Raw genomic sequence first — 57,671 nt, 5'->3', positions numbered from 1 at the left:
GCCGATGAGCGATGTGCTCTGGTCATTGGTTTATTTTAAAGAACATATTGCACCTAAGCTAGGATTTGCCAAAGGAGACGGACCTTCTACTGAAACCGTTGCTGGGCTTGAAAAATATAGCTATTTTATCAATTTTACTAGAGGTCTAGTGGCTCGCGGTTATAAGGATGAGGATATTGCAAAGATTATGGGTGGCAACTGGCTGCGTGTATTTGAAAAAATTTGGGGATAGGGGATAAATAGATGACAACATACTTGAACACAACTACATTTAACTTCTACTGTTCTGGCATTTATTCAGGGAAAATACATTTTACGGAACAACAAATTAAACTCGCTAAGGTTGATCCACGCAGACGAACACAAATGCAATACAATGCGCTGGATAGCCAGTTCAAGACCGTTCTTCCATTTCAAAAAATCCACGAACACATGGGCGCTTACGCTAAAGCAGAATGGGTCAATGATGAGGTAGTTCTAAGTAATGGTGATCTTTATCAAAAGCATATTCAGTATCAGGCTGTATTGGATGGCCGTGAGCTTACTTCACAAGTATGGGCGCTACGAAAAGAGACGGCACTGGATATTGTGACCTTGGATGGTGAGATTATTGCCTTTCTTACGCCGAATCGGTATGGCATCGAGCTGATTGTTAAAGCAGGATATGAGACGCTGACGCCTCTGGTTGTTTATGATGATCCCCTTTTGTCCAAGCCAGAGTATGGTGTAAATGATTTGGGTACGAATCTGATTCCGATGCGTGATGGCGTGAGACTGGCTACGGATGTGTTTCTTCCTGAGGGCATTCAGCCGGGAACCAAGCTGCCGACGATTCTTGTGAGAACCTGTTATGACCGTAACGGGAAAAAAGAGATTTTTATGAGATGGGCTAACAAAGGTTATGCAGTGGTGTCACAGGACGTTAGGGGTCGGGCGGATTCGGAAGGGGAATTGATCCCTTTTTATAATGAACGGGATGATGGCTACGATACGATCGATTGGATTATCGCGCAGGAATGGTCGGACGGAAATGTTGGCATGTGGGGCGCGTCCTATCTCGGCTTTGTGGTTGTCTCAGCGGCGACCAGCGGGCACCCCAATTTAAAGGCTGTTGTGGATGAAGTGAATGTCGGCTCACCGTTTGTAGATACGGCGCGTAAGGGTGGAACGCTTTGCTCTTGGCCACTCTTGTCTTGGACGCTTGCACAATCTGTGGGTACCCGGACGGATTTTGATATTTTTGGGGGCATTACGGTGAACCCAGAAGCGGCCGTCGATGCAAGACCGATTAAGGAGATTCCTCAACAAATGATCGGTAAAGCATCCGGACCATGGGATCTATGGAGCCAGCATCCGGAGTATGATGATTTCTGGAGAAACTGTACCTTTACAGAGCGTGGGGATCAGGTGAAGGTCCCTATGTATGTAATCTCAGGCTGGTATGACGGTGACAGCCCTGGCGTATCGGAGACTTGGAGAATGCTGACTGAACATGATGTGCCAAATCGTAAAATCCGTCTGGGTGCATGGGAGCATGGGCCAAACCGAGCCAGAGATTATGAGGGTGTAAGCTTCGGCAATGATGCAGTCGTCTATGATTATGATGTTTCTGTATTGCGCTGGTTCGACCGCTTCCTCAAAGGCATTCAGAACGGAATAGATCAGGAGCCTAGAGCCTCTTATTATGTCGTTGGTGAGAATCAGTGGAGAACGTCGGACGATTGGACACCAGTTGAAGCTACAACTACGCCGTTTTATCTTTCCAGTGCTGGTCGGGCTAATTCAGGACAAGGAGATGGGAAACTGCTCACAGCGCCAGAGGAACACTCTCCAGAAGATACTTATGTCTATAACCCAAATGATCCTATGAATGATAGCGGTGAGCGGGAGCCTGAAAATTTGCGGAAATATGAGCTCCGAAATGATATTCTTGTGTACACTAGTGAGGTGTTGACGGAAGAATTGACTATTGCTGGCGAATTGTCTGCTGTCATTTACGCCGCTAGCACAGGTAAGGATACGGATTGGGTAGTTACGCTTAGTGATGTGAATGAACATGGAGACTCTATCCGTTTATCTAACTATATTGTCAGAGCTAAATATCGTCATGGGTTTGATGCACCAGAACTGCTCACGCCAGGGCAAGTGGAGGCATACGATATTTTCATGCCGAATATTGCTCACAGATTTGCGGTAGGACACCGAATTCGTTTTTCGATAACCTCTTCCAGTAAATTCGTTGCTTTCCCGAATACGAATACTGGTGGTAACCCGTATGAAGATTCAGAGGCGATTACAGTGCTGCAGACTGTTTACCATAATAGTGAATATCCAAGCCATGTGAAGCTGCCGGTTATTCCTAACGCTTGAACGATACTGCAAGGTCAACCTTGCAATTAGGATAAAATAGCGATTATTCACAGAAAAGCGCATAAATGATCCCTTCTCAGGTCACAATAGGGAAAAACCAGAATGAAGGGATTAACGTGTCGCGCATAAAAAAACAACTTTGGCAGCGATGGAGACGTTGGAAAAAGGCGCTTTGGGTAGGGGCAGCTTGTTTAGCTCTTACTGTACTGGCATGGCGCAGTATGCAGGTACCTGAGGAAATCAGTGGACTGCTGACGGATTCTAGTTGGACGGATAGTGCCGAAAGCGAGTTGGCCGCAGCTGTATTTAAAGTAGGCGTGGACAGCAGTGAGGAGAAAGAGAAGGGCACCATAAAAAACGAACAACTGTTACAGACGATCGCTCAAAGCGGACGCAGCAGAACCGTTCATTTAAAAATATCGTATGTATCTGGGGAAGAAGTTCAGACATTGCCAGGTGTAAAAACCCCGCTTCAGCTTAAAAAAATAATTCACGAACACCCTGCATGGAGCGGCTTCATCAGCAGTGATGGAGATTTGTGGCTGGAACAAAAAGTGAATGATCTATCGACCCTAACGAAAAAAGAAGCCTATATCGGGGTCGATGCATTTGGGAACTTGAAATTATTTAAAGGCCCTCCGGTACAGGAAAAGGTTCTGAAGACCTTTTTTCAAATGGATATGGGTTCCTTGAAATCCTCTCTGCCGGAAAGTATTTGGAAAGAGCTTCATGAGGGCATTCGTGTACAAGATATTGAAGAGTACAACAGCGTATTGTCCACCTTCAGTGACTATGCGCGTGAGGCTGCCGAACATGTCATGCAGAATAAGCAATAGCATCCTTAAGCATATCAGCTGTCCTAAAGTCATTATTAATGGCTATAGGGCAGCTTTTTTTTGCAAATATAAGAAAGTTTGAGGTTCTCATTGTAGGCCTAAAGTTGTCATTTCGCATTAGAGGGTAAACTTTTTTTCTCCCGGAAGGGGTATTTTTGCTATAATGGTTTGAAGGAATACATATGTTCGCTTCATAGCGGAGTAATGGATGAAAACGGTGGAATAAACTGCCTGTTATAGAGGAGAGATCGTGCTTGCGCATTTTGGGAATTGATCCAGGGCTGGCGATTGTCGGTTTTGGCTTTGTGGATAAGGAAGGTCATAAGTTGACCCCGGTCCAATATGGTTGTATCCAGACTGAGGCTCACACACCTGAGGAAGAACGACTGCTGCATGTCTATGAAGGCATGGGTCAGCTCATTGATAAATATAAACCTGATGCTGTAGCGATAGAGAAGTTGTTCTTTGCACGTAATGTTACAACAGCATTGCCAGTAGCACAGGCCCGCGGAGTGACGATATTAGCTGCAGTACAGCGTGGCTTACCCGTCTCGGAATATACACCTATGATGGTGAAGCAGGCTGTAGTTGGTTATGGTAAGGCAGAGAAACGGCAGGTACAGGAAATGGTGAAGCTGCTACTGAAATTATCGGCGATCCCTAAACCGGATGATGTAGCGGATGCACTCGCGGTAGCGGTATGTCATGCCCATTCGAGCAGTCTTAATTCTAAATTAAATGAGGTATTGCGAAAATGATAGATTTCTTAAGAGGACCCGTCGTTCATTTAGAGTCGGAATATGTGGTGCTGGATGTGCAGGGCGTAGGATATCGGGTGTTCTGCCCGAACCCTTATGCTTTTGCTAAAGTAGAAGGGCCTGTAATGATCTATATTCATTATCAAACACGTGAGGATGCGACGCTTCTGTTCGGGTTCCCGACTCGGGAGGAGCAAAAATTGTTCCGCAAGTTGATTGAGGTATCTGGGATCGGTCCGAAGGTTGCGCTCGGAATACTGACAGGTGGAACTCCAGATCAGTTGATCTCGGCAATTTACCAAGAGAATATAACCTTCTTAACGAAACTGCCGGGCATTGGCAAGAAGACGGCGCAGCGGATGATCCTAGATTTGAAGGACAAGCTGGACGGACTCAGTATGGCTTCCATGCAAACGGGATTATTTGCAGTTCCAATGGAAGAAGCATCGGATGGGTTAGCTTGGCAAGAGGCTAGGGATGCCCTTAAGGGATTGGGTTATACCGAAAGTGAATTGGACCGTGTGTGGCTCGCTATGAAAAAAGAGGGCGCAGAGACAGGGACTGTAGATGTGTTGATGAAGAAAGCACTTGGGCTATTATATATTGCTAAGTAAAGCCGAACACATCCTTGAAGAAAGGGAGCGATAGGAATGGATGACCGGATTATATCCGCTAATTTGATGATGGACGAGCAAGCCGTAGAATTAAGTTTACGCCCTCGTTATCTGGGAGAATATATCGGACAGAATCAGGTAAAAGAAAACCTGAAAATATATATCGAAGCAGCCAAAATGAGAAGTGAAGCGCTGGATCATGTGCTGCTCTACGGGCCTCCAGGTCTCGGTAAAACAACACTCGCGAACATTATCGCCAATGAGCTGGGTGTGAATTTACGAACAACGTCCGGTCCTGCGATAGAGCGGCCGGGAGATTTAGCCGCCCTGCTGACGAACCTGCAGGAAGGCGATGTGCTGTTCATCGATGAAATTCACCGCTTACACCGGACGGTGGAGGAGGTTATGTATCCGGCGATGGAGGACTTCGCGCTGGACATCATGATCGGCAAAGGGCCAAGTGCCCGTTCGGTACGATTGGATTTGCCGCCTTTCACACTTATAGGTGCTACCACCCGTGCTGGCCTGCTGTCAGCGCCACTACGTGATCGTTTCGGAGTGGTCAGCCGCTTGGAGTTCTATACCATAGATGAGCTAAGCTTCATTGTTGCTCGAAATGCAGATCTTTTAGGAATTGAGATTGTCGGAGATGCGGCGGAAGAGATAGCGCTTCGTTCCCGTGGAACGCCGCGGATTGCGAACCGACTATTGAAGCGAGTCCGTGATTTTGCTCAAGTGCGCGGCGATGGGATTATAACCCCTGAGATTTCTGGGGAAGCCCTGAAGATGCTACAAGTGGATCCACGTGGGCTGGACAGCATCGACCATAAGATGTTAAGAGCGATGATTTCAAGCTTTCGTGGCGGTCCTGTAGGGCTGGATACGATTGCTGCTACAATTGGTGAGGAAAGTCAGACAATTGAGGATGTTTATGAGCCCTACCTGCTGCAGATAGGATTCTTGCAGCGGAGCCCTCGTGGAAGAATTGTAACCCCGGCCGCTTATCATCACTTAGGCCTTCCGCTCCCTCCGGAGCAGCACTGAGTCAGTAACTACATTTAAAAGGAGGATGCTGGATGAAGCATACGAAGATGAAATGGGGAGGAATAGCTCCACTAAGCAAAGGATTGCTAGCAGCTGCGATTGCTGTGGGAAGTCTCTTGATCCCTGCGGGTGCCAGTCATGCCGATTCTAATAGTACGATACGAGTTGCCCTTTATGCCGATATTGGTAGTAAATATAAATCTACCGTGCCAGTAGTAACTATGTTATCGACACAAAGCTTCACTTTGATGTCAAACCAACCTGGGAGCACTCCTTTATTATCGGTGCCTGCCCAGAGCAGAATTCGTGTTAGTGTGGATGGTTATAGAGTAAAGGTAATGGAGACTTCAAGCTGGAAAACAGCTGCCGATGCGGCTAAAAAGCTTCAGTCCACCTCTGATAAGCCTCAAATTTATATGATTTCTAGAAATGGAACCAATGTGTATCAGTTGTATACAGGTGTCTATGCCAGTGAAGCTGCTGCCAAGGATGGACTTGCCCGTGTAGTAAAGGCAGGACTCGGCATTCCTGCTGATCAAACCCCTGCGGTGAAAGGGGATAAGCATTTATCGGCGGGTCGCTATTCTTCGGAACAAGAAGCTGATACTGCTCTGAGTAGTATTACAGCTGCTGGTTTTGATGCCTGGAAGGTGTTTCTCTCAGGAAGTGATGGCAGTGCTCAGTTTGAGGTATGGGTAGGCGAAGCTGCGAACGACAAAGATTTGGGTGCTGTTCAGACCACAGTGTCTGCAGCATTGCCACAGCTTGCTATGTCTGCTGTAACTTCACCTGGGTTAATCATGCGTCTGGATGCTGGGCTGGACCTTAGCAGCGAGACACAGGCTAATCATTATATGGTTTCCGGAAATGATGCTAAATTTTTGGCCGTTGGTAATGAGGCTGGAATTCAGCTCGAAGAAAGATCCAAGCGTACCTACCGTGGAAATATGGAGCTAAGTAATTTGAGAGGTTCCCTAGCGGTTATCAATGAAGTGCCACTGGAACAATATTTGTATGCAGTGGTTGGAGGAGAGGTTTCCTCCAGCTGGCCGGATGAAGCTCTAAAGGCTCAGGCTGTCGCCGCCCGAAGCTATGCAATGGCGCAAGGCAACCGTTTCGAAGTAGCGAATGTAGTAGATTCTACATTGAGTCAGGTATATAACGGAATCGGATCAGAGGCTCCAGTTATTATTAAGGCAGTGGATGCTACTGCCGGTGAAGTATTGATGAGTGGTGGTAAAGTTATAGAGGCTGTGTTCTCCTCGAACAGTGGCGGAGTAACCTCTGATCCATCGGAGGTATGGGGCAATGGTGGAGATGCATTTGCTAGCGTTCCCAGCAAAGAGGATGTCGCAGCTACTGCGACCGCTAAGAAGTGGTATTATTTACTGCTCGCTAATGGCACCTCTGGATACGCACGTGAGGATAACATTAAATTGACAGGAAATAAAACAGCAGCGGGACTGGATATAGCGACAGCTACCACTAAAGATGTCAATGTACGCCCCCTTCCTGCTGTTGAAAGTAGTGTAAGTGCGGTAGGTAAGCTGAATCCAGGCGAGAATGCTGTTGTTCTAGACAAAGTCTATGAGTCCGGTAGTTATAGCTGGATCAAAGGGCCATACACCTCTGCCGACCTTCTAAAAAGCTTGCAGGGTAAAACAACTAGCACGCTCCCTTCTAGCATCCTTAATCTGCAGGTCACTCAGCGCGGCCCTTCTGGAAGAGCGCTTCAGGTGAAAGCAAATGGTCAGGCACTGGATGTGAAATATCCTGATATGTTCCGTTCTGCGTTCAATGGATTGCCAAGTACATTGTTTGATATTGTACCAGCCGGAAGTTATACTGTATTAGGCGCTGACGGTGCTACCAGCACGATTGGAAGTTCACAGAGCGCAGGTGTACTCTCTGCATCAGGTAAGGTTAATGTGAACGGTAGTGGAACTGTAGTGATGGGTGGGGATTCCTCAGCCAGAGCGATTACTAACAGTTCGGGCTTTCTGTTCATTGGCCAAGGATACGGTCATGGTCTAGGCATGTCGCAATGGGGCGTGAAAGGCATGGCTGACAGCGGGTATGATTACAAGCAGATATTGCAACACTATTATCAGAACGTTACTATAGTTAAGGAATGAAGACAGACCATGAATGTAGACGCATATGATTTTCATTTACCGGAAGAATTAATTGCCCAGACACCACTCTCTGACCGTAGCTCTTCTAGACTACTCTTAGTAAATAAGGAGGATGGGGAGCTGGCTCACCGGCATTTTACCGATATTATTAATTATTTTCAACCGGGAGATACGCTTGTTCTGAACGATACGAGAGTCATTCCTGCCAGATTGTTTGGGGCTAAAGAAGATACGGGGGCTAAAGCTGAAGTGCTTCTCCTTAAGAATCTGGGAGACGATCGATGGGAAGCTCTTGTAAAGCCAGGTAAAAAGCTCAAGACAGGAGCGGTTATCATCTTTAGTGATGAGCTTCGTGCTGTTATTGAGGACGAGGCTGATATGGGTGGACGAACGCTTCGGTTCATTTATCAGGGTATTTTTCAGGAGATTCTGGACAGGCTGGGAACAATGCCATTGCCTCCTTATATTAAGGAAACACTCGATGATCGGGAACGATATCAGACCGTTTATGCTAAGCATGAGGGATCAGCTGCTGCTCCAACAGCAGGGCTTCATTTTACCAAAGAACTGTTGGATCAGATTGAAGCCAAGGGTGTAAATATTGCTTATATTACACTTCATGTAGGTCTCGGAACGTTCCGTCCGATGTCTGTTGAGAAGGTTGAAGAGCATGTTATGCATTCAGAGTATTTTGTAATGTCTCAAGAAACAGCAGACACTATAAATGCTACCAAGGAACAAGGTGGTCGCGTTATAGCGGTAGGGACAACTTCTTGTCGGACACTTGAAACAGTCGGAAGACAATGCGAAGGCGGTCCACTAGTGGAATGTAGTGGCTGGACGGATATTTTCATCTATCCGGGCTATAAGTTTAGTGTAGTTAATGCGTTAATTACTAATTTTCATTTGCCGAAGTCTACTTTGGTGATGTTGGTTAGTGCTTTGGCAGGTCGGGAACATATTCTAGCTGCTTATGAAGAAGCGATAGAGCAGAAGTACCGGTTTTTTAGTTTTGGAGATGCAATGTTTATTTACTAAGGTAAGAGGATGGGTTAACTTATGGCAGCAATTACTTATGAGCACATCAAAACGTGCAAACAATCCGGAGCAAGACTTGGAAGAGTCCATACTCCACATGGTGTGATTGAGACACCTGCATTTATGCCAGTCGGCACACAAGCTACAGTCAAGACAATGAGTCCTGAAGAACTGAAAGAGATGGATGCTCATATTATTTTGAGCAATACGTACCATTTGTTCCTGAGACCGGGCCATGATATTGTTCGTGAAGCAGGCGGACTGCACAAGTTCATGAACTGGGACCGTCCCATTCTAACGGATAGCGGCGGGTTTCAAGTATTTTCGCTTAGTGACATGCGCAAGATTACCGAAGAAGGCGTTCATTTCCGTTCCCATCTAAATGGGGATAAGAAGTTCTTGTCTCCTGAAGTAGCTATGGAAGTTCAGAACGCACTTGGCTCTGATATCATGATGGCATTCGATGAGTGTCCTCCATTCCCAGCGGAATATGACTACGTGAAAAAATCATTGGAGCGTACAACACGCTGGGCAGAACGTTGCCTGAAAAGTCATGCTCGCCCGAATGATCAAGGGCTGTTCGCTATCGTTCAAGGAGGTATGTATGAGGATCTTCGCCGTCAGAGCGCGGCAGATTTGACTTCCATGGATTTCCCGGGGTATGCTATTGGAGGGCTCAGCGTCGGAGAGTCCAAGCAGCTAATGTATGAAGTGCTGGATTATACAGTTCCCCTGCTGCCACAAGGCAAACCTCGCTATTTGATGGGCGTTGGTTCACCGGATGCGCTGTTGGAAGGTTCAATCCGGGGAGTGGACATGTTCGACTGTGTTCTGCCTACCCGTATTGCTCGTAATGGAACAACGATGACCAGTCAGGGAAGACTCGTTGTACGCAACGCAAAGTATGCCCGCGATTTTGGGCCGCTTGATCCGGAGTGCAACTGCTATACATGCCGGAATTATTCCCGCGCTTATTTGCGCCATCTAATCAAAGCCGATGAAACCTTCGGACTTAGATTGACGACATACCATAACTTGCACTTCCTGTTGGATTTGATGCGTAAAGTGCGCGAAGCCATCAAGGAAGATCGGCTGCTTGATTTTCGCGATGAGTTTTTTGCTAAATACGGATTATATGATAATCTTAAAGGCTTCTAAAGCTTCGTTGAGGTCCATGTTTTAATGTGCTTTGAAAGGGGGGAGAAATATGTTTCAATATGCAGCAGCAACAGGCGGAGGTAGTATACTGGGTCTTGTAGGTCCATTCGTACTTATGTTTGTAGTATTCTACTTCTTGCTGATTCGTCCGCAACAGAAGAAGACCAAAACACGTAATGCAATGTTGAAGTCTCTGAAAAAGGGCGATAAAATCGTTACTATTGGTGGTCTTCACGGTACGATCATGGAGATTTCCGATGATATCGTGGTTCTACGGGTCAATGATGTAACTAAACTGACCTTTGATCGCGGTTCCATTAGTCACTCCGTTGCCACGGACGTGGAGGAGAAAGTATAGTTTCGTTATTTAAAAGTACATAAAAAGCGGTGTCTTCTCATTAAGAGAATGACACCGCTTTTTTGACGTTCATCTTTCATCGTGATCTATGGGTTTAACGCATATCCGTTATTCGGCTGCGAACGGTGAGCGATTCTTCACGTCCCCGTAAGGTTAATTTGGCAAGCTGTACACCAACTGTTGAAGCTAGGACTGCTAGCAGAGTGCCGCCTATCATATCTGTAAGCCAATGAATGCCCAGATAGAATATACCAAAGACGATTACGACTGCGGAAATACTCGTAATGACCATCCACCGGCGGTTTCCTGAACGGAATGCCAGTAATGCCATCGTAACGGAAATGGACGTATGTAGACTCGGGAAGCAGTTGTTGAGACCGGATAGAGGGCGGTACTCTTGCTCAAACTTCGGAAATACATCCAGCATAGTAAATCTAACGCCTGCAGGTACATAGGACCATACCTCATTTACAGGGAAGTATAGGTAGAATGGAATTGCTACAGCATAGTTAATGATAATAGCATAGCAGGTAGCGTACAGCATCACACGGTTCTTATCTAACAGATAGACACCTAGAGAAGCTGCTAGTACAGATTGAAGCATGAAAATGTAGAAGAAAACTATGATAGGCGTTAGCCATGGACTATAGAATATATCCTGAACAGCTTGGACAAAATGCCCCTCTAGTCCAAATACAAATGATGTATAGTCTGAGGTAAGATGCATTTTTTCTTCAATTTGTAGTTCGTATTTATTCAAGACCAGTACACCAAACATGCCTACCATCAATAGCAAAAACTTGTAGGATCGCAGCATCTCTTTTCCGATTTCAACTAATGCCATGATTGGATTTCGACGAGCGCCAATCCATACTAATATCACTACTAATGCAACTGTGTACAAAACAATATGATTCATTGATTGGTAAAACAAAGCATTCGAAGCCTCCTTGATTCTCTTTATGAAGTCAGATGATCACAGTTTAACATATTTCCAAGGAATGTTTCGAATTTTATGGAATAATAATTTTAGCTTTTCTGTAAATTAACCCCAAACATTCCGCCAAGTGCACCAATTGCTGCCGCAGCTAGAACCCAAAGAAGGTCAACACCAGAGGGTGAGCTATCCAGTGCCAGAAATCCAATTAACAGAACGATAATCCCGTAAAAGATTCCTGTAAGACTTCCTTGATACCAGCCTTTGTTCGTGGCTCTGCGACCGGCGGTTAGTCCTCCGAATGCTGCGGCTATGCCGTGCACTATATAAGTGTACATTGAGAGATCCTGCTCCTTCAGACCGCTGCCCCATAATAAAAGAGAGAGGACAAACGCGCCAAGCAGCATCCAAAGGAATGATCGACATAGGCCAGACAATACAGGATTGGCTATTCTCCATGAGAACAGGCGCCGGATTAAATACATGGTACAACCTCCTAAAGTTTTTTTAGAAAAATAATCTACATAAGTTATTATTCATTCTATGGGGAGGCTTGCCCCAATAGTACAAGAATGGGCATTGTAGCCTTTTTACCATTAATTAATATGTGAGCTTCCGAATGTTCCCTGTGCTGAGCGGTCAGAATAGGGTTACATTAATCCACCCGAGAAAACAAGTCTGCGGGTGAGAGTGGAGGGGAGCGAAGCTATATGTCCCAGCATATCACTACCCATATTTTCTTGACCGTGCTGATGTATTTCTTCATATTCCTGTGCATGCGTATCATGGGGAAGAGGGAAATCGGTAAGCTGTCTGTATTTGATCTAACGATCTCAATTATGATTGCTGAGATTGCTGTTTTTGTGATCGAGGATATTAATCGCCCGATTTACGAAGGTCTGGTTCCGATGGCCACACTGGTTATCATTCAAGTTGTGGTTGCTCAGCTCAGTCTTAAGAGTAGAAAGATTCGGCTGTTAATGGACGGTAAACCGAGCATACTTATTTCTGGAGGCAAGCTGCACCGGGGAGAGATGCGTAAACAAAGGTACAATATTGATGATCTGTTGCAGCAATTGCGTGGTCAGAACATCGCTAGTCCTGCTGATGTGGAATTTGCGATTCTGGAGCCCAGTGGACAGCTTACCGTTTTCGAGAAAGACAAAGGACTTTCATCTTCCAATCAAACAGGCAATAGCAGTTCAGTTGCTGAGAACAATAAGACCGATGAGGATGCAGATGTAAGCAGTCAGAAAGTTAAACTGCCAAAGAACAAAATCAGATATGAAGGGCTTCCTATTCCATTGATTATGGATGGAAAGGTCCAAGATCATAATTTAGAGATGATAGGAAAAACAAGGTTCTGGTTAAGAACACAGATCCGCCAAAAGGGAGTATCAGATTTTCGGGATGTATTTCTTTGCTCCATAGACCATAAAGGCCGAGTTTATGTTGACCGTTTGGATAATCGATAACCTTTCTAAAGCCAACGCTTAATGAAAGGCAGTCGATCCAAATCACGAAGGGAAATAAGGCCAGCTAATAGACTGAGACCGAAGTACAGGGCCATTCCTATCGCAGAGGCAAATAAAAATTGAATCCATTGTGCTTCTGCAATGGGAATGGAGATGTATACATAATGCACGCCTGCTCCCATAATGATCATTGCACATAAGGTCTTAATGGTATCGGTTATTCGTAAGGATAATGAAATTAGACTGACTACACTGTACCCGTGCAGTAGAGTAACAAGAACGCTGTTCACAATAATGGCGATGATTGCGCCGTAGATTCCGTATTCTGGCTGTGAAGCTAATATAACAATCAGAATGATTTTGACTACTGCCCCAATAAGAGTATTGATGAGTGCCCTTCCCGGTCTGTCCATAGCTTGAAGTGCAGCTTGTAAGGGGGCTTGAACATAGATGAACAAAGCGAAAGGGGCCATTAGTTTTAGCATAGGAGCGGTGTCCGGATTTCCGTATAACAAGTTGCATAGTGGGACTGCCAGTACATACATAAGAACAGCAAAGGGAGCCCCTGTTACAAGAGCGAGTCGAAGAGCTTGGTGCATTCGTTTGTGAATGGTAGGCAAGTCCTTTCTCGCGGCAGCCTCGGATAAGGATGGAACCAAAGACACTGCGAGAGAGGAAGTTAACGCACCGGGAAGTAGCAGTAAGGGGATAACCATTCCCTGTAAAGACCCATATTGAGCAGTCGCGGCGGCTGTTGCGATTCCGGCTAGTGCAAGACTACGTACGGTAATTATAGATTCCAGTAGATAGGAAAAAGAACCGACAAGCCGGCTTGCCGTAACAGGAATTGATACACCTAGTAAACGCCGTAGTATGGGAGAATTTGATTGTACGGCATCTGGATCAGAAGGTATAACTTCCTTCTCAATCGTTTGCTGTTCTTGGATGGGGGGTGTTTTTTTATCCTTTTTGGTGATGACATAATATTGCCACAGAATGGCTAACATTCCGCCAATCTCTCCCACCGTTACGCCTAGCATCGCCCCAGCAGCTGCAAAAGCGATACCTTTAGGTAACAGCAGCCAAGAGAACCACAGCATAAAAAATATTCGCACGATAGACTCAAAAACTGAAGAAAGTGCGGAAGGAATCATGTTCTGCCTACCTTGAAAATAACCGCGGTATATTGCAGATACAGCAACAATTGCAATCATTGGGATCATGGCAATAAAAGTATAATAAACTCTGTGGTCTGTTAAGATCACATTGGAGACCCATGAAGCACTGACCAGCGCAACAATGGTAAAGAAGATTCCTAGTCCGACACTAAGAGTAAGGCCAGTCCGTAAAATTTGCCGCGATTTCTCAGGGCGGTTCTCTCCCTCTGCTTCCGCTACCATCTTTGCAATTGCTAGGGGAAGTCCGCCTGTAATAACAGTAGCCAGCACGATAAAAAATGGGTACGCGAGCTGGTATAGACCCACACCTTCTGCTCCAATGATGCGTGGCAAAGCAATTCGGGGTATAAATCCAAGCATTCGATTAATGATGCCGGCGGCAAGCAAGATTAAAGTTCCTTGTATAAAGCTCTGTTTCCTCAAAGGTCACGCCTTCTTCCCCAAATGAAATGAAACCCTGGCCAACTTGTCTATTCTTATGGATATGCTATACCCCTATCCCGGCATGCCTTGTTTTAGTAGTTGTAACTTTTTGTGACGGAAGGAGGAAAGCAGAGAACTTGGGTCGAATACCTATGGTAAGCATACGAACACGAGCGATCTTTGGAGGTGTCATCACGTGGAATCGGAACAGTGGAATCATGATCAACATAGTGAAGAAATCGAAGCCATGTGCCGCAGCAAAGCTGAAGAATTCCGGCTCCTCGGCTATGAGTATGTAACCAGCAAGGATATTTGGGATTGTATCAGTCGTAATTATGATAAGGACGGAATGCCTCCCTTACATAAGCTGGTAAATGATATTTATTCCTTAAAAGCCAATAGTTACATGACTTATTTGACTCTTGCAGCTTATCGGGGGTTGAACTGAACAATACACATCTCGCTTCTTTTCTTTGCGAAAAGCCTTATAAAGCAGTAAAGTAAGAGAATAATAATAACTTCACATCTCCTATATAAACGGATGTCTTGCTGATATGTGCAGGGGCGGCCGTTTCTTTGTGTGAGTATAGCTATGACTATGCTGTGAATTGACGGTCATTTCACGTGTAGCTATAATAGGAATATTGAGTGAATGAAAGGGGAACTAGCTAGAGCATGAAGAGACTAATGGGCTTTATTATTACCGTGCTCGTTTTGACAGGCGTCATGGCATTTACTACTCCTGGACTGCTGGACAAGGTTAGACTTGGTCTTGACCTGAAAGGCGGATTTGAGATTTTGTACCATGCAGAGCCTATGGAAGCGGGAGCAGCGTTGTCCCGAGCTTCACTGTTGAAAACAGCAGAAAGTTTGGAAAAACGGGCCAATGCGCTCGGAACCAGTGAACCAGAGGTTACAACTGAAGGTACTGACCGTATTCGTCTGAAAATTGCAGGCGTTACTGATGAAGCCGAGGTTCGTAAGAAGATGAAGGAGCCTGCAGTTCTGACTTTCCGTAGTGCTGCTGAAGGTGACGCTGAAGGTACTTACAGCAAGATCGAACTGGTAGGTAGTGATTTTGTTGAAGGTGCGGCAGAGGTTGGACGGGATAACCTGAATCAGCCAATCATCAGTATCAAAATAAAGGACAAGGATAAATTCGCAGAGATTACAAAACGCCTCTTAGGAAAGAATCTCGCAATTTATTTGGATGAGAACAAACTATCTGACCCTACGGTACAAGCAGTACTTACCGATGGTAGTGCGTCTATTTCCGGTCAGTATACAATTAAAGAAGCACGTGAACTGGCTGACACTATTAATCTTGGTGCGTTGCCACTGAAACTTACTGAGAAATACTCCCAAAGTGTGGGTGCAACACTTGGTAAACAATCGCTTGATCAAACGATCAAAGCTGGTCTTTTGGGTTCTTTGATTATTCTTATCTTCATGATCGGTATGTATCGCTTGCCAGGTCTCTTGGCTAGTTTTGCGCTGATCTTGCATACATGGCTGCTAATTGTAGTCTTTGTCTTAGCAGACTTCACATTGACGTTGCCTGGTATAGCCGCATTTATTCTGGGTATAGGGATGGCCGTCGATGCCAATATCATTACAAATGAACGGATAAGAGAAGAAATGCGCAGTGGTAAAAGTGTACTTTCCTCTGTTAAAGCAGGTAATAAATCCTCTTTCCGGACAGTAATGGACTCCAATGTCACAACTGTTATTGTGGCAGGTGTCATGTTCGCCTTCGGTACAGGTGCAGTCAAAGGTTTCGCATTGGTACTGATCGTGGAAATCGTTCTGAGTATCGCTACGAATCTTTATTTCTCCCACTGGTTGCTTAGCCAGCTTGTTAAAGCCGGTAAGCTGAACAAACCGAAGAGTTTCGGTGTTAAGGAGAGTGATATTCGTGCGCTTTAAGAAAGAGCTTGATTTCGTACATTTGAGTAAATTTTTCTATGTTTTTTCTATCGCCCTTACAGTGGCAGGTTTGATTTTCCTAGCAACCTTTGGATTGAATTACAGCGTTGATTTCAAAGCGGGATCTAATGTTGATATCTCTCTGTCTAAGAATTTGACATTGGAAGAGGTTAATTCAGCAGTTGAAAAAACTGGGATTTCAAGTGAGCCAAGCATTACGATAGGAAGTGAACGGGTTAACGTTCGTTATGATCAAGTGCTCGATGAGCAACAAGATGAAGCTCTTAAAGCAGAGATCTTGAAGCTGGACGAAAAAGCATCGTTTGAGATTAACACCGTGGATACTGAAATGTCTAAAGAACTTGCACGCAATGCGATCTATGCGGTTCTCATTTCTTGTCTAGGGATTATCATTTATGTAAGTATTCGTTTTGAATGGCGGTTTGCATTGGCAGCTATTGTTTCATTGATCCATGATGCCTTTATGGTCGTTGCAATCTTCTCCATCTTCCGCTTGGAAGTGGATTTGACGTTTATTATTGCGGTGCTTACGATTATCGGTTATTCCATCAATGATACGATCGTTATCTTTGACCGTATCCGTGAGAATTTGCGTTTTGGTAAACAAAAAACCTATGAGGATTTAAAAGAGCTTGTGAATAAGAGTGTGGCTCAAACTCTTATGCGTTCTCTTTACACAGCATTTACCGTATTTATTGCGGCGTTCTTCCTGTTGATTCTTGGAGGCGAGTCCATCAAGATGTTCTCGCTTGCGATGGTTATCGGATTGCTATTCGGAGCGTACTCCTCTATCTTTATTGCAAGTCCGGTCTGGCTACTGCTTAAGAAGCGTGAGAAGATAAAGGTAAAGAGCCCGGCTAAAGGGTAATGTCTCAAGGGAAATAACATGGCTACACTTGAATGAAAAAAACATCAACTTTATAATTTAAGAAAGCCGCGTCAAATGCGACGCGGCTTTCGAAATCTTTGGGGTAGTATGTCATGTGTATTGTATCATCATGAGATTACTTGCTAGTGGTAAGGGGGGCCTCGTATGAATAAAGAACGATCACCGCAAAGCAAGACGGTTGCTTGGACAGGGATCATCAGCGATGTTACTTTGGCAGTAGCTAAGGGGAGTTTTGGCTATATTTCAGGTAGCAAGGCTTTAATGGGCGATGCATTATATTCTGGAGCAGATGCTGCAGCTAAATTGGCGGATATTCTCCCATGGCGCTCTGAACAAAGCAGAAAGAGCAAGCAGCGGATAGAAGAGCGACGAGGGAATAAGGAGCCGCTTTTAGCTATACTTTTTTCGGTATTAATTCTTATGGGGGGGCTGCAAATCGCCTTCTCTGCAATCCGTGACTTAACCGAGGGACAGTCATCCACTCGCGGAGAACTTGCACTTGTAACTGTCTTACTATCTATTGTACTTAAAGAAGCTGTATTTCAATATCAATATCGGTACTTTAAAAAAATAGGTGATGGCAGTCATGCTGCTTATGCCAATAGTCATCGTTTCAGTTTGTATACTTCTATCACAGTATTAGTTGGGATATCGTTATCAATGGGGGGTACCTATTGGCATCCTCTATTCTATATGGACCCTATTGCTGCACTTTTAACAGGATGCTTAATTCTACGTAAAGGTTATTTGCTCATTGTTAATACTGTTAGTGTTAAGAATGCGCAGGAGCTACCTTCTGAGGAGGCAGCTAATTTTATTGAAACCGTACAACGTGTTCATGGTGTTATTCGTGTAGAACATTTGAAGGCACTTGAGCAAGGGAATTATGTGAATCTGCAAGTGAAGATCAGTGTAAATCCGCGTATTACGGTGATGGAAGCACAGGATATTTCAGAATGTGCAAGAAAGTTGCTGCAGCACAGGTTTGTTCATGTTGGTGAGGTACATATGGACGTAGTTCCTTATGATCCCGGTTATCCATACAAAAGTAATTATGAATTGGTGGATAATGATATTCCGACGCTGCTTCAGTAGTTCGTAAGGTGAGAGAAAGGTGAGCGCTATTGCTTTATTCAAAAACAAGATGGCAATCTCCGGCAGCCGATCCCGACGTCGTAAGGGATATGGCCCGGAGCCTTTCTATTTCTCCGCTCTTATCCTCACTATTAGTGACTAGAGGAATTGATACGCCACATGAGGCTCTATCGTTCATGGATGGCGGTGTGGAAGCTCCGCATGATCCGTTCCTTCTAAAAGGAATGGCCGAAGCGGTTCCCAGAATTAGAAAGGCTTTAAAAGAAGAAGAACATATTCTGATTTACGGCGATTACGACGCTGATGGTGTGTCCAGTACAGCATTAATGATTCATTTGCTGCGTTACTTAGGCGCTTCCTTTGATATTTATATCCCGCACCGTTCTAATGAGGGCTATGGGCTGCATAATCATGCTTTGGATTGGGCTTTACAGCAGGGTGTATCCTTGATCATTACTGTAGATACTGGCATTAGCGCCTATCATCAGATTGCTTACGCTAATGAACTCGGGATTGATGTGATTGTTACGGATCACCATGAGCCACCAGAGCTTCTCCCAGAGGCTTATACGTTGATTAATCCAAAGCTGCCTGACTGCCCCTATCCGTTCAAAGGATTGGCAGGTGTAGGTGTAGCTTATAAGCTCGCCCAGGCTATGCTAGGGGAGGAAACTCCCGAAGAATGGGCAGAGATAGCTGCTATCGGTACTGTAGCGGATTTAATGCCGCTGCTGGGTGAGAATCGTGAGATTGTTCGAAACGGTTTGGTGAGTATGCGAAATTCTCGATTCCCAGGTATTCGTGCCTTACTCGGTGTTAGCGGCGTGACCATGAATACTGTGAGTGCGGTTAATATCGCTTTTGGAATGGCGCCTCGTATCAATGCGAGTGGTCGTCTGGATCATGCTGGACGGGCAGTGGCGTTGCTTACAACCGAGCATACTGATGAGGCAGAGCAACTGGCTGGGGAGCTTGATCTGCTTAATAAAGAACGCCAATTGGTCGTAGAAAGAATTGTAGTGGAGGCCACTGCAAAACTGGAGCAGATGACTCAGGGTGGAGAAATACCAGACATCATAGTCCTTGCTGAACAAGGCTGGAATGTGGGTGTGGTAGGCATAGTGGCTTCCAAACTGCTGGAGCGTTACTATCGACCTGTAATTATTCTGGATATTCATCCGGAGACCGGCATGTGCAAAGGTTCTGCCCGCTCTATTCCTGGACTTGATATATATGCGGCGTTATCCTCTTGTTCAACCTTAATGGATCATTTCGGTGGTCATCCAGCAGCCGCGGGAATGAGTCTGCATCGGGACGGCTTAGAAGCCTTCGCTGAGGCATTAAATGAATACGCTGCTACTGTGTTAACACCGGAGCATTTCGTTCCTGTTGCTTCTGCTGATGCAGAAGTGTCGATTTCCGATTTGTCCCTACAGACCGCGCTTGAATTGGAAAGGCTTGCACCTTTCGGGATGTCGAATCCATTGCCAAAGTTCATCATTCGCGGGGCTACAGTGAAAGAGACACGCACCATGGGGCAAGAAGGAAAACACTTGAAGATCGTCTTGCAACAGGGTAAGAGTACGATCGAAGCCTTGGCTTTTGGTAAAGGGGATTTGGCTAAGCTGCTCCCTGTGGGCACCCCGATCAATGTGCTGGCTGAACTGTCGATCAACGAATGGAATGGCTCAAGGAAACCACAGCTGATGCTACAGGATTTATCAGTTCAGGATGCTCAATTATTTGATCTTCGTGGTGCTGCTGACGCTGTGCGGCAGGCTGCGCATATTAGAGAGCTGCTACTTCCCTATAGTGGTGCTGGCCCATATCGTGCTGCAGCAGTATTCCAGAGTGGACATATGTCTTCACAGACTGAATTGATAGGAATGTCCTTCTGGGTATATGATAAAGAAGCTGGCATTAGCGCCGCTATTAAGGATGATTCGATTCAGGAGTCAGGGCATGTCTCACTGTTATGTCTACTGGATATGCCGGAGACTCCTGAACAACTAGACGCGTTACTAAAGGCTTTTCCTAATGCTGATAATATTGCGTTATTGCATTCTATAAAGGATGGCCGAGAACGACTTATCATTCCGACACGGGATCATTTTAAAATACTCTATAAATTGCTGGCTTCGATCACTGCTGTTGCAACGCCAGAACATGAAGTGCTGCTGCGGCTAAGTCGACAATCCTCATTAAGTATTCGAATGCTTAGTAATATGCTAGATGTGTTCGAGGAGCTGGATTTTATCGAAAGAAGTCAAGGAAGTGTGACCTTTATTACGCAGCCTACAGCTAAAAGCCTTACAGCATCAAGACATTTTGTTAGACTGGGGCAGATGGCGGAAATGGAGCAGTACTTCATGGAAGGTAGCTTGTCTGAACTGCAGGATTGGATGTTATCACGCCGTTTAGGCGTATCATAAAGACTAAACAAAACAAAGCAGACGCTTACGAAGCAAGTTTTGCCGAAACGGACTCAAAGTAGCATATGCTAACAAAACAAAGCAGACGCTTACGAAGTAAGTTTTGTCGAACCGAACACAAAGTAGCATATGCTAACAAAACTTTTAGGAGATGAAAAATTTGGATTTTAAAGATAGTATTCGCGTGATTCCTGATTTCCCAAAAGAAGGTATTAGTTTTAAAGATATCACCACCTTGTTAAAAGACGGTGATGCATATCGCCAAGCGATTGATGCCTTGAAAGCTCTTGTATCCCACTTAGAAATCGATGTGATCGCTGGACCGGAAGCACGTGGTTTTGTAGTTGGTGCACCTCTTGCTTATGCATTGGGTGTAGGCTTTGTGCCGATTCGTAAGAGTGGTAAACTGCCGTATGAGACTATCGAGGTTGGATATGATCTTGAATATGGTAAAGACACACTTGCTGTTCACACGGATGCCATTAAGCCTGGACAAAATGTATTGATTGCTGATGATTTGTTAGCAACAGGAGGTACTATAGCTACTTCGGTTAACCTTGTGGAGCAGCTTGGTGGTAAAGTGGTAGGCGCAGCTTTTTTGATTGAATTGGTTGAGCTTGCTGGACGTAATAAGCTTTCTGGAATTGAAGTTATTACATTAGTTGATTACGAAGATTAATACGATAAACTTGTCTTTTCCCGGGAAATAAATCGGGTTTTATGTATCGAATAATGTGGAAAAGTGCAAACAACAGCAATTCTCTGTCACTACTAGCGGAGGGTTGCTGTTTTCGATTTTTTGCTCAAAAGAGATACGAAAAAAGACTGCTCAATCCATAAAATGGATCTGGAGCAGTCTTTTTGAATTATTAATTCATAAATAAATTAGTGAGCAGCTTTATCGCTTTCTCCACCTTCATTAGACAGTCCAAGAACTTCAATGAGTTTGAAGAATATGGCTAGAACGATACCAACAATCGTAGCTAGAGCCATACCACTGAGTTTTACGCTACCCATAGTAAGGGTTGTACCACTAATTCCGACAACAAGCACCAACGTAGCCATAATCATGTTAGTAGCTTTGGAAAAATCAACTTTTTGCTCTACGAAGATTCGTAGACCGGATGCGGCAATTACACCGAACAAAAGTAGTGATACACCACCCATTACAGGTGTTGGGATGTTAGCGATAACGGAGGAGAAAGTTCCGGAGAACGATAGCAGAATCGCAATCACTGCTGCGCCACCGATCACATATACAGAATAAACTTTAGTTAATGCCATAACCCCGATATTCTCACCGTAGGTTGTATTTGGAGTAGAACCGATAAAACCGGAGATAATTGTAGATATCCCATTACCCATCAGGGAGCGGTCAAGTCCAGGGTCTTTAGCCAGATCTCTGCCAACAATATTGCTGGTTACAAGTAAGTGTCCAATATGTTCAACGATTACTACTAGCGATACTGGGATGATAGTCAGGATTACATTCCAATCGAAGGATGGAGTAACAATGGTAGGGTGAGCTAAAAAATTCGCATTAGATATTGCAGCCGTATCCACCATTTTCATAATATAAGCTAAGCCATAACCAGTTACGATACCGATGAGGATGTGAATGATTTTTGGGAAACCGCGGAAGAGTACAGCTCCAATTACGGTTACGCCCAGTGTCACCATAGAAAGTGTGATTGCTTTGCCATCTGGAGTCCAGTCTGCAACTGCAACACCTTCAGGGGCAATAAGTCCTGCCATTCGCGCGGCAACAGGCACAAGTTCAAGTCCGATCGTTGCTACGATAGCTCCCATTACTGCTGGAGGGAAGACAACATCGATCCATTTTGTTCCTGCATAACGGATGATCAAAGCAACGAGCACAAAGATAACACCTGTGATGATGAAAGCGCCCAAAGCAAGCGAGTACCCTTTCATATGATCATCTTTATGATCAGCAAGCACTGATAATACGGGTGCGATAAATGCAAAGCTGGAGCCAAGGTAGGCAGGTATTTTACCACGGCAAATCCAAATGTATAGCAGTGTGCCGATACCGTTCATCAGCAAAATCATGCCAGGGTCAACCCCGAACAAGTTAGGCACTAGCACTGTACTGCCAAACATGGCGAACAAATGCTGTAGGCTTAATAGAAAACCGGGGCCCCATGGAAGTTTTTCATTAACTTGAATTTCGCGTTGCAATGGAGTTCACTCCTCTTTCTTAATGGATATGATGTTGTCCAGCGAAAATCCGCCTTTACTAGATTAAATAGAACTGGACATTTTTACAACAACATTTTCACAAGTGTTATTAATTTGTCCGATTTTCATAACTTTTACTTCTTGAGTACCATGAGATGGCAAGTGTTGACGTAATCCCTCGTAAGCGTCATAATTATAGACAACTTTGAACAAGAGCGTAAGTTGCTTGCGAAATGATTGGAACCTGCAGATTTCAGAATGATTGCGGGTTCATTTTATTATAGAAAGGAAACGGATACGACGAGAATGGGCATAGAGCGATTAATTGATAAGGCTGGCGCCTATATAAAAGATAAAGATCTTCTCCGCATCCGGGAAGCTTATGAATTTGCCGATCAGGCTCATCACGGGCAGATCCGCAAGTCGGGGGAGCCATACATTCTGCATCCGCTGGCGGTGGCAGATATTGTCGTCAATATGCAAATGGATGTTATATCTATTGTTGCGGCGCTTTTGCATGATGTTGTGGAAGATACGACGGTCTCATTGGAACAAATCCGCGCGAAATTTGGCGATACCTGCGCGATGCTTGTCGATGGCTTAACTAAGCTGGAACGCATCCGTTTTCGCTCAAAGGAAGAGCAGCAGAACGAGAATTACCGTAAGATGTTTATTGCGATGGCGCAGGATATCCGGGTCATCGTTATCAAACTAGCGGATCGTCTGCATAATATGCGTACGTTAAAGTATCAATCTGAAGAGAGCCAGCGACGTATTTCTTACGAAACGCTGGAGATTTTCTGTCCTGTAGCTGATCGTTTGGGGATTTCCGCGATTAAGTGGGAGATGGAGGATATTGCGCTTCGTTACTTGAATCCGCAGCAGTATTATCGCATTGCTAATCTAGTGCATAAGAAGCGGGCTGAACGTGAGCAATTTATCGACAGCGTAATTGGCCGTATTCGTGCCAAGCTGGATGAAATGGGCATTGAAGGTGATCTTTCAGGTCGTCCGAAGCATATCTACAGTGTCTATAACAAAATGAGTACGAAAAACAAACAGTTTAATGAGATCTATGACCTGCTGGCCATCCGTATCATTGTGGATAATATCAAGGATTGTTATGCAACCCTCGGAATTATTCATACCCTTTGGAAGCCAATGCCCGGTCGATTTAAAGATTATATAGCTATGCCCAAAGCCAATATGTATCAATCTTTGCATACAACAGTGGTAGGTCCTGGCGGAGAGCCAACCGAAGTGCAAATTCGCACTTGGGAAATGCATCGCACGGCTGAATTCGGGATAGCAGCACATTGGGCATACAAAGAAGGAACCAGCAATAATGTGAATCCTGAGAATCGGATGCCTTTTTTTCGCGAAATATTGGAGCTTCAGCATGAGGCCAAGGATGCCGAAGAGTTCGTAAAATCACTCAAAATGGACTTTTTCTCGGATCTTGTGTTCGTATTTACGCCTAAAGGCGAGGTTATTGAGCTTCCTGCGGGTTCTGTACCACTTGATTTCGCATTCCGTATTCATACGGAAGTGGGTAATCGTACGATTGGTTCTAAGGTGAACGGGCGGATCGTACCGTTGGATCACAAGTTGAAGACGGGCGATATTGTAGAGATACTGACATCGAAGCATTCGTACGGACCAAGCCGCGACTGGCTCAAGATTGCTCAATCCTCACATGCGCGAAGCAAAATTAAGCAATGGTTCAAAAAAGAAAAACGTGAGGAAAATGTCGAAAAAGGTCGCGAAGCGATTGAACGTGAGCTGAAGCGTCTGAATGTCGAGGTTTCTGAGTGGATTTCTGATGATAAGCTTTTAGAAGCAGCCAAGAAATTTGCTTTTAACGATGTTGAGGATATGCTGTCTGCCGTTGGATTTGGTGGGATTACCGCTTCGCAGATTGCTTCCCGTTTGACGGAAAAGCTGCGCAAAGAGCAGGAAGAAGCTGCTAATCATTTAGAGCTTACTTCAGAGATGAAGGAGATCAAGTCTTCCGGCGAAAAACGTAATCAACCGACCAATGGTGTTAGTGTAAAGGGAATTGAAAATTTACTTGTCCGTTTTGCACGATGTTGTAATCCGGTACCGGGTGACGACATTGTAGGGTATGTTACACGGGGCCGGGGAGTATCTGTACATCGCCAGGATTGTCCTAATATTCCGGGTGAAGGTGACGGAGAAGAAGCAGCAAGGGTGATTGAAGTGGAATGGGAAGGTACGATGGAAGCAAACTACAGTGTGGATATTGAGATTACAGGTCATGATCGTAATGGACTGCTCAATGAAGTGCTGCAGGCAGTTTCCGAGAGTAAAACGAACATTTCTGCGGTCACTGGGCGTTCTGACAAGAATAAAATGGCAATGATTCATATGACCATTCTCATTCGTAACACGGAACATCTGCAATCCGTTGTAGATAAAGTGAAACGAGTCAAGGATGTATATACAGTGAATCGGATCATGCAATAGGGCAAGGAGCGGAGTAGTACGATGAGAGTTGTAGTACAGCGTTGTAAGGACGCCAAAGTAACCGTGGATAAGGCAGTGACCGGAGAAATTGGCAAAGGCTTAATGCTGCTAGTTGGCGTTACGCATGAGGATACAGAAAAGGATGCCAAATATTTGGCGGATAAAATAGCAGGACTACGAATTTTTGAAGATGATGCTGGTAAAATGAACTACAGTGTCACAGAGACTGAGGGAGCAATTCTTTCAGTATCCCAGTTTACTTTATACGGGGATTGTCGTAAGGGGAGACGGCCGAATTTCATGGGAGCAGCAGCTCCCGCGGAGGCCGAGCGACTTTATGATTACTTTAACCAAGAGCTTAGAGCTGGCGGCCTTCAAGTGGAGACGGGGGTTTTTGGAGCGATGATGGATGTGTCGCTGACCAATTGGGGCCCGGTTACTCTCATTTTAGATAGCCGCAGTTAATGAAAAAAAGATGTCGAAAATTGCTTCTAGCGGAGCTAACTTTCGACATCTTTTTTTATTGTGGATGAGCAGTGAGTAAGAATCTTGTGCGGATAGAGCCTCTTGGAGCTGGATAAACTAAAGGTAGACAGTTATCCCGCACGATGCAAGGAGCCTAGTAATGAGACATTCACAGAAGGCATGGGTATGGAGAAGTATCCCGGCACTAGCGACAGGGAGTCCTGTAGAAGCCTATGCATTAGCCAAAAAGACGGAAGATGAAATTGAATCTCAAGTGATCAAAGGAAGAAGCCGTAATCTCTTACCGCGTACCTGAAATGGGTGGTGGAGGCGGCTTTTTGATGCGGTTAACCGGGGATATTTTCTGATTAGAGGTTAGAAATCATTGTGAGAAGGGTAATAGACGACAAGAAAGATAAATAAGTACCTATTCATTTGCACAAGCAGAGAGGAGAACTTATCACATGAGTAATGTTGCATTTTTACTAGCTAATGATTTTGAAGATTCTGAGATGAAGGTCCCTTACGATGAAGTTATAAAGGCAGGACATCAAGCTGACATTATTGGTTTAAAGAAGGGTGAGACCTTACTAGGCAAAAAGAAGGAAGTCTCCTACGCAGCCGATAAAGCCATAGCTGACGTTCAAGCAGGTAATTATGACGCGATAGTAATTCCTGGAGGTTCTTCCCCAGAAAATTTACGGCAAAATGCAGATATTTTGAAGTTTGTGAAAGAAGCAAACGAAGCTGGTAAGCCTATCGCTTCTATTTGCCACGGACCCCAAATTCTGATCAGTGCAGACTTGCTTAAAGGACGTACCATCACCTGTTATCCTCCGTTGAAAGATGATGTTGTGAATGCTGGTGCGGAGTTTAAAGATGAAGAGGTGGTAGTTGATCGTAATTACATTACTTCGCGTACCCCGAAAGATGAGCCTGCCTTCGTTCGTGAAATATTGAAGGTCCTGCAATAGCAATTAATAACACTGAGTCTTATAATCTAAAGGAGGTAATGGTAATGACCAGAAAAATCCAAGCATATTTTAGAACGGAAAATGAAGCAGAAGGTGCTAAAATAGCATTGATTAGTTACAAGGTAGATGGCTTGGAGGTATGGCCACTCACGGACCCTATTGGGGAAGATCGTAGAATTCTGTTTCCGATAGCCCCGTTTAGTAATACGACGTTAGCCGCAGGTACAGTGGGGACGCTTGGAACGGGTAGCACTCCGGCAGCTGGAGCTATGTTGGCCCCTGGTGTTGCCGCCTCCGAAACGCGTGATGAGCCTGAGACCCATTATAGCGTGGATGAAGACCAGGTTAGTGCGGATGTAGCAGATGGAGAGCTCGAAGATGGGGATTTAAGTAAACTTCGTTATGTGATGGACCTAAGTGTTGCAGAAGAGAATTATAATGAGGTTGTGGAAACCCTTCGGGGCAAAGGAGCATTTGTAGAGCAATTCGATTAACAACAATCTATTAAAATAAACCGCTTTCATGAATGTAATATAATCGTAATATTACATACATGTTTCCTTAATATAGCGTGTTTATAATAAAGGCATGACCCCCTTTTTAATAATATATGATGATGGACCTGCAGCATTTGGCTGCAGGTCATTTTTTTTGTAACGGTTGAAGTTAAAGGTCAAAAGTTGAAAGTTGTCGAATTTTTTATTCAGCTTCGCATTTCCTGCCTTGACTTTAGCACAGTAGTTCAGTAGAATTTAAAAATATACGATTTTATCATATGGTTTTGATGACGGGAACAAGTAATTCGAGGACCCACAACTCCAGAGAGGAATCCCCTGTAGATTCAGATGATATCCAGTACAATGGATGATCTATCGTTTCTGCTTGGCTGCAAGGATTCTGTTGATGAGCGAATGAATGACCTCCCCGAGAACGTACGGCGAAAGTGGGCAATGTATATTGCCGCTATCAGTAGCCGTTATGCGTAGGCGGGCGTTAACCGCTTTGAGCGGATTCAGAATGGTTCTGATCCGGAATGTGGGTGGTACCACGGGTGTATTATTGGTTATGATAATCCCTCGTCCCTGTTTTTTATAAACAGGGCGGGGGATTTTTTGTTTTGTTTAGCATGATGAAGTGATGAAGAGAGCAGATTTAGAGGGGTATTTTTTAGGAGGGATAGACTGTGGCTAAAGAAAGATTCGAGAAACCTACAGGAACGCAGGATGTGCTTCCGGGAGCTGTGGAGAAATGGCAGTATATTGAGGGGAAGGCTAGAGATTTATGCCGTCGTTTCAATTACCGTGAAATCCGTACACCGATGTTCGAGTATACGGGGTTATTCGAGCGTGGAGTAGGCGAAACAACGGATATTGTAGAAGGCGAGATGTACACGTTCAAGGATAAAGGCGATCGTGATCTGGCGCTGCGTCCAGAAGGAACGGCTGGTGTCGTTAGAGCTTATGTTCAGAACAAGCTTTACGGTGAACCTGATGTAAGTAAGCTGTATTATATCGGACCTATGTTCCGTTATGAGCGTCCACAGGCAGGTAGATATCGTCAATTCCATCAGTTTGGTATTGAGGCTTTTGGAGCTGTGGATCCGGCTATTGATGCGGAAGTAGTCTCCTTAGGCTATCAATTCTATAAGGATCTTGGCCTTAAGGATGTAAGAGTGGAAATCAATTCTGTCGGTAACGCACCTAGCCGTGCAGCTTATCGGGATAAATTATTGGGTTTCTTAAGACCAATGAAGGATACCCTTTGCAGTGACTGTCAGCGTCGTATTGAGCGTAATCCGCTTCGCGTGCTGGATTGTAAGGTAGATCAAGATAAATTTACAGATGCGCCTTCCATTTTGGATAGTCTGGACGAAGAGTGCACGACTCATTTTGAAAAGGTGAAGATGCACCTTGATATCATGGGTGTGGAATTCACCATTAACCCTCGACTTGTAAGAGGACTGGATTATTACACGCATACAGCGTTTGAATATAAAGCAGCAGGTATTGGTTCGATTGATACCGTGGGCGGCGGAGGCCGTTACAACGGTTTGGTTGAAGAAATTGGTGGACCGGATCAACCGGGTATTGGTTTTGGGATTGGACTTGAACGAATTCTCCTTATTTTGGAGGATCAGAAGGTAGAGCTGGAGACGGCGAAGCCACTGGATGTGTACTTCGTAGCTCTCGGTGAGGAAGCTGATATCGAAATCTCTAAGCAGCTATATATTCTGCGCAGCCAAGGGTTCTCAGCAGAACGTGACTACCTGGGCCGGAAAATGAAGGCACAGATGAAATCCGCAGACCGTATGTCGGCACGTTATACTGCGATTCTTGGCGAAGATGAGCTGAAGAATGGTGTAATTACCGTGAAGTCGATGAATACAGGGGAGCAGCGCACTGTGAAGCTGGATGAGCTGGGTCAGGCACTAGTTTAGACCATCTGACTAACGTCTTATGGTGACTGTATAGAGAAAGATTAAAATTGTATTTTTAACCATGAAGGGGAATGATAAATTATGCAAAGAAGTCATCAGTGTGGACAATTAACACCAGAACATATTGGACAGACGGTAACCTTGAACGGATGGGTGCAGACTCGCCGTGACCTTGGGGGCGTACTATTTATTGATCTGCGTGACAGAAGCGGTATTGTACAAGTTGTATTTAACCCAGACTACTCTGGCGAAGCCTTACAAATTGCTGATAAGGTTCGTAGTGAATACGTCCTGGCTGTTAAAGGTAAAGTTGTTAAACGTGATGAGGAAACCATTAACCGCAACCTGCCAACAGGTGAAATTGAAGTTCAAATTACGGACATTGAAGTGCTGAACGCAGCTAAGACACCTCCGTTCTTCATCGAGGATGGTGTGGAAGTAGACGAGTCTCTGCGTCTCAAATATCGCTATTTGGACCTTCGTCGTCCGGAGATGCAAAGAACCTTGCTGCTTCGCTCGAAAGCTTCTAAGATTTTCCGTGATTTCCTTGACAGTGAAGGATTCATCGACGTAGAAACACCGATCCTAACTAAGAGCTCACCGGAAGGCGCGCGTGATTATCTGGTACCAAGCCGTGTGCATGAAGGCGAATTCTTCGCATTGCCGCAATCTCCACAAATCTACAAGCAATTGTTGATGGTGGGCGGCGTTGAGCGCTATTATCAAATTGCTCGTTGTTTCCGTGATGAAGATTTGCGTGCTGACCGTCAGCCTGAATTCACTCAAGTCGACATCGAGACTTCATTCCTGTCACAAGATGAACTGCTTGGTATGATGGAGAAGCTGATGCAGCGTCTGTTCAAAGAAACTGTAGGAGCAGATATCGAGCTTCCGTTCCAACGGTTGACTTATGCTGATGCTATGGGCAAATACGGTTCTGACAAACCTGATCTGCGTTTTGGATTAGAGCTTGTAGAAATGAACGATATTGTTGCTACTAGTGGAGTTAAGGTATTCGCTTCTGTAATCGAAAAAGGCGGCGAAGTGAAATGTCTAAATGCTAAAGGCTGTGGCACTTGGACTCGTAAAGAAATCGATGATCTCGGACCTTATGCTGCTCGCTATGGCGCGAAAGGCTTGGCATGGATTCAAGTGAAAGACGGCGAATTCAAAGGGCCGATTGTGAAATTCTTCTCCGAAGAAGAAATTGCGGCTGTGAAGGAACGTACAGGCGCTGAAGAAGGCGACCTTCTCCTCTTCTCCGCTGATAATAAAAAGGTTGTAGCAGACGTTCTAGGCGCCCTTCGAGTTAAAATTGGACGTCAGCTCGGTCTGATTGACGATAACGTGTTCAAGTTCGCTTGGGTTACAGACTTCCCACTCCTTGGATATGACGAAGATCAGAAACGTTATGTAGCAGAACACCATCCGTTCACTCGTCCACGTGAAGAGGATCTGCATCTATTTGACACAGATCCAGGTGCGATCCGTGCACAAGCTTATGACATCGTTCTGAACGGTTATGAAGTAGGCGGAGGCTCCATGCGGATTTACAAACGCGAAGTACAGGAGAAAATGTTCGAAGCCCTTGGATTTACGAAAGAGGTTGCTTATGAGAAGTTCGGCTACCTGATGGATGCGTTCGAATATGGTACACCTCCACACGGTGGTATCGCTTTCGGTTTAGATCGTCTAGTTATGCTGCTGTCCGGTCGTACAAATCTGCGTGAAACCATCGCATTCCCGAAAACGGCAAGTGCAACAGATCTACTTATGGATGCACCTTCGCCAGTAGATGGTTCACAATTGGAGCAGCTGCACATTAAGCTGGCGCTTAAACCGAAGAAAGAAAAAGAATAATTAACTAATCGAAGCGGGCGAGGCAGATTTCTGCTTCGCCAAAGCTTTTGAAGGAGGCTGAACCTCATGCTACATCAGTTCTCACGCACGGAACTGGCGATCGGACCGGAAGGTCTGGAAATAATGAAGAACAGCACGGTAGCGGTGCTTGGCATCGGCGGTGTTGGCGGTATAGCAGTTGAGGCTTTGGCGCGTACCGGCATCGGCAGACTGATTCTGATAGATAAGGACACTGTAGACATCACCAATGTAAACCGCCAGATTCATGCACTCACAACTACGGTTGGGCAGAAGAAGGCTGAACTGATGGTAGACCGTGTGAAGTTGATCAATCCGGAATGCGAAGCGATTGCGCTCAACATGTTCTATACGGAAGAAACCTATGAGGAATTGTTCAAATTAAAACCTGATTATGTACTTGATGCTTCGGATACGATTATTTATAAGGTTCACATAATCAAAGAATGTCTGTCCCGTGGAATTCCAATGATCTCAAGCATGGGCGCTGCCAACAAAATGGATCCTACAAGATTCCAGGTAGCGGACATTTCCAAGACAACTTATGACCCTATTGCGCGTGTCATTCGTCAGAAGCTGCGTAAGGAAGGAATTAAGAAAGGCGTGAAGGTGGTTTTCTCTACGGAGCCGCCAATGAAGCCACGTCAAGATGTTACGGATAAGATCGTTCCGGAGAATGCGCCGGATCGACGTAAAGCGAAACAACCACCAGCTAGTAACGCCTTCGTTCCGCCGGTAGCAGGCCTGATCATGGTCAGTGTTGCCGTGCGTGATTTGCTTGAGGCTGGAGGCGTCAGCGTGTAAGTGAATCGCTGAGCTGAAGCTGTTTCAATTATAGCGATAGTAGTAGTAAAATGGACCAAAAGGGCGACCAGCTGAAATCCAGTTGCGTACGCCCTTTTGTTGTGGTTAACAGGCGGGTCTGCAAGATGCAGACCACAAATAGGCATAATAGTAGAACCGGGATGAACCGTTGATTATAAGCCTTATTATCCGGGTAATATCCGCCTGCGGAACTTAATATCAGTGGAGGTTTTTGTACATGAAATCAAATTTTTGGCGAAATAGTGTAGGGCTTGCACCTGAGAATGACTGGAAACGGGAGTGGGCTGCAGGGATCCTTTCGTATTTTGCTTCGGTATACATTGTAATGGTGAATGCGACCATTCTTCATGACGCGGGTATGCCGCTTAGACCAGCAATGGTGGCTACACTATTGACTGCCATTACAGGCTGTCTACTGATGGCCTTCGGTGGGAAGACACCAATCATCGTGGTACCAGGGATGGGGATAAACGCATTTTTCACATACACACTTGTACATTCAATGAATTTAGGTTGGAGAGAGGCACTTACTGTAGTTGTAATAACCGGTGTGTTATTCGCTATCGTGGCCTTCACATCGCTTTATCGTATTCTAAGTGAGGCGATTCCTCAAAACCTACAGCATGCCATTACAGTCGGGATAGGGCTTTTTCTGACCTTTATAGGACTGCAAAAAAGCGGGATTGTGATTGCGCATCAGACCACGTTTGTTGCTATAGGACATTTTAGCGATCCAGCAGTTATCACTTCCTGTGTAACCTTGTTACTCGCTTTAGTACTGTTTATCCGTGGGACCAACGGTGGTTTGCTTATCAGTATGCTGGTTGGTACAGGTCTAGCCTACTTGCTGGGAGCGGCTCACGCGCCTGAGAAGCAGGCATCCGGTCATGTATTTACGGGATATGAAAGCTTATTTCTGGGAATGGACTGGAGCGGCATAGTGAGCCTTGTGTTCTGGATTGCTGTTTTCTTACTGCTCTTAATTGTTGTATTTGAAAATATTGGGCTAGTCGCCTCACAGACTATGATGGCAGGGCGTCCTGAGCGCTTCAAGAGTAGCTTACGAGCACTCTCTATTGCCAATATCGCTGCAGGTCTCTTCGGAAGCAGTCCTGTAGTAGCCGCTGCGGAATCTAATGCAGGTATTGCTGCAGGTGGACGTTCGGGACTGACCTCACTCGTGGCAGGACTGCTGTTCGGGGCGACATTCCTGTTCCTCCCTCTGCTCTCCTACATTCCAGACAGTGCTATCGCTCCGATCTTGATTGTAATCGGTGGGCTTATGGTACAGAATGTGCGTGAAATGGACTTGGGAGATTTAACAGAGCTCTTTCCTTCTTTCCTAATCATGGTCATGATTCCATTCACCTATAGCATCGTAGATGGTATGGCTTTTGGATTTATTACTTATCCGATCGTGAAGCTTGCGGTGGGCAAGGGCAAGGAAGTACCTCCTGCGCTGTATGGGATTGCGGGCTTATTTGTAGCTAACTTTATTTTGCAAGCTGTGCTGTAGTCGTATGTTGGCTTGAAAGATTTGGTATTTTAGTGCTGATTATGCTACAATGGGTATCCTTTTTGCGTGAGAAGAGGGAATGAGGAGAATGAAAATTTAAGCTCGATAAACTTTTAGGAGGTAACTGAAATTGGAAGACAACTTTCAAAGTGCCTATCAAGAGGAAGAAGACAGGCTGAATCAAGCGCTTACTGAGATTGACACCTTACTGGAGAAACTTAACCAGACTCCGGTGTACACGGGACATGATTATACGGAACAGGTGTTAGAAGCGAACCGTGATCAGAAGCGCAAAGATCTTGCCAAGCTTCGGCAGGAGCCTTATTTCGGACGGCTTGATTTTCAGGGCAATGATGAGAAGCAGCGGAAGGCACTCTATATAGGCAAAATCGGCGTAGACCGCGAGCAGGTAAGCGACCGTCCGTTAGTCATCGACTGGCGCGCACCGGTAGCAAGCCTGTTCTATTCGTTTACCGGTGGTACGGAGCCTGCCTCCTATGAAGCTCCTGAGGGGCTGATAGAAGGACTGGTATACCTCAAGCGCAACGTAGTGATCCGGAAGCAGATTCTGGAGCGGGTCGCAGATACGTACAACCGGGAGAGTGACGCACCTGTGGTGTCAGATGAGTTTCTCGTCTATCGCCTGGGTGAGAACAAAGATAATCGTCTCCGCGATATCGTATCGACCATTCAGGAGGAACAGGACAAGATTATCCGTGCCGCCAAAAATACAGCATTGATCATACAGGGCGTAGCGGGAAGTGGTAAAACTACAGTTGCACTACACCGTTTAGCCTTTCTGCTGTATCAATACAAAGATCAGGTCTCTGCAGAAAAAATGATTATTTTTGCACCGAACCGAATGTTTCTGGATTATATTTCGGATGTACTGCCTGAACTTGGTGTAGGAAATATTGCCCAGAGCACCTTCCCGGATTGGGCTGCAAATGTACTAGGTCTGGAGCTTCCAGAGCAAGATGCTACGGAGACGATGAACCGTTGGTTCGAAACTCCGGGCGGCATGCCTGTGATTACAGAAGAGACACCTGGACGCTTCAAGGGTTCTACGGTGTTGATGGGAATCATAGAGTCCAGCATCAAGCTATTGGAAAGCAGCTCGGTACCTGAGGGTGATTTTATCCCATGGGAAGGTGCTGTACTGCGCCGCTCCATGATCTTGCGCTGGCATAATGAGGAGTACGCCCCTTATCCACCAGCGAAGCGTAAGGAACGTGTAATGGCACGGATACATCGCTGGATTGAGATGGAGTTGAAGAAGAGTCCGTCAGCTGCAGCTATGAAGGATCGCAAGAAAAAAGGTGCTGCGCGAGAAAAAGCATATAGTGCAAAATGGCCTAAGTATGATCCGCTGACGATCTATAAGCAAATCTTTCGTGCGGCTAAAGTCCCGGAAGATTGGCCGGTGGATCCACCTGAGAATATTCCAGCAGCTGTGCTGAAGGAAACGGCAAAAGAGCTGAAAAAAGGGATTATACGTGAAGAGGATTTACCACCTCTGTTATATATTTATTATCTTTTGAATGGGAACGAAGGCGGCGCTCGTTTTGATCATGTGGTGATCGATGAAGCCCAGGATTTCTCCCCCTTCCAAATTGCCGTGCTGGATTTATACGTGCGTGGACATTCCTTTACCATTCTAGGCGATCTGTCGCAGGGTATACACGCTTATAAAGGCGTACACGCATGGGAAGAGATGCAGACCTTATTTGCCCCTGAGAACACGGCTTACCATGCGTTGACACGCAGCTATCGTTCAACCATGGAAATTATAGACTTTGCTAATGGAATTCTATCCTCGGGAGTAGAAAGTTCGTTGTTGGCTGTTCCTGTCTTTCGTAGTGGTGACCCTGTTAGGATGATCTCCTACGGAGAAATAGTCGGAGAACGGGAAGCTGAAGGAAATGCTCGTTTGAGTACTATACAATCGGCACTGAAGTCCCTGTCTGGAAGGGAATATCGTACGGTGGCTGTGCTGACACGTAGTCTACGTGAAGCCACAGAGCTGTACGCTGAACTAGAGCAGCATTTTGAAGATATTCATCTGATCGACGGTAGTATGACTCAATATCAGGGTGGATTATCGGTACTACCTGTGTATTTATCTAAAGGTTTGGAATTTGATGCGGTCATCTTAGCAGATGCCGATCAAGACCATTACGGAGCGACAGCATGGGATGCGAAGCTGATGTATGTAGGTTGTACACGAGCGCTTCACGAGCTGTGGTTACTCCATAATGGGGAAATGCCTTCCTATGTGCAAACGGCGGTTGAAAGCGATTCTGAGGGGAACTAAGACTGGTGGAGAACAGTTATAACTGTTTTTGAACTTGTAACTCCCCTACGGGTATGGCTTAATAATAAGTGTCCGGCCGGGCAAGAACACTTCTGGAAGGAGGCTGAGTGAAATGATTTCAGTATACGAGGTGGTTTCCGTCTAAGACGGAAACCCGCTTAAAGCGAGGAGGCCGTAAGGCCTCCTTATTTCAAAACATGAGATATATGTACCGATTATTCATTAGGATTACGAAATGTGAATTAGAATGTAGACGCTACCAAGAGGTTTTTATATAATGAAATTACGGATTTTTCCAAATATGAGGAGAAGAAAGGAGGCAGGTGACGTGGAAATTACTTTATCAGTAGTTGACGGACGCATAGGAACACACCTGTTGAAGGAGGAAATGCAAGTTGAGTTATGTAAATGGGAAGGATGTGCTCCCCCCTGGCTTGCTCAAAGAGCTTCAGGGATACATCCAAGGTGAACTGCTCTACATCCCGAAGAAAACGGAAGAGCGGGTTAGATGGGGCGAGAACAGCGGTTCGAGGAAAGAGATAGCAAACCGCAATGAGGAAATTTTCAGTTGTCATCGAAAAGGCGATTCCGTAGCAGAGCTTCAGAAGAAGTATCATCTGTCTGAAGAGAGCATTCGAAAAATCATATCAAAAATGCGGCTGGCAATAAATTGCTAGCGTACAGTTCAAGCATAAACGCCTTTGGCGTCCCTATAAGGACGGTAAGCGTTTATGCGAGAAATAATAAGGATAAAGTATAGCGTGGAACCTATACTTTCGTATATTTTGAAAAAAGAGCATGGCTCCCGCCTTTCTAAGACGAGATCATGCTCTTTTTATTTTTTTGTGAAAAATAAGTCTATGGTATGATAATGGGAGATGTACATTGGCTTTTATAAGAATATAGCAAGGAAGTGGAGTTATGGATTTATTTTCTATGGGAGAGGACAACGGGAGCGGACGGTTGCTTGCGGACCGAATGAGACCGGAGAATCTGGATGAATATATTGGTCAAGAACATATCATAGGCCGGGGAAAGCTGTTGCGAAGAGCGATCGAGGCAGACCAGGTCTCTTCGATTTTGCTCTATGGACCTCCTGGATGTGGTAAAACAACATTAGCTCATATCATTTCTCATCACACACAAGGTGAATTCGTACGCCTGAATGCGGTGGAGGCTTCTGTGAAGGATGTGCGGGAGGTCATTGAACGAGCTCAAAATAATAAAACACTTTATGGTTCTAAGACGATTCTTTTTCTGGATGAGGTGCATCGGTTTAACAGTTCACGTCAGGACGCGCTATTGCCAGCAGTAGAAAAAGGTACCATTACATTTATTGGCGCAACTACGGAGAACCCGTTCCATTACGTTAACGGAGCACTTATGAGCCGTTCTACCTTGTTTCAGCTAGAGGCGCTAACGAGTGAACACAGTCTGGTCGCGATGCGCAGAGCTTTAGCAGACAAGGATAGAGGGCTTGGATTCATGGAGCTTCAGGTCGATGAAGAAGCATTGCTGCATATTGCTACCATGGCTAATGGAGATATCAGGCGGGCTTTAAATGCTCTGGAACTTGCAGCGTTAACTACTGCTCCAGAGGTAGACGGGAGTGTGCATATCACGCTGGAGGTGGCGGAAGAGTCGATTCGGCGCCCCATTGTGAAGGCAGATGAATCGACGCAGTATGATGTTCTATCTGCTTTTCACAAAAGCATTCGAGGTTCTAGTGATGCCGCCTTGTTCTGGTTTCTATATGCGGTAGAGAAATTGGGGATGGACCCGATGACTTTTATTCGTCGACTAATTGCAGCGAGCAGTGAGGATATTGGCTTAGCTAATCCCCAGGCTATGGTCCAAGCGGTGAGTGCGCTTGAAGCCTATAGAAATAACGGTTGGCCAGAAGCGAAGCTGAACATTGCGCAAGCCATTCTTTTCGCGGTGGAGAGTCCGAAGTCTAATGCCGTCTATACTGCTATTTCAAATGCAATGGCGAGTATGGATGAGATTAAATCCGCCGAGGTACCGCTACATTTACGTGATACACACTATAAAGGTGCTACTGCTCTAGGGCATGAAGGGTATCAATATCCGCACAATTTTCCGGGGCATTATGTGAAGCAGGAGTATCTGCCTAAGGAGATTTCTCAGCGTGTCTTTTATCAAGCGACCGAGCAAGGGAATGAAATTAAAATCCGTCATAACCAACGACTCCGACGAGAACAATAATCCACCAGTGACTGTAGTATCTTCCATTTTAATGCTAATAAGCAAATAAATTTAATGTAACACAAAAAATATTTATTCCAAAAAAAGGCGGCCTAGAGCCGTTTTTTTGTTGTCTGCGTTACTTTTAATCACATGAACGAATTTTTTTTATAGGAAAAGATTGATAATTTACCATAAGTTAATTAAAATGAACTACAAAGTTACGGAGAAACAAGTTTTAATTCCGATGGAAGTACTTGTACCATTCTTAATGGTGTTAATAATCATAACAGTCAATGTTTGATATGTTTCATGAAAAGAATGCTGTTATATCAAAATTTACATAATATTTCATTGGGTAAATTTTGAAACTTTTGCCGTTAGGGGGATTAATTTGAGCGAAGAATTACTAGAAATCAAGAATTTGTCCACATCGTTCAGAATCGTAGATGACTATTATGCTGCAGTAGACGATGTTACCCTGTCCGTTCGTAAAAATGAGATTCTTGCCATTGTTGGAGAATCCGGCTCAGGAAAAAGTGCGCTCGCCTTTTCAATTATGGGATTGCACACAAGGGCCAAAATAGACGGAGAAATCAAATACAAAGGTCAGGATATCGTTACTATGTCTCCTGCTGCACTCAACAAGCTGCGCGGTCAAGAAATGTCTATGATTTTTCAAGATCCTTTATCCGCATTAAATCCACTCATGATTATCGGTTCACAGATTGAAGAAGTACTCATCCTACATGATTCCAAGCTTTCGAAGAAGCAAAGAAAAGAGAAGGTCATTGATCTTTTGACCAAGGTTGGAATCTCCCGTCCCGAACATACATATCAGCAGTACCCCCACGAATTATCTGGTGGAATGAGGCAGAGGGTTGTGATTGCTATTGCGATTGCCAACGGCCCCAAGCTTTTGATCGCCGATGAGCCGACTACGGCACTAGATGTAACCATCCAATTGCAAATTCTTGAACTTATAAAAAAATTAAAAAACGATATGCAAGCAGGCATTATCTTAATTACCCATGACCTAGGGGTTGTGAGTGAAATGGCTGACCGGGTTGCGGTAATGTACGCCGGGCAAATCGTAGAAATCGCAGATATTTATACGTTAACGTCTAATCCAAAGCATCCGTATACAAGATCCTTGTTGAACTCCATTCCAACCGTTAAAGAAGAGAAGTCTAGACTTCATGTGATTCAGGGAATTGTCCCACCATTACAGAACCTTCCGCGTAAAGGATGCCGTTTCGCGGCCCGAACACCTTGGATTCCGGAATGGGAGCATGAGGAAAATCCGCAGCTGCATGAAGTAGCCCCAGGGCATTTTGTTCGCTGCACCTGCCATAATAACTTTCATTTCCCGGATACTAACGAGGAGGCAATCTACAATGGGACTTCTTGAGGTTAAAAATTTAGCAGTTCATTTTCCAATCCACGGCGGCGTTTTTCGAAGAGAAATTGGCGTAGTCAAGGCAGTTGATAATGTTAGTTTTACTATTGAAGCAGGCAAAACTTACGGTTTGGTTGGTGAATCCGGATCAGGTAAGACGACTACTGGTCGTGGAATCATTGGACTCAATTCTATTACTAGCGGTAGTGTGATTTTTGAAGGACAGGATTTGGCTTCAAAGGGTGTACGTAAGCAAAAAAATATCCGCAAGGACATTCAGATGATCTTTCAGGATCCGTACTCTTCCTTGAATCCTAAGAAACGTGTGCTGGATATTATTGCTGAACCCTTACGTAATTTCGAAAAGATGTCTCCGGGCGAAGAAAAAAGACGTGTGCAGGAATTGCTTTTGCAGGTTGGATTAAGCCCTGAAAATATTCTTAAATATCCGCATGAATTCTCAGGCGGTCAACGGCAGCGGATCGGTATTGCAAGAGCTATTGCGCTTAAACCGAAGTTGATTATTGCGGATGAACCTGTCTCTGCGCTGGATGTTTCCGTACAGGCACAGGTGCTCAATTTTATGCAGGATATTCAAAAAGAACTGAATCTTACGTTTCTGTTCATCAGTCATGATCTCGGAATCATTAGGCATATGTGTGATCACATTGGGATTATGTATAAAGGACGTCATGTGGAGCAAGGGACTGCTAAAGATATTTTTGACAATCCTCGCCATATTTATACCAAACGTCTAATTGCTGCCATTCCTGATATTGATCCTAAGCAAAGAGAGAAGCAGACAGAGTTTAGAAAATCAGTAAGTCTGGAATATGAACAAGCGCACCGGAATTATTTTGATGAACAAGGCATGCCTTATCCATTGAAATCCATTTCCGAGACTCATCTGGTAGCCTTGCCTGAGAAAGGTTGAGATATATGTGGAAGATTATTGTTCGTAGAATTCTTATTATGATTCCTCAAATATTTCTATTAAGTATTCTTGTTTTTCTAATGGCGAAGGCGATGCCGGGAGATGCGTTATCAGGGATGCTTGATCCAAATATTGATCCTGCGGCCATCGATGCGATGAGAGAAAAGCTAGGCTTAAATGATCCGTGGTACATCCAGTACTGGGATTGGATCACTAAAGCGATTCAAGGTGATTTTGGTCAATCCTTCCGTTTCAAAATGCCTGTATCAGAGCTTATCGGTCAACGCCTCATGAATACACTTTGGCTGGCGATTGTCACGCTGATCCTTACATACCTTATTGCTATTCCACTTGGTATTACTAGCGGTCGTTATAACGATTCATGGCTGGATCGCCTCATTACTGGATACACCTATATTGGCTTTGCCGCACCATTGTTTATTTTCGCTCTCTTAATGGTATGGCTCTTCGGATTTCATCTTCATTGGTTTCCTACTAGCGGCAGTGTTAGTCCTGGAGAAGTTCCGGGTACGCTAAGCCACTTCTGGAGTAAGTTATACCATTTGCTACTCCCTGCTTTATCAATGGCGCTGATTGCAACGGTAGGAACGGTACAGTATTTGCGAAATGAGATCATTGATACGAAACAAAAGGATTTCATCCTCACGGCAAGAGCCAAAGGCGCTTCAGAGTCTCGTGTATATAATCGCCATATTTTGCGTAATTCCTTACTGCCGATTGCTGCATTTTTCGGGTATGAGATTACTGGGCTCATTGGTGGTACGGTGTTCGTTGAAAGTATCTTCAGCTATCCGGGTATGGGTATGCTGTTCCTCAGCTCGATAACGATCCGGGATTTCAGCGTAGTAACGGCCCTAGTTCTTCTGTATGGGGTTGCTGCCATCGTCGGTGCGTTGTTATCAGACATTATCTTAAGTATCGTAGATCCTCGTATCCGGATTAAATAAGAAGATGAACACTTTGAGGTGAATGAAATGGCAAAGACAAGCGCAGAGATAGCTCTGCTGCAGGAAACAGATAAAAGTCCATCAGGCTTCAGAATTGTTTGGCGAGAGATTATCCGGGATAAATTGGCTTTGGTCTCACTGGTTTTCCTATTTGCGATTATCGCCGCTGTTTATGGGATTTCCTTATTTTTAGATCAAAAAGAAATTGTTACGGTTGACTTGTTCGCCCTGTATGAGAAGCCTTCGGCTGTACACTGGCTGGGGACCGATTATGGAGGACGGGATGTATTCGGTCAATTAATTATAGGCACGCGAAATTCCATGTCGATTGCTTTTATGGTTACTTTTTTTACGGGAGTCATCGGTATTCTAGTAGGTTTGATCTCAGGTTACTTTGGTGGAACGATAGATAATATTTCGATGCGTGTTGTAGATTTCTTCATGATTTTGCCTTTTATAATGATTGTTATAGCTTTTGTGAGTGCAGTTCCTAAATACAATACGTTAACCTTCTCCTTTATCATGACTGCCTTTCTATGGATGGGGATTGCCAGGTTAATTCGTTCCAAGACGTTACAAGAGAAGGAACTGGATTACGTTCAGGCATCTAAGACCCTTGGTTCCTCCAATCTGAAAATAATGTTCACACAAGTGCTGCCGAACTTAAGCTCAATCATTATCGTCACGATGACTTTAAATTTGGCAGCTAATATTGGATTGGAATCAGGCCTATCCTTTCTAGGTTTTGGTTTTCCAGAAAGTACACCCAGTCTGGGTACTCTTGTAAGCTATGCGAGAAATCCGCAAACGCTTGAGTTCAGATGGTGGATCTGGTTACCCGCATCACTGCTGATCTTGGTACTGATGTTGAGTATAAATAATGTGGGTCAAGCGCTCAAACGTGCGACCGACGCAAGACAAAGAAAAGGATAATAAGGGAGGAAATGATTAAATGAGAAAAGCCATTCGTTCAAAAGCTTTACTAGTTTCATTAATGTTAGTAATGTTGTTCGCTCTTGCGGCTTGCGGCTCCAAGAACAACAACGGAGCGGCTGAGTCAACAGCAGCACCAAGTGCCAGTGCTCCTGCGGAAACCGCAGAAGCGACGGCAGCACCTGAAGCAGAAGACGGACTTTATAACATTAAGGATTTCAGTAACATTAAGACTAATCAAGGTGAAGCTATTGATGGCGGAACAATTACTTTTGGACTCGTTTCCGACAGTCCGTTTGAAGGTACCTTGAACTTGAACTTCTATTCTGGAGCTCCAGATTCTGAAGTGCTGAATTGGTTCGATGAAGGCTTGTTAACTTGGGACAAAGACTATGTGTACACGAATGATGGTGCAGCAACTTATGAAGTAGCAGAAGATGGACGGACCTTTACCTTTACGATTCGCGACAATGTGAACTGGCAGGATGGAAAGCCAGTGACAGCAGAAGATTGGCTGTTCGCGCATGAGGTTATTGGTAATCCGAAATATGATGGTCCACGTTACGGCTCTGACTTTACGAATATTGAAGGTATGGAAGAATACCACTCCGGAAAAGCAAAGACCATTTCTGGTATTAAAGTTCTGGGTGAGAAGAAGCTGCAAATTACTTATCTTAAATCTTCCCCTTCCCTGTTAACGGGTGGCATATGGATTTATCCATTAGCTAAACATATCTTTGGTGGCATGGATGTTGCCAAAATCTCCTCATCCCCTGAAGTTCGTCAAAAGCCAATTGGCTTCGGAGCTTTTAAAGTGGAAAGTATCGTTCCTGGTGAGTCTGTAGTATTCGTTAAGAATGAAGATTACTGGCGCGGCGCACCTAAATTGGATAAAGTAATTTTGAAGGTAATCAACCCTACGACTGTTGTGCAAGAACTGAAGTCTGGTGGAGTTGACTTGGTGGATGCCTTCCCTATCGATCAATTCCCAGATAATGCAAAAATGTCAAATGTCGAGTATCTCGGTGCTGTTGACCGTGCATATACGTATATTGGATTTAAGCTAGGTAAATGGGATGCGGAGAAAAAAGTCGTTGCTACCGATCCTAAAGCTAAAATGGCGGATGTGAACCTGCGTAAAGCCATGTGGGCTGCTGTAGACAATGATACAGTGGGTAAGAAATTCTATAGTGGTCTTCGCTGGAATGCAACAACTTTAATTCCACCTTCCCATCCGGAATTCCATGATGCTTCTAATCCAGGTGTACCTTATGATCCAGAAGCTGCTAAGAAGATCTTGGATGACGCTGGTTACAAACTTAACGGTGAATTTAGAACGAATCCGGATGGCAGTGAGCTGAAGATTAATTTCATCTCGATGACAGGATCGGACATTGCAGAACCATTGGCTCAATATTATGTACAATCCTGGAAAGCGATTGGTCTGAATGTGAATTTGGAGATGGTAGAATTTAATACGTTCTATGATCGTGTTGGACAAAATGGTGAGGATGATCCTTCTGTGGATGTTTACCAAGGTGCTTGGACTGTAGGGATTGATGTTGACCCAACAGGTCTTTATGGTAAAGACGCGATCTTTAACTTCCCGCGTTACTCGAGTGCAGAGAATGATCGTTTGCTCACCGAAGGAGTCTCCGAGGATGCATTCGATGTAAATAAACGTAAAGAGATCTATAAAGAATGGCAACAGTTTATGGTTAACGAGATTCCTGTATTCCCTACGCTTTATCGTGCGGCCCTAGTTCCGGTCAACAACCGTATACTGAATTATGGAATTGGTGATGGAACTGGACTTTACTATAATGACATTGCAGTTTCTGCGGATAAAGCTGCAGTAGCTCAGTAAATAGAAACAACACAGAACAGCAGTTCAGGGAGAGTTTCCTGAACTGCTATTTGTTTGATTCTATTTGAATCGCTCATTTGGTTATTATTCGCTTCAAAGTGGTTAGTTGTATTTCATGCAACTAAAACCTAAATTTTAGAGCTAAGAATGTAATATAATTGTACTTCATACATCTATTTTCCGGATGTGAAGATAAATAAGGGTTATCGGGTGATTTTAACTGTACATACTACAACTAAATCGAAAAGGGATTCTGAACACAAGAAATAGCTGTATAAAATACAGCTATTTCTTGTGTTTTCGTATATTAGAGTTAATGTTGTAAGTTATAGAATACACTTAAGCTTGCGCTGAAGGAACAACCTTCTCGGCATATTCTATCGTTCCGCCACCGAGACATTGCTCACCGAGATAGAAGACAACGGCTTGGCCAGGTGTTATCGCTTTTTGTGGAACATCAAAGTCTACGTTTATCGTTCCGTCTTCCCGTGCTGTAAGGGTCACGCCCTGATCCGGCTGGCGATAGCGGAATTTGGCGGTGCATTTTAGCGGCTCAAGACCTAGCTCTTGCCCGTTAATCCAGTTTACACCGGAGGCAATCAGACTAGTGGAGTACAGGCTGTGGTGCTTGTCTCCTTGGACTACATAAAGAATGTTGCGGCTAAGGTCTTTTTCGGCTACAAACCAAGGTTCGCCGTTACCGGAGCCACCAATGCCAAGGCCTTGGCGTTGACCCAATGTATAGTACATAAGTCCATCGTGGCGGCCTTTGATTTCTCCAGTTGTTATATCTACCATATCACCCGATTGTGCTGGAAGATACTGGCTGAGGAATTCACGGAAGTTACGCTCACCGATGAAGCAAACGCCTGTGCTATCTTTTTTCTTGGCAGTATAGAGTCCAGCTTCTTCGGCAATTCTCCGAACTTCCGGTTTCGGAAGATGACCAATCGGGAACATTGCTTTAGAGAGTTGATACTGTCCCAGCGCATTCAAGAAATAGGTCTGGTCTTTATTGTTGTCTACACCGCGGAGTAGCTTGTACACACCATCTTCTTCTATAACTCGTGCATAATGTCCAGTCGCTACATAATCGGCGCCAAGCTGAAGGGCTTTGTTCAGGAACTCTCCGAACTTGATCTCTCGGTTGCACATGACGTCTGGATTCGGCGTCCGGCCGGCCTTATATTCATCGAGGAAATAAGAAAATACTTTGTCGAAGTATTCCTTCTCGAAATTAACGGTATAGTAAGGAATATCAATCTGCTCGCATACGCGGCGAACATCCTCTGCATCGCTTTCGGCCGTACATACTCCGAATTCGTCGGTATCGTCCCAATTTTTCATGAAGATGCCGATGACGTCATAGCCCTGCTGCTTGAGCAGAAGCGCCGTGACGGAGGAATCGACCCCTCCGGACATGCCGACGACGACACGGGTGTCTTGTTTTGCTTTTGTCATCGTAATCACCATTTCTGTACCCAAAATACCGGTCATTCATGGAACACCCGGCTCAAAATGTATTATAACATACCTGTCTACTGTAAAGCCTTAAATAAGAGGCTGAGAATAGAAAAATGTCCACCAGGGGTGAACATTCTTGCAAAATGTTTCGTTTGCCATTTCATTTGTGACTTCGAATATGATAACATAAACTAAGAGTAATCATCGGAATACCTTGATATGACAAACGCATGACTTACCGAATCAATAGTATACAATAACTAGACACTAAACCGAAAGAGGTGCCCCTTTGAAAATATCAACCAAAGGACGTTACGGACTGACAATTATGATGGAGCTTGCACTGAAATTTGGTGAAGGACCGACCTCACTTAAGAGCATCGCTGAGAAAAATGGACTTTCTGAACACTATCTGGAGCAGCTAATTGCTCCTCTGCGTAACGCAGGACTTGTAAAAAGTATTCGTGGTGCATACGGTGGATACATTTTATCACGTGAGGCTAGTGCTATCACAGCGGGTGACATCATTCGTGTGCTAGAGGGCCCAATTTCTCCAGTAGATTTTACTGAAGAAGATGATGCAGCAAAACGCGATTTATGGCTGCGTATTCGCGATAGCATCGCCGACGTACTAGATTCCACGACTCTTCATGACTTGATTAATTATAAAGAAGAGAGCTTGGCGGACAACTATATGTTCTACATATAGTTAATGTATTTGGAATAAAAAACTTAAAGTTATAGCATTATCGATGTTTAAGCCCCCTTTTTGGGGGCTTTTTTAATGGGAAAATCACATTCAGAGTAATCAATGAAGCTTGTCTTCTCGATTACCGGGAGAAAGGTCCAGGTTACTCTCGCTACGCAAAAAAAGGATGCCCTATATTCGCTCGGCATCCTTTTAATTAATCATCAGAAGTTTATTAATAGCTTATTGATTATCACCAAACCAGATGTTCTCTGTACCGGTCCGCGTGTCCGTCCATACGCTCACTAGACGGCCTGTTTGGGGGACAATGGCATTGCCGATGTAGTCCCCAATTAGGGGAATACCGGTGACGTCAAAGGAAGTTGTCGTTATACGGGTGTTTGTAAACGTCATCCCCCCATCTCTAGATGTAGCTAGATAAACATCAAGGTTGAGGGGATTGACTCGATTAGTGTAATAGGTAACGAATATTGCACCATCCGCAGGGGATACGGTGATGGCTGGGAAAAAGTTTTGGGAGCCCACCGGACTACCTGTAATGGATATTGGTGCCCCCCAATCTACACCGAAATTGGTGGAAGTGGCAAGAAAAATATCGGAATAACCTTCTCGAAAATCTTGCCATACAGCATAGACATTACCTCGCGTCGTCGGTGCATTAGAAATATCTGCTGCGAGGGAAGGGTATGTCAGACATCTAAATGTATATCCCGGCAATGGATCTGGTGGGACTACAACGCTGGCGACCATGGTTTCAGGAGTAAAAGTGACCCCACCGTCTGAGGATGTGCGAATTTTAAGATCAGTATTACCGGGAGGCTGATTGATCCATCCCACGATAACAATCCCATTTAATGTAATCGCTATACCGGGGAATTCTTCGAATTCTTCGACCGAAGACAGCAGGGAGGGGCTGGAATAGGTATTACCGTTATCTAGGGAACGATTGAAGAATATCGTATTTCCCGGTATGAATTGTGTGTTGTAATCATGCGTATAACCAGTATATACATTTCCAAAAAAAGGACTTGATCCAGCTTTGTCGGTGACAACGACCACCTGATCATCATTTACAAACTGCCCAAACCCTTGATTCACGATGACTGGCGGTCCGAATGAAGAAGCATTGTCGGCAGATGTATAGGATACGATCGACCCGCTGAGACCGTCTGAATCGAAGGCGTGGGCTAATACTACGAAAGTGGTCGGAAAAATATAATCAATATGTGGTGCTTCGATGCCTGCAAATCCTGTCGGTAACGGCAATAACGTTGTTGTCCAAGTGGCACCTGCGTCAATAGATTTGTATAAACCTATGTTAGGAGGGCCTGATCGAAGATCAACAGCTACGGCAACCATAACTGAAGGATTAAGCCAATTTACCGCGATAGTGGGCTCAAACTGAACGCTTGCGCTCGGCGAAATTTGAATATTAGCCATGCTAAGCTCCTTTCGTCATAGAGTTTTCGTTACTTACGGGTTCAGCTGAGCTATGAAAGTAAGTTCGGATTGCAGCACTCTTTGATGGGGGATGACGTTTCCTGACGAATCCGTTCCGAACACCGTGATAATCGTGTCTGCCGGTGCGTTTCCAGTTACGAGAAATTGGACTTCATAAGCTGAATTGCCTGCGATATTAAAACTGAGAAACTGGCTGGTGTTCGCATTAACATTTAATGAGTTGGAGTAGACTAAACCTTTACTAACCAAGGTATTCCATACGTAAACGTGATAGACTACGTTAGATGAAAAACTAAGGTTGTCATTATCGATATTAATGACCACGTTGGATGCTGGGGTAGTACCTGTGTTCGTAATGATGCCTGTTGTTGTTGCCATGAGCTTCACCTCTTTATTAGTTTGCTATATATATATGAATTGAGATTCATTGTGTTTGGACAAGGGAATCAGAAAAATCGCGGAAATTGGAAATATGAGAGGTATGCTATTATTCCATGAATCTCCCCTTCCTCTTGCCTCGCAACTTACAAATTAATCCTGAATAAATTGATAGAAAATGAGGGGAGGAGTGATGGAAATGGCTTTTACAACAGGTCTTATTACTAATACGAGAGCTACTGGTACTGCAGCAAGTAATGTAGTGGTCAGCGTTCGCAACACAAGTAACGCGAGTGCAATGATGATCGTCGAAGTTTTCGGCGTTCCATATTCAACGCTTGCACTAACACCACTGTATGTCACAGGTTATTATGTTCCAGCAATGAGTTCTGATGTCAGAGAGTTCTTCATTGCAGGGAATGTCGCTTACGAGGTTCAGGTAAGTAGTCCTTATCCATTGGCTAATGTGGTGTGCTCCATGTACGGATTGGATGAGTTCGGAAATCTTGTTACAGAACAGAGAGTGCTTCAATCTGAATTAACGGAGATTACCGCACTTTCTTTACCTGTATAACAGTATTTTGGGGAAATCAAGAAGCAACCACCGATGAGAATTGGGTGGTTGCTTCTTTTTTAGGCGCAATAAATCCTCTTAGAGGCATTCACACAGGCACAAAGGTGGAATTTAAATATACTAATTTTATACTCCAATGTAGAGAGAGGTAAAAATCATGGCGGATGTAGGAGTAGTTATGCCTTTGTATACCCAAAAACCGGAATTCCTCCGGCAAGCTCTGGAGTCTGTTCTGCGCCAAACCTTCACCGAATTTCGACTGATCATTGTAATTGATGGTGCGCCAGATATGGAACCGCTTGTGAGATCAATAATTGCCGAGGATTCAAGGGTAACTATTATCTCTTATGTACAGAACAGGGGTATTGCACATGCGCTGAATACGGGCTTTGATCTTTTATTTAGCGAACCCAGTATTCAGTATTTGAGCTGGGTCTCCAGCGATAATGTTTATGAACCCCGTTTTCTCGAAATCCTTCGAGGGGCACTAGTGAAGGGGCCGCAGGAGCTAGGAATCGTGTACAGTTCTTTTCAAAGTATAGATAACGAGGGAAACCTACTTCATAACGAGCATCAGCTAGCTACTCAGCGAAATTACCAGTCACAGCCCAAAGAGAGATTGCTGGATTACTCGCTTATTGGTGTTTCTTTCATGTACAAATCGCAGGTTGCGAAGCTTGTTGGGGGGTACGGAATGGAGCCGGTGGAGGATTATGATTACTGGCTGAGACTTGCTGAACATTGTGATATTCGCTTTATCCCCGTGGAGCTGGTGAATTATCGTGTGGACTCTACCTTTAGTGTATCTGCACAGTTACATTCCACTGAAAATCATCGGAGATGGAGATATACGTACCACTTGACCCGCCATCAGGCGCGATTCCGTAGAGGGATTCGTCCTATGATTACCGTTTTATATCCTGTAGTAAATGCTGGTGCGGAGGAAATAGCGAGGATAGAGAATTTGTATGAACAGACGTATAGCAATTATGAGTGTCGGGTGCTGGATTTATCACTTACGGGTCAACCATCTGTTCTAATAGGTTCAATCCCTCATCCTGCAACAGAGTTTGTTTACATGCCAGGAGTTGTGGAGTCGCACGCGATTTGTGGAGCGCTAGAGCACTTGTCCACTCCCTACACGATAGTTTTAGGTCCCAAGATTTTCATTGGAGCACTCGATATTGAATACATGCTGGAGGCTTTGATTACTACCGGTGGAGACACGATCTCCAATTATTATACAGATGATCATAGCTTGATTGGATTCCGGCATAGACATGTCCCATCGACTAAAAATCACTACTATAATGAGCTGTTTCGAAGCACAGACTTGTATGATTTGTTGAAGATCTATTTTTCCTAAAATAATATGTGAATGAGTGATCGTAATGAAGATTTTGTTCACCTTTTTCAACCCGAGCGGTGGCATGCAGACCCTGAACCGAGTGCGCTGCCAAGCATTATATGATCGCGGTGTAGAGTGTCATTTGTTGTACACACACCCTGGAAAAGGGCAGCAAAATATCCCTAATATTCAAACCTATATTACCAATAATGATGACGAGATCAGGGGACTGATCACTCGGGAAGCTTTTGACTTGATTGTAGTGTGTACGGATATTTACTTAGCGGAGAGGTTCAGAGGGTTTGGTTACAAGGGGCCGCTTGTTTTTGAGGTACAGGGATTGGGGACCTTAGATGAAGCGGAGCAAGTTATTAGTAATTTTAATGAGCGGATTCACAAGCTAACCGATGCACTGCTCTATCCAGAAACCACTCATTTGCAGACGCTTTTTAAAGGTGGATTTCCATCTATTCCTCAATATTGCTTTGACAATCCGATCGATTGCGATCAGTTTGGATATACCAATTATCCCGCAAAAAGCTTTCCCATCCTCGGCTGGGTGGGACGAATTCAAACGAATAAGAACTGGAGAGAATTTCTACAAATCGGACAACGGCTGCTGGCGATCCATCCCGAGCTTTATTTATGGATTTTTCAGGACGATACTTTGTTTGAGCCGGAGCAAAAAGAGAGCTTCGAACAATTTGTAGCCGAGACAGGGATTTCCTCACGTTTGATTTCGCATTCCAATGTTCCTCACGGGCAAATGGCAGATTATATGAGCATTATTGGTGACTCGGGAGGACTGCTCTGTTCCACCTCTATTCTCGAGGGGTTTGGGTACGCCGTAGCCGAGGCAATGTTGTGTCGTTGTCCTGTTCTTACTACGGATTCGGATGGCATTCGGAGACTTGTCATTAATAATCATACTGGAAAAATATACACAAGAGGGCAGCTGGATGAAGCTGTGAATGCTGCTTTATCTTTAATGCATGATCCAGCACTGCGGGACAGAATTAGGATGAATGGCGAATGGCATATCCGAAACAATCTTTCCTCCGGGCTGTATGCGGATAGATTTCTCCAGATGTCTCATCAATTGATGAGACGCCGGTCTAAGATCGAGCGTCGATGGTCTTAACTCTGCGGTTATGCCGCAGGGTTAAGATGTTTTTTTAAATATAGGAATTTATATGTTTACGTTATAAATTATCCTTCTATTTCTGTGCCTCTTCAATTAATTCCTTTGCATCATTCCTAACATTTCCGACAGCCATGGAAACTGGATAGGCTCGCATTAGTTGTTGATCATACGGTTTCAGGAGCTTTATTAGAGAGGTAGTGTCCTGATTGCCCCGATCCAGCCATTCTGTCTCATCCTCAGGCTTCAAAATAACCGGCATGCGATTATGGATTTCAGCCATAAGCTCGTTCGGAGTAGTCGTTATAATCGTGCAGGTACTTAGTTTATTACCCTCAGGGTCCATCCAAATATCATATAATCCGGCCATAGAGAAAATACCTCCATCGCGCATCACGATCCGCATGGGTTGTTTGCTGCTGCCCTGCACCTTCCATTCGTAGAAGCCGTCAGATGGGATGATGCAGCGGCGTGAGCTTACTAAGCGCTTGAAAGAAGGTTTCTCCAGCAGCGATTCTGCCCGGGCATTGATCATTTTACTGCCGATTTTGTCATCCTTTGCCCATGAAGGAACCAGGCCCCAACGCAGTTCCCCAAGCTTATTGCTGGAACCTGTATGAATGACTGCCGGAATTTGCTGCATGGGCGCGGCGTTATATTTAGGGGCATAGTGGATAATGGTTGAATCATTCGCAAAATATCTGACCATCAACTCTTCCATAGTGACGGTTATTGTATAGCGTCCGCACATTATTTACACTCCCTAGTCAGTAGATTAGAAGTTCACTCCGTTTACAGCTTAATTTCATCATGTTATGCTCGGAATATTTCTTATTATAAACGAAGCGGAATGAATGAAGAAAGAGGTGCTCATTGGTGATTTTGGTAAGCTCTTGTCTAGCTGGCATGAAGGTGAGATATAATGGTACGGATTGTTTGGATGAGAAAATTCAGAAGCTTTTGAATGAGAATCAAGCGATTGCTGTGTGTCCAGAGTTGCTGGGAGGATTCTCAACGCCTAGAGAACCAGCCGAAATCATTGGTGGGAATGGCGAGGATGTGCTGGCAGGGACGGCTAAAGTAGTGGATCGATCAGGTACAGATGTTACAGATATGTATTTAGAGGGTGCTTATATTACGCTTGCAAAAGCCCAAGAGGTATCAGCTACGATGGTAGTGCTTAAAGAAAACAGTCCTTCTTGCGGCAGCAGTATGATTTATAATGGGGAATTCAAAGGGAAGAAAATAGCCGGAAATGGCGTTACTACAGCTTTACTTAGAAAAAATGGCATTGAGGTAACCTCTGAAGAGAACTGGCTACTATAATCCTAGCTTTCATAGGGAAATGATTACAATATTGTGTTCTTTCGCTTGTGGAAAACTCACTTCTCGCGCGGTATAATTTAATAGTTCCAAGTATAAACGCCTTCGGCGTCCTTTTTAGGACGGTTAGCGTTTAAGCGAGAAATATAAGGATAATGTATAATGTGAAATTTATACCTTCTTATATTTTTAGAAGAACTAGTTTCCTATACTCTAGAAGCGGAGAAATGAATATGAAATCCATCTATTTGGACCACGCCGCATCAACCCCGGTTCATCCCGAGGTGGCTAAGGTCATGCTGAATATAATGACAGAACAATATGGAAATGCATCGAGTGTACATCAGTTCGGGCGTTCAGCTAAAAGAATATTGAACGGGGCGCGCGATAATATCGCCGCCTTTTTGGGCTGTTTACCTGACGAGTGGGTGTTCACTGGAGGCGGCACCGAGAGCGACAATTTAGCGCTCTATGGAGCAGCAGCTGCAGTTTCCCATAAAGGAAAACATATTATCACCACCCAGATCGAGCATCATGCAGTGTTACATACCTGCGAAGAGCTAGAGAAGGAAGGCTTCAAAGTTACCTATCTCCCTGTGGATTCGACGGGCAGGGTATCTGTTACAGACGTAGAGGCTGCATTGCAGGAAGACACGGTGTTGATCAGCGTAATGTATGCCAATAATGAAGTCGGCACCGTTCAGCCTATCCAGGAGATTGGTCAGCTTGCTAGAGAACGGGGAATTCTGTTCCATGTAGATGCTGTACAAGCTCTAGGTGCACTCCCTATTACACTCCGAGAGCTTCCAGTAGATTACATGAGCTTTACTGCTCATAAGATCAATGGGCCTCAAGGGATCGGTGGTTTATACGTTCGAAGCGGAGCGCCACTGCATCCAAGACTTCATGGCGGCCTCCAGGAGCGCGGCAGACGTGCCGGAACAGAGAATCTTGCCGGAGCAGCTGGGTTTGCCAAAGCCGTTGAAATAGCGGTTAAGGGTCTGTCAGAACGTCAACAGAATATGAAGCTCCTACGCAGTAGACTGCTCGAGGAGCTGGATACTCTGATTGGACGGGAGCGTTACTCGCTTAACGGTAATACCGAGGAGTTTTTGCCTAGTATTCTGAATTTGAGCTTCCCAGGGGCTGGGACAGATGTTATGCTGATGAACCTGGATATGGAGGGGATTGCGGCAGCAAGTGGTTCGGCTTGCACCTCAGGATCCCTGGAAATATCTCATGTTCTGAAAGCAATGGGACTTCCCCAAAATATTTTAGAGTCTGCGATTCGATTTAGTATCGGTTTGGGTAATACTACTGAAGAAATCGAGTACGTTGCTCGAAAAGTTGAAACCATTTTGAATCGCCTACGTAAATGAGACTAGTTACTCTAGGTTTCGATCTGTATCGGGACGATTCGGGCTTTTGGCTTTCTGAGAACTCGTAAGTACACTCAAAGTGAGGGGACCGAGGCAGCCATGAGACTACAAGATCTGATCGGCTTGGCTGTATTTGAAGTTGAAGAGGGGAATGAAATCGGCAAGATTGTCGATATTCTACTCGATTCAAACTGGAATATTACGGGTATTGAACTGGAAAGCAAATCTTTTTTTGGTGGCCATGTGAAATTTGTGGCATGGAAAGATATTGTGGCCTACGGCGAGGATGCTGTCATGATTCGTAGTAAAGAGTCGATTGATAAGACAGATGCCGATCATATACCTTGTACTTTTCTATTAGGAAAGAACAAACTTAAGGATTTGAAAGTACTGACTACAACTGGAACTATACTTGGACGAATATCGGATGTTTATTTTGACCAAAAGTTGGGAAACACAATAGGAGCGCTGGAAATCAGTGACGGGCTTGTGACTGATTTGATCGAAGGCCGCAAATGGCTGCCTTGTTCTGATGAGATGTCCATTGGTGAGAATGCTCTAATGGTTCCTGCAATGAGCGAAGAACGGCTACAAAAAGCCATTAATATTGTTAACGGATAGGTGGAATGTATTATATGAAGTGTCCAAACTGTAACTCCAAAGATATCGGAAAGATTGGTTCCCACCAGTTCTATTGCTGGGGCTGTTTCATTGAATTGACGGTAAACGGCGAGAAAATGTCGGTGTATCAAGTTGAAGAAGATGGCACACTCAGCTCGCTGGACGATCTGTTCTCCGGGGATGATATGACTCAGGATTTCCCGCAAATTCATGCGTCGTCTTAACTATGAATCTTGCTTTGTAAGCAAGAATGATCTATGTACTTAAAGCGTCAATCTCCTTTCAGTTGAAATCAGCTGCAGGGTTATTGGCGCTTTTTTTGGGTTCCCCGCAAAGCATCGAAGCAAAGGCCTCACTTTGTGGGGTTATTTTGTGTGCTTGATGGTTATTTTGCTGCGGCCATACATATACTTATTTACGAAGCTAGTCCAGGCTACAGTCGCAGGAGGGTACACTCATGGAGCAATGGTCCCAAAGTAAGTGGTTCCGCTGGATGATCGGAGTGCTGCTCTCCCTGATCATTTTGTATTTCGTTTGGTTGCTTCGTCCAATGCTGCAGGGGATATTTGTATTTTTGAAGGCAATCCTCGCTCCATTTCTGGCAGCTATGATTATTTCCTACGTGCTGAATCCCGTCGTTAGTATGCTGGCCGGACGGAAGATGCCGCGTAGTGTAGCTGTTCTACTAATATATGCAGTATTCCTAACGGCGATTGCAGTGATTGCAATTAACCTTATCCCGATGTTTATCGAGCAGCTTGAAGAGTTGAATGAACATTTGCCAGAGATGACGCTGCAAGCCCAAGGGCTGATGCGACATATGAATTCTAGACTAATCCCGCCCGGGGTCGAGATGGGGATGAACAACTGGTTTTTCCAATTGGAAAGTCGTCTCGCCGAAGGGATTTCTAATTTTCTCGATAATATAGGGACAACGATTAATGTGCTGTTCAATGCTTTTATCGTACCGTTTCTAGTGTTCTATATTCTGAAGGATTTTGATGTGTTTGAGCGGACGGTGGTGTCTTGTCTGCCCCGCGCACGCCGCAAGTCTATTGTAACTTTGTTAAAAGATATCGATGATGCACTCGGCAACTACATTCGTGGACAGTTTCTGGTCTGCATTATTATAGGTGTGCTTGCTTATATCGGTTATGCCATCATCGGAATGCCGTATGCTTTACTGTTTGCCAGTGTAGTGGCAGTGTTCAATATTGTTCCGTATATGGGTCCCTTTTTGGGGGCTGCACCAGCCATTGTAATGGCTTCGACTGTTTCTTTTCGTTTAGTGCTGTTGGTTGCAGTGGTTAACACAGTGTGCCAAATCGTGGAAAGTAACATTATTTCACCACAGGTGGTGGGAAAGAAACTGCATTTGCATCCACTGCTCATTATTTTTGCACTTCTGGTTGGCGGTGAATTGGCGGGAATGATCGGACTTATCCTTGCTGTACCGTTCTTCGCAGCTGCAAAAGTCGTTATTCAACACTTTATGACGTATTTAATCAAACGAAAGCCCGTGTAAATAGGGTAAAACATTGACTATAGTCAACAGTTTTGTATATAATGTTGGGGAATATTACTGATGAACAGTCGGTATATATAGTTGATCGATGATGAGGAGTATTAATTCTATACCGTTATTGCAGAGAGCCGGCACTAAGGTGCGAGCCGGTTAACGGAACGGAGTGAACTCACCTCGGAGTAACGGCGCAAGTTTCAGGAAATCCGCTAGACATAATGGATGTCCTAGGTGAACCGCCGTCGCCTCACCCCCGCTAAAGGGTGCAAAGTGAGTGGCAGAATAAAGTATATTCAGCCGCTAACTAGGGTGGTACCACGGGAATTATAACCTCTCGTCCCTAGCGATAATACGCTAGGGATGGGAGGTTTTTTTGTAAATATAAGAGGGTATAGGTTTCCCGAAATACTTCATGTCTTATATTTCTCGCATAAACGCTCACCGTCCTTATAAGGATGCCGATGGCGTTTATGCTTGGTTAAGAAATCTAAGTAGTAATACTCCAAGGAGGAGCAGACAATGAGCGACAATCAAACAAACAGTATACCTGCCGGCGGTTACCGGGCGCAGGCTATTGAGCCCAAGTGGCAAAAGTTCTGGGATGAGAACAAAAGTTTTAAGACAGGTGAAGATCCAACCAAACCGAATTTCTATGCACTGGATATGTTCCCGTACCCTTCAGGTGCAGGACTGCACGTAGGTCATCCAGAAGGCTACACAGCAACGGATATCGTATCCCGTTACAAACGGATGCGTGGTTTTAACGTGCTGCACCCAATGGGCTGGGATGCTTTTGGACTTCCTGCAGAGCAGTATGCAATGGATACAGGTCAGCATCCACGTGATTTCACAGATAAGAACATCGATAATTTCCGTCGTCAGATCAAATCGCTGGGTTTCTCCTACGACTGGGATCGCGAGATCAGCACTACAGATCCAGATTATTACAAATGGACGCAGTGGATTTTCATCCAGCTGTACAACAAAGGCTTGGCTTATGTAGCAGAAGTACCTGTTAACTGGTGCGAGGCACTGGGTACAGTACTTGCCAACGAAGAAGTTATTGATGGTAAAAGTGAGCGCGGAGGACATCCGGTTGTCCGCAAACCGATGCGTCAGTGGATTCTGAGAATTACTGAATATGCTGAGCGTCTGCTTGAAGATCTGGAAGAGCTGGATTGGTCTGAGAGCATCAAGGATATGCAGCGCAACTGGATCGGCAAATCTACAGGTGCAGAAGTGAACTTTGAAATTGAAGGTCACGATGCTAGCCTGACCGTGTTTACAACACGTCCAGATACATTGTTCGGAGCTAGCTACTGCGTATTAGCACCAGAGCATGAACTGGTTGATGCTATTACAACAGAAGCACAACGTGCAGCGATTGCAGAATATTGTGTGAAAGCTTCTCATAAGAGCGATCTGGAACGTACAGATTTGGCTAAAGAGAAGAGCGGAGTATTCACGGGTGCGTATGCAATCAATCCTGTGAATGGCGCCAAGGCACCGATCTGGATTGCAGATTATGTACTTGCCGGATATGGAACGGGTGCGATCATGGCGGTTCCAGGTCACGATACTCGCGACTGGGAATTTGCTAAACAATTCGGCCTGAATATCGTTGAAGTCGTACAAGGTGGCAACGTTGAAGAAGAGGCGTATT

General features: G+C 44.7%; 53 protein-coding genes (2 of these 53 only partly in view). 45 read left to right on the top strand and 8 right to left on the bottom strand.

The window, feature by feature from the left end; genetic code table 11:
* The 10 genes from MHI27_RS24400 to yajC all read left to right on the top strand — a co-directional run.
* Window positions 1-232 carry the 3' end of a dipeptidase gene (locus MHI27_RS24400; protein WP_405174871.1) on the top strand. 932 nt of this gene lie to the left of the window's left edge, so 232 of the gene's 1,164 nt are visible here — the last part of the coding sequence; its start codon lies off the left edge, out of view; it ends in the stop codon at window positions 230-232.
* Window positions 233-243: 11 nt separating this feature from the next.
* Entirely contained in the window at window positions 244-2,370 is a 2,127-nt protein-coding gene (locus tag MHI27_RS24395; RefSeq protein ID WP_405174870.1) for a CocE/NonD family hydrolase, read from the top strand.
* Window positions 2,371-2,486: 116 nt separating this feature from the next.
* The gene (locus MHI27_RS24390; RefSeq protein WP_341059724.1) at window positions 2,487-3,206 is read left to right on the top strand and encodes a BofC C-terminal domain-containing protein; all 720 of its coding nucleotides are present in this window, start codon (window positions 2,487-2,489) and stop codon (window positions 3,204-3,206) included.
* 254 nt (window positions 3,207-3,460) lie between these two features.
* Window positions 3,461-3,964, top strand: coding sequence for a crossover junction endodeoxyribonuclease RuvC (gene ruvC / locus MHI27_RS24385; RefSeq protein WP_036677679.1), 504 nt, complete (start codon window positions 3,461-3,463; stop codon window positions 3,962-3,964).
* A complete protein-coding gene (ruvA, locus tag MHI27_RS24380; protein ID WP_076299706.1) occupies window positions 3,961-4,578 on the top strand; it encodes a Holliday junction branch migration protein RuvA in 618 nt (205 codons plus the stop codon). Before ruvC ends, ruvA begins: the two co-directional genes overlap by 4 nt.
* A gap of 36 nt (window positions 4,579-4,614) precedes the next feature.
* The gene (gene ruvB, locus MHI27_RS24375) at window positions 4,615-5,622 is read left to right on the top strand and encodes a Holliday junction branch migration DNA helicase RuvB (RefSeq protein ID WP_042191128.1); all 1,008 of its coding nucleotides are present in this window, start codon (window positions 4,615-4,617) and stop codon (window positions 5,620-5,622) included.
* Window positions 5,623-5,654: 32 nt separating this feature from the next.
* Entirely contained in the window at window positions 5,655-7,757 is a 2,103-nt protein-coding gene (locus MHI27_RS24370; protein WP_405174869.1) for a SpoIID/LytB domain-containing protein, read from the top strand.
* A gap of 9 nt (window positions 7,758-7,766) precedes the next feature.
* The gene (gene queA, locus MHI27_RS24365) at window positions 7,767-8,795 is read left to right on the top strand and encodes a tRNA preQ1(34) S-adenosylmethionine ribosyltransferase-isomerase QueA (protein ID WP_405174868.1); all 1,029 of its coding nucleotides are present in this window, start codon (window positions 7,767-7,769) and stop codon (window positions 8,793-8,795) included.
* A gap of 21 nt (window positions 8,796-8,816) precedes the next feature.
* Entirely contained in the window at window positions 8,817-9,953 is a 1,137-nt protein-coding gene (tgt, locus tag MHI27_RS24360) for a tRNA guanosine(34) transglycosylase Tgt (RefSeq protein ID WP_042130504.1), read from the top strand.
* Between the two features lie 49 nt (window positions 9,954-10,002).
* The gene (yajC, locus tag MHI27_RS24355) at window positions 10,003-10,311 is read left to right on the top strand and encodes a preprotein translocase subunit YajC (protein ID WP_042191123.1); all 309 of its coding nucleotides are present in this window, start codon (window positions 10,003-10,005) and stop codon (window positions 10,309-10,311) included.
* A gap of 94 nt (window positions 10,312-10,405) precedes the next feature.
* On the opposite strand, the gene MHI27_RS24350 is transcribed toward yajC, so the two are convergent.
* Together MHI27_RS24350 and MHI27_RS24345 are read right to left on the bottom strand one after the other, a co-directional pair.
* A complete protein-coding gene (locus MHI27_RS24350; protein WP_256990033.1) occupies window positions 10,406-11,245 on the bottom strand; it encodes a phosphatase PAP2 family protein in 840 nt (279 codons plus the stop codon).
* A 95-nt stretch (window positions 11,246-11,340) separates the two neighbouring features.
* The gene (locus MHI27_RS24345) at window positions 11,341-11,733 is read right to left on the bottom strand and encodes a TIGR04086 family membrane protein (protein ID WP_042191121.1); all 393 of its coding nucleotides are present in this window, start codon (window positions 11,731-11,733) and stop codon (window positions 11,341-11,343) included.
* Window positions 11,734-11,958: 225 nt separating this feature from the next.
* Here MHI27_RS24345 and MHI27_RS24340 point away from each other — a divergent pair, with 225 nt between their 5' ends.
* Window positions 11,959-12,723, top strand: coding sequence for a DUF421 domain-containing protein (locus tag MHI27_RS24340; RefSeq protein WP_042191118.1), 765 nt, complete (start codon window positions 11,959-11,961; stop codon window positions 12,721-12,723).
* A gap of 5 nt (window positions 12,724-12,728) precedes the next feature.
* Here MHI27_RS24340 and spoVB read toward each other — a convergent pair whose 3' ends face one another.
* Window positions 12,729-14,324, bottom strand: coding sequence for a stage V sporulation protein B (spoVB, locus tag MHI27_RS24335; protein ID WP_405174867.1), 1,596 nt, complete (start codon window positions 14,322-14,324; stop codon window positions 12,729-12,731).
* Between the two features lie 196 nt (window positions 14,325-14,520).
* Here spoVB and MHI27_RS24330 point away from each other — a divergent pair, with 196 nt between their 5' ends.
* The 6 genes from MHI27_RS24330 to MHI27_RS24305 all read left to right on the top strand — a co-directional run bounded on the left by MHI27_RS24330 (window position 14,521) and on the right by MHI27_RS24305 (window position 21,366).
* The gene (locus MHI27_RS24330; RefSeq protein WP_042191115.1) at window positions 14,521-14,772 is read left to right on the top strand and encodes a post-transcriptional regulator; all 252 of its coding nucleotides are present in this window, start codon (window positions 14,521-14,523) and stop codon (window positions 14,770-14,772) included.
* A gap of 227 nt (window positions 14,773-14,999) precedes the next feature.
* On the top strand, window positions 15,000-16,250 hold the full coding sequence (gene secD / locus MHI27_RS24325; RefSeq protein ID WP_042191112.1) for a protein translocase subunit SecD: 1,251 nt from the start codon (window positions 15,000-15,002) through the stop codon (window positions 16,248-16,250).
* Window positions 16,240-17,139, top strand: a complete 900-nt coding sequence (gene secF / locus MHI27_RS24320) for a protein translocase subunit SecF (RefSeq protein WP_076284843.1) — start codon at window positions 16,240-16,242, stop codon at window positions 17,137-17,139. The genes secD and secF overlap by 11 nt, the downstream gene beginning before the upstream one ends.
* Before the next feature lie 165 nt (window positions 17,140-17,304).
* Window positions 17,305-18,255, top strand: coding sequence for a cation diffusion facilitator family transporter (locus MHI27_RS24315; RefSeq protein ID WP_405174866.1), 951 nt, complete (start codon window positions 17,305-17,307; stop codon window positions 18,253-18,255).
* Window positions 18,256-18,284: 29 nt separating this feature from the next.
* Window positions 18,285-20,687, top strand: a complete 2,403-nt coding sequence (recJ, locus tag MHI27_RS24310) for a single-stranded-DNA-specific exonuclease RecJ (RefSeq protein WP_405174865.1) — start codon at window positions 18,285-18,287, stop codon at window positions 20,685-20,687.
* Window positions 20,688-20,847: 160 nt separating this feature from the next.
* A complete protein-coding gene (locus MHI27_RS24305; protein WP_042191103.1) occupies window positions 20,848-21,366 on the top strand; it encodes an adenine phosphoribosyltransferase in 519 nt (172 codons plus the stop codon).
* A gap of 206 nt (window positions 21,367-21,572) precedes the next feature.
* On the opposite strand, the gene uraA is transcribed toward MHI27_RS24305, so the two are convergent.
* Complete coding sequence (gene uraA / locus MHI27_RS24300) at window positions 21,573-22,886, bottom strand: uracil permease (protein ID WP_405174864.1); 1,314 nt, start codon at window positions 22,884-22,886, stop codon at window positions 21,573-21,575.
* Window positions 22,887-23,192: 306 nt separating this feature from the next.
* On the opposite strand from uraA, the gene MHI27_RS24295 reads away from it, so the two are divergent.
* The 18 genes from MHI27_RS24295 (at window position 23,193) to MHI27_RS24210 (ending at window position 44,088) form a co-directional block, all read left to right on the top strand.
* Window positions 23,193-25,373 (top strand): bifunctional (p)ppGpp synthetase/guanosine-3',5'-bis(diphosphate) 3'-pyrophosphohydrolase, encoded by a 2,181-nt coding sequence (locus MHI27_RS24295; protein WP_149647662.1) that lies wholly within the window; start codon window positions 23,193-23,195, stop codon window positions 25,371-25,373.
* Window positions 25,374-25,394: 21 nt separating this feature from the next.
* On the top strand, window positions 25,395-25,838 hold the full coding sequence (dtd, locus tag MHI27_RS24290) for a D-aminoacyl-tRNA deacylase (protein ID WP_076284841.1): 444 nt from the start codon (window positions 25,395-25,397) through the stop codon (window positions 25,836-25,838).
* Window positions 25,839-25,998: 160 nt separating this feature from the next.
* Window positions 25,999-26,154 (top strand): hypothetical protein, encoded by a 156-nt coding sequence (locus MHI27_RS24285; protein ID WP_179085778.1) that lies wholly within the window; start codon window positions 25,999-26,001, stop codon window positions 26,152-26,154.
* A gap of 148 nt (window positions 26,155-26,302) precedes the next feature.
* On the top strand, window positions 26,303-26,812 hold the full coding sequence (locus tag MHI27_RS24280; protein WP_076284837.1) for a type 1 glutamine amidotransferase domain-containing protein: 510 nt from the start codon (window positions 26,303-26,305) through the stop codon (window positions 26,810-26,812).
* 44 nt (window positions 26,813-26,856) lie between these two features.
* Window positions 26,857-27,306, top strand: coding sequence for a hypothetical protein (locus MHI27_RS24275; protein ID WP_076284836.1), 450 nt, complete (start codon window positions 26,857-26,859; stop codon window positions 27,304-27,306).
* A 366-nt stretch (window positions 27,307-27,672) separates the two neighbouring features.
* Complete coding sequence (locus tag MHI27_RS24270; protein WP_256716317.1) at window positions 27,673-27,798, top strand: hypothetical protein; 126 nt, start codon at window positions 27,673-27,675, stop codon at window positions 27,796-27,798.
* A 197-nt stretch (window positions 27,799-27,995) separates the two neighbouring features.
* On the top strand, window positions 27,996-29,249 hold the full coding sequence (hisS, locus tag MHI27_RS24265) for a histidine--tRNA ligase (protein ID WP_405174863.1): 1,254 nt from the start codon (window positions 27,996-27,998) through the stop codon (window positions 29,247-29,249).
* Window positions 29,250-29,330: 81 nt separating this feature from the next.
* Window positions 29,331-31,109 (top strand): aspartate--tRNA ligase, encoded by a 1,779-nt coding sequence (gene aspS / locus MHI27_RS24260; protein WP_042191089.1) that lies wholly within the window; start codon window positions 29,331-29,333, stop codon window positions 31,107-31,109.
* A gap of 66 nt (window positions 31,110-31,175) precedes the next feature.
* Window positions 31,176-31,931 (top strand): ThiF family adenylyltransferase, encoded by a 756-nt coding sequence (locus MHI27_RS24255; protein ID WP_042191088.1) that lies wholly within the window; start codon window positions 31,176-31,178, stop codon window positions 31,929-31,931.
* A gap of 238 nt (window positions 31,932-32,169) precedes the next feature.
* Window positions 32,170-33,468, top strand: coding sequence for an NCS2 family permease (locus MHI27_RS24250; protein ID WP_042191085.1), 1,299 nt, complete (start codon window positions 32,170-32,172; stop codon window positions 33,466-33,468).
* Window positions 33,469-33,598: 130 nt separating this feature from the next.
* The gene (locus MHI27_RS24245) at window positions 33,599-35,782 is read left to right on the top strand and encodes a HelD family protein (RefSeq protein ID WP_405174862.1); all 2,184 of its coding nucleotides are present in this window, start codon (window positions 33,599-33,601) and stop codon (window positions 35,780-35,782) included.
* A 395-nt stretch (window positions 35,783-36,177) separates the two neighbouring features.
* Window positions 36,178-36,459, top strand: coding sequence for a CD3324 family protein (locus MHI27_RS24240; RefSeq protein WP_042191081.1), 282 nt, complete (start codon window positions 36,178-36,180; stop codon window positions 36,457-36,459).
* A 244-nt stretch (window positions 36,460-36,703) separates the two neighbouring features.
* Entirely contained in the window at window positions 36,704-38,008 is a 1,305-nt protein-coding gene (locus MHI27_RS24235) for a replication-associated recombination protein A (RefSeq protein WP_076284834.1), read from the top strand.
* 373 nt (window positions 38,009-38,381) lie between these two features.
* Window positions 38,382-39,398 (top strand): ABC transporter ATP-binding protein, encoded by a 1,017-nt coding sequence (locus MHI27_RS24230; protein WP_076284833.1) that lies wholly within the window; start codon window positions 38,382-38,384, stop codon window positions 39,396-39,398.
* Complete coding sequence (locus tag MHI27_RS24225; protein ID WP_076284832.1) at window positions 39,385-40,320, top strand: ABC transporter ATP-binding protein; 936 nt, start codon at window positions 39,385-39,387, stop codon at window positions 40,318-40,320. The genes MHI27_RS24230 and MHI27_RS24225 overlap by 14 nt, the downstream gene beginning before the upstream one ends.
* 5 nt (window positions 40,321-40,325) lie before the next feature.
* Window positions 40,326-41,288, top strand: a complete 963-nt coding sequence (opp4B, locus tag MHI27_RS24220; protein ID WP_076284831.1) for an oligopeptide ABC transporter permease — start codon at window positions 40,326-40,328, stop codon at window positions 41,286-41,288.
* Window positions 41,289-41,315: 27 nt separating this feature from the next.
* Window positions 41,316-42,221 (top strand): ABC transporter permease, encoded by a 906-nt coding sequence (locus tag MHI27_RS24215; RefSeq protein ID WP_076284830.1) that lies wholly within the window; start codon window positions 41,316-41,318, stop codon window positions 42,219-42,221.
* Window positions 42,222-42,240: 19 nt separating this feature from the next.
* Window positions 42,241-44,088 carry an oligopeptide ABC transporter substrate-binding protein gene (locus tag MHI27_RS24210; protein ID WP_076284829.1) on the top strand — a complete coding sequence of 616 codons (1,848 nt, stop codon included), beginning with the start codon at window positions 42,241-42,243 and terminating at the stop codon, window positions 44,086-44,088.
* A 339-nt stretch (window positions 44,089-44,427) separates the two neighbouring features.
* On the opposite strand, the gene mnmA is transcribed toward MHI27_RS24210, so the two are convergent.
* Window positions 44,428-45,549, bottom strand: coding sequence for a tRNA 2-thiouridine(34) synthase MnmA (gene mnmA, locus MHI27_RS24205; RefSeq protein ID WP_179281720.1), 1,122 nt, complete (start codon window positions 45,547-45,549; stop codon window positions 44,428-44,430).
* A gap of 292 nt (window positions 45,550-45,841) precedes the next feature.
* Here mnmA and cymR point away from each other — a divergent pair, with 292 nt between their 5' ends.
* Window positions 45,842-46,261, top strand: coding sequence for a cysteine metabolism transcriptional regulator CymR (gene cymR, locus MHI27_RS24200; protein ID WP_042191066.1), 420 nt, complete (start codon window positions 45,842-45,844; stop codon window positions 46,259-46,261).
* Between the two features lie 222 nt (window positions 46,262-46,483).
* Here cymR and MHI27_RS24195 read toward each other — a convergent pair whose 3' ends face one another.
* Window positions 46,484-47,701: a sialidase family protein gene (locus tag MHI27_RS24195; protein WP_076284828.1), complete on the bottom strand. Its 1,218-nt coding sequence runs from the start codon at window positions 47,699-47,701 to the stop codon at window positions 46,484-46,486.
* Window positions 47,702-47,734: 33 nt separating this feature from the next.
* On the bottom strand, window positions 47,735-48,100 hold the full coding sequence (locus MHI27_RS24190) for a hypothetical protein (protein ID WP_042191062.1): 366 nt from the start codon (window positions 48,098-48,100) through the stop codon (window positions 47,735-47,737).
* Between the two features lie 199 nt (window positions 48,101-48,299).
* Here MHI27_RS24190 and MHI27_RS24185 point away from each other — a divergent pair, with 199 nt between their 5' ends.
* The 3 genes from MHI27_RS24185 to MHI27_RS24175 all read left to right on the top strand — a co-directional run bounded on the left by MHI27_RS24185 (window position 48,300) and on the right by MHI27_RS24175 (window position 51,163).
* Window positions 48,300-48,674, top strand: coding sequence for a hypothetical protein (locus MHI27_RS24185; RefSeq protein ID WP_042191060.1), 375 nt, complete (start codon window positions 48,300-48,302; stop codon window positions 48,672-48,674).
* A gap of 157 nt (window positions 48,675-48,831) precedes the next feature.
* Window positions 48,832-50,040 (top strand): glycosyltransferase family 2 protein, encoded by a 1,209-nt coding sequence (locus MHI27_RS24180; protein ID WP_405174861.1) that lies wholly within the window; start codon window positions 48,832-48,834, stop codon window positions 50,038-50,040.
* Window positions 50,041-50,065: 25 nt separating this feature from the next.
* Entirely contained in the window at window positions 50,066-51,163 is a 1,098-nt protein-coding gene (locus MHI27_RS24175; protein WP_405174860.1) for a glycosyltransferase family 4 protein, read from the top strand.
* Window positions 51,164-51,239: 76 nt separating this feature from the next.
* Here the strand turns inward: MHI27_RS24175 and MHI27_RS24170 are convergent, their stop codons facing one another.
* Window positions 51,240-51,914 carry an SOS response-associated peptidase gene (locus tag MHI27_RS24170; RefSeq protein WP_405174859.1) on the bottom strand — a complete coding sequence of 225 codons (675 nt, stop codon included), beginning with the start codon at window positions 51,912-51,914 and terminating at the stop codon, window positions 51,240-51,242.
* Between the two features lie 125 nt (window positions 51,915-52,039).
* Between MHI27_RS24170 and MHI27_RS24165 the strand changes: the two genes are divergently transcribed.
* The 6 genes from MHI27_RS24165 to leuS form a co-directional block, all read left to right on the top strand.
* Window positions 52,040-52,489 carry a DUF523 domain-containing protein gene (locus MHI27_RS24165; protein ID WP_341129594.1) on the top strand — a complete coding sequence of 150 codons (450 nt, stop codon included), beginning with the start codon at window positions 52,040-52,042 and terminating at the stop codon, window positions 52,487-52,489.
* A 230-nt stretch (window positions 52,490-52,719) separates the two neighbouring features.
* Window positions 52,720-53,865, top strand: coding sequence for a cysteine desulfurase family protein (locus MHI27_RS24160; protein ID WP_405174858.1), 1,146 nt, complete (start codon window positions 52,720-52,722; stop codon window positions 53,863-53,865).
* A 99-nt stretch (window positions 53,866-53,964) separates the two neighbouring features.
* Window positions 53,965-54,486 carry a PRC-barrel domain-containing protein gene (locus MHI27_RS24155; protein ID WP_042191050.1) on the top strand — a complete coding sequence of 174 codons (522 nt, stop codon included), beginning with the start codon at window positions 53,965-53,967 and terminating at the stop codon, window positions 54,484-54,486.
* Window positions 54,487-54,500: 14 nt separating this feature from the next.
* Window positions 54,501-54,710: a hypothetical protein gene (locus MHI27_RS24150; RefSeq protein WP_036677557.1), complete on the top strand. Its 210-nt coding sequence runs from the start codon at window positions 54,501-54,503 to the stop codon at window positions 54,708-54,710.
* Window positions 54,711-54,943: 233 nt separating this feature from the next.
* Window positions 54,944-56,011 (top strand): AI-2E family transporter, encoded by a 1,068-nt coding sequence (locus MHI27_RS24145; RefSeq protein WP_042191048.1) that lies wholly within the window; start codon window positions 54,944-54,946, stop codon window positions 56,009-56,011.
* Window positions 56,012-56,527: 516 nt separating this feature from the next.
* On the top strand, window positions 56,528-57,671 hold the 5' end (the start) of the coding sequence (leuS, locus tag MHI27_RS24140) for a leucine--tRNA ligase (RefSeq protein WP_405174857.1). 1,307 nt of this gene lie beyond the right edge of the window; the window shows 1,144 of its 2,451 coding nt (coding positions 1-1,144); its start codon is at window positions 56,528-56,530; its stop codon lies beyond the right edge, outside the window.

Origin of the sequence: Paenibacillus sp. FSL H8-0261 (assembly GCF_045040645.1) — a bacterium.
In the GTDB taxonomy this organism is placed as follows: Bacteria; Bacillota; Bacilli; order Paenibacillales; family Paenibacillaceae; genus Paenibacillus_AQ.
Note: the sequence above shows the minus strand (reverse complement) of the source record. Positions and strands in the feature narration are given on the sequence as shown.

What these genes read in the sequence shown, in the direction of transcription:
- MHI27_RS24395 (WP_405174870.1), top strand. Translation starts at nt 244, where the DNA reads ATGACAACATACTTGAACACAACTACATTTAACTTCTACTGTTCTGGC.
- ruvA (WP_076299706.1), top strand. Translation starts at nt 3,961, where the DNA reads ATGATAGATTTCTTAAGAGGACCCGTCGTTCATTTAGAGTCGGAATAT.
- ruvB (WP_042191128.1), top strand. Translation starts at nt 4,615, where the DNA reads ATGGATGACCGGATTATATCCGCTAATTTGATGATGGACGAGCAAGCC.
- MHI27_RS24370 (WP_405174869.1), top strand. Translation starts at nt 5,655, where the DNA reads ATGAAGCATACGAAGATGAAATGGGGAGGAATAGCTCCACTAAGCAAA.
- queA (WP_405174868.1), top strand. Translation starts at nt 7,767, where the DNA reads ATGAATGTAGACGCATATGATTTTCATTTACCGGAAGAATTAATTGCC.
- tgt (WP_042130504.1), top strand. Translation starts at nt 8,817, where the DNA reads ATGGCAGCAATTACTTATGAGCACATCAAAACGTGCAAACAATCCGGA.
- yajC (WP_042191123.1), top strand. Translation starts at nt 10,003, where the DNA reads ATGTTTCAATATGCAGCAGCAACAGGCGGAGGTAGTATACTGGGTCTT.
- MHI27_RS24345 (WP_042191121.1), bottom strand. Translation starts at nt 11,733, where the DNA reads ATGTATTTAATCCGGCGCCTGTTCTCATGGAGAATAGCCAATCCTGTA.
- MHI27_RS24340 (WP_042191118.1), top strand. Translation starts at nt 11,959, where the DNA reads ATGTCCCAGCATATCACTACCCATATTTTCTTGACCGTGCTGATGTAT.
- secD (WP_042191112.1), top strand. Translation starts at nt 15,000, where the DNA reads ATGAAGAGACTAATGGGCTTTATTATTACCGTGCTCGTTTTGACAGGC.
- MHI27_RS24315 (WP_405174866.1), top strand. Translation starts at nt 17,305, where the DNA reads ATGAATAAAGAACGATCACCGCAAAGCAAGACGGTTGCTTGGACAGGG.
- MHI27_RS24295 (WP_149647662.1), top strand. Translation starts at nt 23,193, where the DNA reads ATGGGCATAGAGCGATTAATTGATAAGGCTGGCGCCTATATAAAAGAT.
- dtd (WP_076284841.1), top strand. Translation starts at nt 25,395, where the DNA reads ATGAGAGTTGTAGTACAGCGTTGTAAGGACGCCAAAGTAACCGTGGAT.
- MHI27_RS24285 (WP_179085778.1), top strand. Translation starts at nt 25,999, where the DNA reads ATGAGACATTCACAGAAGGCATGGGTATGGAGAAGTATCCCGGCACTA.
- MHI27_RS24280 (WP_076284837.1), top strand. Translation starts at nt 26,303, where the DNA reads ATGAGTAATGTTGCATTTTTACTAGCTAATGATTTTGAAGATTCTGAG.
- MHI27_RS24275 (WP_076284836.1), top strand. Translation starts at nt 26,857, where the DNA reads ATGACCAGAAAAATCCAAGCATATTTTAGAACGGAAAATGAAGCAGAA.
- MHI27_RS24270 (WP_256716317.1), top strand. Translation starts at nt 27,673, where the DNA reads ATGGATGATCTATCGTTTCTGCTTGGCTGCAAGGATTCTGTTGATGAG.
- aspS (WP_042191089.1), top strand. Translation starts at nt 29,331, where the DNA reads ATGCAAAGAAGTCATCAGTGTGGACAATTAACACCAGAACATATTGGA.
- MHI27_RS24255 (WP_042191088.1), top strand. Translation starts at nt 31,176, where the DNA reads ATGCTACATCAGTTCTCACGCACGGAACTGGCGATCGGACCGGAAGGT.
- MHI27_RS24250 (WP_042191085.1), top strand. Translation starts at nt 32,170, where the DNA reads ATGAAATCAAATTTTTGGCGAAATAGTGTAGGGCTTGCACCTGAGAAT.
- MHI27_RS24235 (WP_076284834.1), top strand. Translation starts at nt 36,704, where the DNA reads ATGGATTTATTTTCTATGGGAGAGGACAACGGGAGCGGACGGTTGCTT.
- MHI27_RS24225 (WP_076284832.1), top strand. Translation starts at nt 39,385, where the DNA reads ATGGGACTTCTTGAGGTTAAAAATTTAGCAGTTCATTTTCCAATCCAC.
- opp4B (WP_076284831.1), top strand. Translation starts at nt 40,326, where the DNA reads ATGTGGAAGATTATTGTTCGTAGAATTCTTATTATGATTCCTCAAATA.
- MHI27_RS24215 (WP_076284830.1), top strand. Translation starts at nt 41,316, where the DNA reads ATGGCAAAGACAAGCGCAGAGATAGCTCTGCTGCAGGAAACAGATAAA.
- MHI27_RS24210 (WP_076284829.1), top strand. Translation starts at nt 42,241, where the DNA reads ATGAGAAAAGCCATTCGTTCAAAAGCTTTACTAGTTTCATTAATGTTA.
- mnmA (WP_179281720.1), bottom strand. Translation starts at nt 45,549, where the DNA reads ATGACAAAAGCAAAACAAGACACCCGTGTCGTCGTCGGCATGTCCGGA.
- MHI27_RS24195 (WP_076284828.1), bottom strand. Translation starts at nt 47,701, where the DNA reads ATGGCTAATATTCAAATTTCGCCGAGCGCAAGCGTTCAGTTTGAGCCC.
- MHI27_RS24190 (WP_042191062.1), bottom strand. Translation starts at nt 48,100, where the DNA reads ATGGCAACAACAACAGGCATCATTACGAACACAGGTACTACCCCAGCA.
- MHI27_RS24185 (WP_042191060.1), top strand. Translation starts at nt 48,300, where the DNA reads ATGGCTTTTACAACAGGTCTTATTACTAATACGAGAGCTACTGGTACT.
- MHI27_RS24180 (WP_405174861.1), top strand. Translation starts at nt 48,832, where the DNA reads ATGGCGGATGTAGGAGTAGTTATGCCTTTGTATACCCAAAAACCGGAA.
- MHI27_RS24175 (WP_405174860.1), top strand. Translation starts at nt 50,066, where the DNA reads ATGAAGATTTTGTTCACCTTTTTCAACCCGAGCGGTGGCATGCAGACC.
- MHI27_RS24170 (WP_405174859.1), bottom strand. Translation starts at nt 51,914, where the DNA reads ATGTGCGGACGCTATACAATAACCGTCACTATGGAAGAGTTGATGGTC.
- MHI27_RS24160 (WP_405174858.1), top strand. Translation starts at nt 52,720, where the DNA reads ATGAAATCCATCTATTTGGACCACGCCGCATCAACCCCGGTTCATCCC.
- MHI27_RS24155 (WP_042191050.1), top strand. Translation starts at nt 53,965, where the DNA reads ATGAGACTACAAGATCTGATCGGCTTGGCTGTATTTGAAGTTGAAGAG.
- MHI27_RS24150 (WP_036677557.1), top strand. Translation starts at nt 54,501, where the DNA reads ATGAAGTGTCCAAACTGTAACTCCAAAGATATCGGAAAGATTGGTTCC.
- MHI27_RS24145 (WP_042191048.1), top strand. Translation starts at nt 54,944, where the DNA reads ATGGAGCAATGGTCCCAAAGTAAGTGGTTCCGCTGGATGATCGGAGTG.